Source organism: Bacillus cereus group sp. BfR-BA-01310, assembly GCF_022664325.1.
In the GTDB taxonomy this organism is placed as follows: Bacteria; Bacillota; Bacilli; order Bacillales; family Bacillaceae_G; genus Bacillus_A; species Bacillus_A paramycoides.
The window spans coordinates 633,231-690,901 of record NZ_JAKUHD010000001.1 but is presented as its reverse complement, the minus strand read 5'-3'; the positions used below and the strand labels follow the sequence as shown (position 1 = coordinate 690,901).

The following is a 57,671-nucleotide window of genomic DNA, read 5'->3' as shown; positions in this document are numbered from 1 at the left end:
ACAAGGTGATGTACCTTTAGAAGAAGCAATTTCTTATTTTAAAGAAGGCATGGAGTTATCTAAGCTTTGTGATGAGAAATTGAAAGATGTACAAGAACAAATGGCAGTTATCCTTGGGGAAGATGGAGAGCTTGAACCGTTTACTGCTTTAGGAGATGAAGCATAGTGACACATATAGCTTTTGATGCTTTTTTGAAAGAGAGTAAAACTTTCGTAGAAGAAAAGCTTGTAAGCTATGCAAATGAATTACAATGTCCAAATGTGCTTCGTGAAGCGATGGCATATTCTTTGGAAGCGGGTGGAAAACGTCTCCGCCCGTTACTTTTATTTGCAACGTTACAAGCGTTTGGGAAAGAAAGAAATCTTGGCGTGGGTGCAGCTTGTGCCCTTGAAATGATTCATACATATTCGTTAATTCATGATGATTTACCTTGTATGGATGATGATGATCTAAGACGAGGGAAGCCCACAAATCATAAAGTATTTGGTGAAGCAATGGCGGTTTTAGCAGGAGATGGTTTGTTGACATATGCTTTTCAAGTTATTATGGCATATGAGCCAAAAGAAATCTCTGCTGAAAAAAAAGTAAGACTTGTACTTGAGCTTGCGAAAGCAGCAGGACCTGAAGGAATGGTTGCTGGACAAGTGGCAGATATGGAAGCCGAAGGAAAACGACTTACAATTAATGAATTAGAGTACATCCATAAGCATAAGACAGGAAAACTGCTTGAATTTGCTGTACTTGCAGGAGCGATACTTTCTGATGCTACAGAAGAGCAGGAAGAGAAGTTACTTACATTTGCGAAATATATCGGTCTAGCTTTCCAAATTAGAGATGATATTTTAGATGTAGAAGGTACAGAAGAAGAGATTGGCAAACCGATTGGTAGTGATGCTTCCAATGAAAAGAGCACATATACGACGTTATTTACTGTAGATAGAGCAAAATCTATTTTAGAGGAAACAATTGCAAAAGCAAAAGATGCTATTAACTCTTTACAATTACAAGATGAATATTTACTATCTATTTGTGATTTGATCGCAAAACGTAATAACTAAGATAACAGCGTTTTCATTTGTTGAGTCATTCATCATTTTATGATATAAATGTAGGAAAAGGTTTTTCTTTTCTTGTTATTGGCAAAAATATATGTAGATTACATTGCCGTTATCACTTCGTGTTAGCGGCTATTTTTTCATCGCGTAAAGAAATATGATGTATAATAGGGTAAGTGAAAAAATGGAAGTATTTTCTGAAACAGGACAAGATAAAAAGAATAGAAAAGAGAATTTCTTGTGTTGCGTAAATGTTTCTTATACTATTTGACATGTTGACAGATTATGAAATGAAAGTGAGTGATCCATGTGGATCTAACGCAAATTCAAAACCCTAGTTTTTTGAAAGATATGTCTATCAGTGAACTAGAGGGATTGAGTGAGGATATTCGTAAGTTTTTAATTGAAGAGCTTTCTCAAACAGGTGGACATATTGCACCTAATTTAGGTGTAGTAGAACTCACAATTGCTCTGCATAAATTATTTGATAGTCCGAAAGATAAATTTTTATGGGACGTAGGACATCAATCCTATGTACATAAAATTTTAACCGGGCGTGCGAAAGAATTTGGCACATTGAGACAATACCAAGGTTTATGTGGTTTCCCAAAACGCTGTGAGAGTGAGCATGATGTATGGGAAACTGGTCATAGCTCGACGTCACTATCTGCTGCGATGGGTATGGCTCTTGCGCGTGATATAAAGAAAACGAAAGAATATGTTATACCAATCATTGGAGATGGTGCTTTAACGGGCGGAATGGCTTTAGAAGCATTGAACCATATTGGGCATGAAAAAACAGACATGATTGTTATTTTGAATGACAATGAAATGTCAATCGCACCGAACGTCGGTGCACTTCATAATGTACTTGGTCGTTTACGTACTGCAGGGAAATACCATTGGGTGAAAGATGAGCTGGAGTATATATTAAAGAAAATCCCAGCAGTCGGTGGGAAAGTGGCTGCGACAGCAGAAAAAATAAAGGATAGTCTAAAATATTTACTAGTATCAGGTGTCTTTTTTGAAGAATTAGGCTTTACATATTTAGGTCCGGTCGATGGGCATGATTATGAAAAGTTATTCGAAACGTTGCAATATGCAAAGAAAACAAAAGGCCCAGTACTTGTTCATGTTATTACGAAAAAAGGAAAAGGTTATAAACCAGCTGAGAGTGACGTTATTGGAACTTGGCATGGAACAGGACCTTATAAAATTGAATCAGGTGACTTTGTTAAGCCGAAGGAAGTTGCACCGGCATGGAGTGCTGTTGTTAGTGAAACAGTGCTTAAGCTAGCGAGAACGGATGAACGTATCGTTGCAATTACGCCTGCGATGCCTGTTGGATCGAAACTTGAGAAATTCCAAAAAGAATTTCCAGATCGCATGATTGATGTAGGTATTGCAGAACAGCATGCTACAACAATGGCAGCAGGTATGGCAACGCAAGGGATGAAGCCGTTTTTAGCAATTTATTCAACATTTTTACAAAGAGCATATGACCAAGTTGTTCATGATATATGCCGTCAAAATTTAAATGTTTTCATTGGAATAGATCGCTCTGGATTAGTAGGAGCAGATGGTGAAACACATCAAGGTGTATTTGACATCTCATTTTTACGTCACTTACCGAATATCGTGTTGATGATGCCAAAAGATGAAAATGAAGGGCAACATTTAGTATATACGGCAATGCAATACGAAGACGGACCAATCGCTTTACGTTATGCACGTGGTAATGGACTTGGCGTTCATATGGATGAAGAATTAAAGGCGATTCCAATTGGTACGTGGGAAACGTTAAAAGAAGGTACACAAGCAGCAATTTTAACATTTGGTACGACGATTCCAATGGCAATGGAAGCAGCTGAGCGTCTTGAAAAGGCTGGAGTTGCAGTGAAAGTAGTGAACGCTCGCTTTATTAAACCAATGGATGAAGCGTATTTACATGATCTCTTAGGAAAGAATATACCGATTTTAACGATTGAAGAAGCTTGTTTAATCGGTGGTTTTGGAACGGGAGTAGCTGAATTTGCGTCTGAGAATGGATACCATAGTGCATTAATTGAACGAATGGGTATTCCAGACCGTTTCATAGAGCACGGAAGTGTAACAAAATTATTAGAAGAAATTGGTTTAACGACAGATGCTGTTGTAGACCGTATTCATACAATGATTCCATCAAAACAAAAAAGGGCGTAACAAATGAGCGTAAAAAAAGAAAGAGTAGATGTACTATTAGTAGATCGAGGACTTATAGAAACGCGTGAGAAGGCTAAACGTGCTGTTATGGCAGGTCTTGTATATGCGAATGAAATGAGACTCGATAAGCCAGGGGAAAAAATTCCGCAAGATACGGAGATTACGGTGAAAGGGCAAGTTATGCCGTATGTAAGCCGTGGTGGTTATAAGCTTGAAAAGGCGTTAGAAACATTTCAACTTGATTTACAAGATAAAGTTATGATAGATATCGGTTCATCAACTGGTGGTTTTACAGATTGTGCGCTTCAAAATGGAGCGAAGTTATCCTATGCATTAGATGTAGGATATAATCAACTTGCGTGGAAATTGCGTCAAGATGAGCGTGTTGTTGTGATGGAACGAACGAACTTCCGTTACGTGACACCGGCAGATTTAGAGCGTGGTTTACCTCAGTTTGCAAGTATCGATGTTTCATTTATATCATTAAAGCTTATATTGCCGGTTTTAAAAACAATGCTTATGCAAAATGGTGATGTAGCGGCATTAATTAAACCGCAGTTTGAAGCTGGGCGAGAGCAAGTCGGGAAAAAAGGTATTGTTCGTGATAGAAAAGTACACGAGGCTGTCGTGGAAATGATTGTCGATTTTGCTCTGAAAGAAGGCTATGATATAGAAGGTTTAACATTCTCACCTATTACAGGTGGAGATGGTAATATTGAATTTTTAATTCATCTAAAGTGGCACGGTGAACGTGAGAATGGCGAAAATCATTCTCCAGTTTCTATTGAGCAAGTTGTTACAGAAGCACATGAGGTTTTAAAACAAAAAGGGAAAGGGGAATAACATATGTTGTTCCTCTTTTTGTTGTAATTGTATAATGATTGTAAAAACAATTGTGTACAAGTAACGGATTATACGTTAACATAAATAAGTGAAGTATACCAATGTTTAAACTATGGTAAGAGATAGTGTGAGGTGCAAATGTATGAATAAAGGTCAGCGCCATATTAAAATCAGGGAAATTATTGCGAACAAAGAAATTGAAACACAAGATGAACTAGTTGATATTTTACGTAATGAGGGATTTAATGTAACGCAAGCAACAGTATCACGCGATATTAAAGAACTGCATTTAGTGAAGGTGCCATTACATGATGGTCGCTATAAATATAGCTTGCCAGCAGATCAACGATTTAACCCGTTGCAAAAATTAAAACGAAATCTAGTGGATTCATTTGTAAAATTAGACACGGCAGGACATATGCTTGTGCTAAAAACATTGCCTGGTAACGCTCATTCACTTGGGGCACTTATTGATCATTTAGAGTGGGATGAGATCATCGGAACCATTTGTGGTGATGATACTTGCTTAATTATTTGCCGTACACCTGAAGATACAGGTGTTGTCTCTGATCGTTTCTTAAATATGCTGTAACAGAAAAATCTTGTTTGCTTTCCTCTGTAAAGTGGAAAGCAAACAAGATATTTTTATTGGCTAAAAATATGGATTTTTAAATACAATACATTATTTTTTTCGAATAAAGTTAGAAAATAGGTGGATTGACCCGTAAAACAAATGTTTGGTACAATGGAGCGGGTTAGAAGAGTAATTTATACATATAAACATATAGTATAACTATTTGAATGAAGAATACTGAGAAAAGCCCTTAATAGGGGATTAGTTAATAACGAGGTGAATGGGGCATTGTTATCGGAATTATCGATTAGAAACTTTGCTATTATTGAGGCATTAAATATTTCTTTCCAAAAAGGTTTAACTGTTTTAAGTGGTGAAACAGGAGCTGGAAAATCCATTATTATTGATGCAATTAGTTTGCTTGTTGGTGGCCGTGGTTCAGCGGAATTTGTTCGATACGGAACAGAAAAGGCTGAGATAGAGGGATTATTCTATGTAGAAGATGATAAGCATCCATGTATCGCAAAGGCAGAAGAGTTAGATATAGAAATAGAAGATGGTATGATCATTTTGAAGCGTGATATTGCTGCGAACGGAAAAAGTGTATGTCGTGTAAATGGGAAACTTGTTACACTCAGCATATTAAAAGAGATTGGGAAAACGCTTGTTGATATTCATGGACAGCATGAAACGCAAGATTTAATGAATGAAGAACGTCATATGTTTATGCTCGATCATTTTGATGGAGATCGTATTGTTAAACAATTGGACGTATATCAAAATGTATACGCAGACTATGAGAAATTAAAAAAACAGTTGAAATCTTTAAGTGAAAATGAACAACAAATGGCCCATCGTCTAGATTTAATTCAATTCCAACATGAAGAAATTCGTAAAGCGGATTTAAAAATGGATGAAGAATATGAATTGACTGAGGAACGATTAAAAATCTCCAATTTTGAAAAGATTTATAAAGCGTTAGGAGATGCGTATCGTTCGTTAAGTTCGGACGGACAGGGGTTAGATCATGTAAGGAATGCAATGGCACAAATGGAGAGTATTACGCACTTAGATGAAGCGTATCAAGAAAATCATGATTCAATTGCAAATAGCTATTACTTATTAGAAGAAGTTGCATATCAGCTTAGAGAAAAGTTAGATATGATGGAATATGATCCGAAACGTTTAGATGAAATTGAAACGCGTTTGAATGAAATCCGTATGTTAAAGAGAAAGTATGGAAATACTGTAGAAGAGATTTTAGTGTATGCAGATAAAATTGAACAAGAAATTTTTACGATTGAAAATAAAGACGTACATATTGAAACGACGAGAAAGCAGTTAAAGGAATTAGAAGTTGTTATTCTAAAAGAGGCAACGTTGTTAAGTGATATGCGTCATGAACTTGCAGATCATCTTACAAGCGCAATTCATCAAGAGTTAAAAGAACTATATATGGAAAAAACGAAATTTGAAGTGAGAATCATGAAGAGGGAAGGAAACGCAGAAGAACCTCTTGTAGAAGGAACACCGGTGAAACTTACGACGGATGGCTACGATCATGTGGAGTTTTATATTTCAACGAACCCAGGTGAACCGTTAAAGCCACTTTCAAAGGTCGCTTCTGGCGGAGAGTTATCTCGTATTATTTTAGCTTTAAAAAGCATTTTTTCTAAGCATCAAGGTGTTGCATCTGTTATTTTTGATGAAGTGGATACGGGTGTGAGTGGTCGGGTTGCACAGGCTATTGCGGAAAAAATTTATCGTGTATCAGTAAACTCGCAAGTACTTTGTATTACGCACTTACCTCAAGTAGCTTCAATGGCGGACTCGCATTTATTTATTAGAAAGCAAGTGGCGAATGATCGGACGATTACATCCGTTACTGTGTTAAGTACGGATGAAAAAGTAACAGAAATTGCTCGAATGATTTCTGGTGTGGAAATTACAGATTTAACGACAGAACATGCGAAAGAGTTACTTACGCAAGCACATCATTTCAAGCAGACAGCAGAGGCTATCCAGTAATGGATAGCTTTTTTTCTCAAATGACGATTTCTTAATTCTTCCGGTTATAAATAAAGCACTGCAAGGAGAGATTAAAAAGTGAAGCCAAGAGGCTGAATGTGGGGTAGGAGCGAGGAGAGTGAACAAATTGAAATTAGAAAGATTTCGAAAAATAATAGGTCTTTGTCTCCTTGTTTCTCTAGTTCTTATTGGATGTTTTAAACCGCTTCGAACGTTTATTTCATCCCCGAAGCAACTTGTTGTTTTTGAAGGACAACAATCAGAAATAGCATCATTACCAGTTTTTAAGGCCTCATCTACAAATCGTAATGTATTTACAGTAAGTTCAAATGAACAAGAACTTATGGTAAATTCTCACCAAAATGGTGAAGCTGATATGGTGTTTCAACTCGCTGGTTTTCCAGTGAAAAAAGTAAATGTGAAAGTATTAAAAGATTTTAAAGTTATCCCAGGTGGACAATCGATTGGTGTGAAATTGAACACAAAAGGTGTACTTGTTGTAGGCCATCATTTAATTCAAACTGAAAAGGGTAAAGTATCTCCTGGTGAAACAGCTGGTGTACAGATTGGGGATATGATTACTGAAATTAATGGTAAAACAATTGAAAGAATGAGCGATGTAGCACCATTTATTCATAATAGCGGAGAAACAGGTGAACCGCTTAATCTTGTTTTATTAAGAGATGGAAAATACATTCGCACTAAGCTAACACCACAAAAAGACACTGGCGAATCCTCTTACCGAATTGGACTATATATTCGTGATTCAGCAGCTGGTATCGGAACGATGACATTTGTACATCCAGATTCCATGAAATATGGGGCGCTTGGTCATGTGATTTCCGATAATGATACAAAAAAGCCGATTCAAGTAGAAGATGGACAAATTATGCGTTCGACAGTAACGTCTATTGAAAGAGGGAGTCACGGGAACCCAGGGGAAAAATTAGCAAGATTTTCACCAGACCGTGAAGTAATTGGTAATATTACAGTAAATAGTCCGTTTGGTATTTTTGGGAAATTGAACACAAATATGACAAACGGTATAATGGATAAAGCAATGCCTATCGCATTATCCCATCAAGTAAAAGAAGGGCCAGCGAAAATATTAACAGTTATTGATCAAGATAAAGTAGAAGCATTTGATATTGAAGTTGTTAGCACAGTACCGCAAAAGTTCCCAGCTACAAAAGGTATGGTAATAAAAGTGACAGATAAACGCTTGTTAGCGAAAACAGGTGGCATTGTACAAGGGATGAGTGGAAGTCCAATTGTACAAAATGGAAAAGTAATTGGTGCTGTTACACATGTATTTGTAAATGATCCAACGTCAGGATACGGTGTTCATATTGAATGGATGTTACATGAAGCTGGAATTAATATTTATGATCAAGAAAGAAAAGCGAGCTAATACATATTAGCTCGCTTTTCTATTGAAAAATTCGTTGAAATTTTGTAAAAGCTCCGCAAGAGCTGTTTTTTGTTGTAAAATATAAGCAAAGGGTTGAACGTTTCGCTGGAATTCTATGATGGAATGTGTTGCGAAAGAAAAAAAATGAACGATAAACATATTTTTTTGTGATTTTATCGGAAAGTAAGAAACTTTAAAAGGGAATTTTCACACAATTGTCGAACAATTCATGTAGCCTAGAAGCTTACACATGTCGGAAGAATCGATTCGGTAAGGGAGGAAAAGCTGTGGAAAAAATTAAAGTATGTCTTGTGGATGATAATAAGGAATTGGTATCAATGCTAGAGAGCTATGTTGCTGCTCAAGATGATATGGAAGTTATCGGAACTGCTTACAATGGCCAAGAGTGTTTAAATTTATTAAAAGACAAGCAGCCTGATGTTCTTGTTTTAGACATTATTATGCCACATTTAGATGGTCTAGCTGTGCTAGAGAAAATGCGACATATTGAAAGGCTAAGACAGCCTAGCGTAATTATGTTGACAGCATTCGGGCAAGAAGATGTGACGAAAAAAGCAGTTGACTTAGGTGCTTCATATTTCATATTAAAACCATTTGATATGGAGAATTTAACAGGTCATATTCGTCAAGTGAGTGGTAAGGCAAATGCTACCATTAAACGTCCATTGCCATCTTTCCGATCAGCAACAACAATAGATGGAAAACCGAAAAACTTAGATGCGAGTATTACAAGTATCATTCATGAAATTGGTGTACCTGCTCATATTAAAGGATATATGTATTTAAGAGAAGCAATCTCTATGGTGTATAATGATATCGAATTGTTAGGATCTATTACGAAAGTGTTGTATCCAGATATCGCAAAGAAATACAATACAACAGCAAGCCGCGTCGAGCGTGCAATCCGTCATGCGATTGAAGTAGCTTGGAGCCGTGGGAATATTGATTCTATTTCGTCCTTATTTGGTTATACAGTATCAATGTCCAAAGCAAAGCCTACGAATTCCGAGTTCATCGCAATGGTTGCGGATAAGCTAAGACTTGAACATAAGGCTAGCTGAGAGTAGAAGTAATAAAGGGTTAACTCTTTAGCAAAGCCGACGAATTCTTGAAACCTATACTTAATATCAATTTTAAAATCAATAAACCTTTCACTCAAAGACCAATGAATTGTATGATTCGTTGGTCTTTTTATTTTGTCGAAAAGTAAGTTCAATTTCATCCAAATTTTTTTGGGGAGATAAATTAAAAGGACTCATTCAACTTTATGGAAAACAAAACCTATATTTAGAAATATTATCTATAAAGGGAAGGTTTTTGATATAATGTTTTGCGAGAGGTTTTAATAAGTACAGATGGGGAGACGAAGAATGGAAAATAAAATATTAACTTGGCTAGGAATAGTAGTGGTTATGGGAGCCCTTGCTGTGGCGGTTACTTTTGGAATGTTAGAACTTGCAGATAATCCAGTAGATAAACAAGCAAGTGCTGAAATAGAGAAAAAAGAAAAATCACTGGTAGTAGGTAGAGAGGTAGATGGAGTCTTTGTCAATCTGTATGTTACTGAAAATTCTACTGAAAGTGAAGTAATTACAGCGATGCACCACATGACTCATCAAAAAGTAGTGGCAGAACAAAAGTGGGGATCCATCCCGATGACTCAAAAGAATGCTGAAACATTGAAAGCAATCATAAAGAAGAGTAACTTTGAGAAGAAAAATGAGCTATTAGCAATTGCTAATAGATGGGCAAAAAAAGACTTTAGTAAAATAGTAGAAGACCATAACTATTTCTGGGATGCTCAGGAAGGGAATATTGGTAAAGCTACTAGAGCGATGGATGCAGTAGAAGAGCAACATTATATTTTAACTACATTCGGAGAGGAAAAAACGAAAGAACTTTACAATTCGGGGGATGCACCACAAGTGTAATAAAGTGAAACTTTAATTAGCGAAGGTGTCCATTCCTTGCTGATAATGGCGATTTTGAGCGGATTATGGTTCAACTTGGATTAGCTTATCCAGATCCAAATAAAGCGAGGGTAGATAGATGTTTTTCATTTATCCATCATTTATATGCTTATGTAAACCCAGCTTCAGGGGATTTCGCTAAACATTTATTTTTATTTACAGTCTGCTTAGATGTAATGTTAGTAAGTTGGATTTGGTGGTTAGCAAAAGGTAGATTAACAATGAAAAAATAGAATATTAAGAGGCTCTTCTTTACAGAAAAATAGATTACAATAAAAGCTATAATTAATAGTGGATAATAGTCAGTGGGAGATAGATAAAAAAACGCTGACTAAAATTCCACTTTATTTTATAATTGTTCAGAATATTAACTTTTATCGATATTTAAGAAAATTCGAAATAAACTAGAATATTCTTATTTAAGAGTCTATAATGTTGTATATTGAAAGGATTTTAGGAGGATGGATATGGAGTTTTTGACTGGAAAAGTAGTTACCGTATTATTAGCATTGTTTTTCATCATTACAGTATATGTTAATATTAATACGGTATACTATGTAATTATCTCCTTTTTGGGGTTTGGTAAAGCAAAACGTGATTATGAAATAATTGAAGATAAGACAAGGTTTTTGATATTAGTTGCAGCACATAATGAAGAGAAAGTAATTGGTTCAACTATTGATAATTTGAGAAAAATTCAATACCGAGATGATCTATATGATATCTATGTTGTAAATGATAATAGTACTGATAGAACAGGTGCTATTTGTGAAGAAAAGGGAATGAAATATGTTAATACAAGTGAACAGCTATTTCCTCGTGAGGGAGTAGGGAAACCAGCAGGTTTGCAATATGCGTTACGTTATTTAGGATTCGATAAATTGACTGAAAAATACGATTGTTTAATGATTTTAGATGCTGATAATCATGTCGATTCGAATGTTTTACAAGAGTTAAATTCACAATACATTGCTAAAGATAAGCCAGAAGCGATTCAAATTTATTTAGATTCAAAAAACTCAGCGACTAATTTATCGCTTGGTTATGCTATGAGCTATTACTTAACAAATCGTTTCTTCCAGCTGGCAAAATATCGTCTTGGATTACCGAATGCTATTGGTGGAACTGGGTTCATTGTTAAAATGGAGTACTTAATGAAACATGGTGGTTTCCGTTTCGACTCGTTAACAGAGGATTTAGAATTAGAGATGGAAATTGTTAAAGATAATGGAAGAGTATTATGGAATCACTTTGTTCGAGTATACGATGAAAAGCCAGATAACTTTAAAATTAGTATTAAACAACGTACGCGTTGGTCACAAGGGCATTGGTATGTTGCGTTTACAAATTTTAAACCTATGGTAAAAAAACTGTTTACTGAAAAAGGGAAAATAAGAATTATTGACCAGTTGTTTTATCTATTTGGTATGACACGTGCAGTTCAAATGACAATAACCTTGATAGGTATTTTAATTGCTTTAGGATATGTTGTTGCGACGCAATCATATCAAGATATCCCTGATATAGGGAAACGCTTAGTTGCGATGATTTTAGGCGCGAGTATTCTTTCTTTAATATTATTTGTGTATCAATTTGTTGTTTGTATGTATTATGCAGTTAAGGTAGATACAAATAGAAAGTATAAACTTTTCCAAATGAGTTTTTCTATCTTTTATTACGCATATACGTTTATTTATGCTCAAATTGTTGGTCTAATTAAATGGAAGCAACAACATACATGGGTGAAAACAGAACATAATAAGACAACGATAAATCATAAAGCGGATAAATGATAAAGGTTTAATATATTTTCAATAGAGAAATGAAAACGAAAGAGCGATGTCATAAGGCAACGCTCTTTCGTTTTTTGTTCAAGAAATGCCGGTAAGAGAGCGATTTGTTGGGGGGATTTATCAATAGGAGATCAAGACAAGATAACCTATCTGATGGAAGTTTCACTGTATAGAAGATGTACTTGTGATAATATATGTAGTAAGGATAAATTAAAAAGCCCTGCAAAACAGGACTATATTATTCTTCGTCTTTATTTTGTTTTTCTAATTCAACTAACTTTTGAATTAAAATGTGTTGTGGCATATGCATAAGCTGTTCGAGCGGGACACCTAACGCTTTTGATAGGCGGACTGCAGTGTCTGGAGAAATTTGTAATGGTCTCATAGAAGTACCTCCTTTTTCGTATAGTATAGCATAAGATTGGGGGAGTGAGGATGACTCTTATATTTGCGCATCGTGGTGCGGCGGGAACATACCCGGAAAATACAATGATTTCATTTGAAGCAGCGGAGGCTTTCGGGGCAGATGGAATTGAACTTGATGTTCAATTAACGAAAGATGGAAAAGTTGTCGTCATCCATGATGAAACTGTGAATCGAACGACGAATGGAAAAGGTGCTGTTCGGAATTATTTATACGAAGATTTATGTAAGTTAGATGCAAGTTATAAATTCAGCGGAAAAGTAGGCTTTTGTAAAATCCCTCTATTAGAAGAGGTGCTTGAATGGCTTACAAAAACGCAATTGCTACTCAATATTGAACTGAAAAATAATACAATTCCATATAGAGGCTTAGAGGAAGAAGTAATAACACTTGTACGTAAGTTTAGTTTAGAGGATCGGACTATTTTTTCTTCTTTTAATCACTACAGTATGAAGCGGTGTCATATGATGGCTCCGGATATTCAAACAGCTATTTTATATCGCGAAGGTCTGCATAGCCCGTGGGCATATGCGAAAAAAATGGGTGCTAAAGCAGTGCATCCAAATTATCGTTATCTTCAAGATGCCATTGCTGAATTAACGATGGAAAGTGGTGTAGAGGTTCGTCCTTACACGATAAATGAAGAAACGCTTATGCGTAAATATTTTGATATGAACATATCGGCGATTATTACTGATTATCCTGAAACAGCAAGAACTTTATTATCGATAAAAAAATGAGACCTATTATAACGGTCTCATTTTTTGTTTATGGATATGTGAAAAATTTGTTCTATCTTCTAAAGCGGGCTTGTACTTTATTTCTCTTACGGTCTCTATGTAGAACGAAGCCGCCAAAGATATAAAACCCAAGTGCGAAGCAAAGAGCACCGATTAAAAATTGTAACCATAATATAGGGATTGGAGAGAATAAAATCCCGAATACAGTGTCTCTCATTAACTTAATGCCAAGCACAGCTAATGAAATAGGGATGAGTGCTAATAATAGAGCAAGGTAACGCTGCATACATAACGCTCCTTTTCAGATTATTTCGTATATATTAAATGATGTTATATGAAAAGGGGGTTTGTCAAGAGGTTGCTGAACGAGTAAGATAAGGGTGTGAAAAATTTTGCAGAGATACTTCGAGAGGAAGTGTAATGTATGAAACAAAAGGTGTTAATTGTTGGAGCAGGTGAAGGTGGAAGTACACTGCTTAGTCTGTTACAAAATTCAAATATATTTCAAATTATAGGGGTTATTGATATTAATCCGATAGCGAAAGGATTAGAAATTGCTAAGGAATATGGAATTCCGATTGGTGATAGTGTAAGCCCATTTCTTTCTATGCATATTGATGTAATGTTCGATATGACAGGTGACTATGATTTACATAAAGTTTTATGGGAGGCTAAGCATAAAGATACCCTTCTTATACCAGGGGATATTGCAAAAATTGTTACGAGATTAGCGCATGAGAAGGAAGAATTAATTGAGAAGCTGGAAGAACAGACGCAACAAGGGGATTTGATTTTAAATTCTACACATGACGGTATGATCGTTATAGATCGAGAGGGACAAGTTCGTCTGTTTAATAAAAGTGCAGAGCGTATTATCGGATATAAAAAAGAAGAAGCGGTAGGAAAATATATTTTAGAAGTCATTCCAACGAGTAAGTTACTGCGCATTATACGTACGAAACAAATAGAAGTGAATTATGAACTGACGCTAGAGAATGAAAAGAAAATTATTACAACGCGTATACCAATATTAAAAGAAGGCGGAGAGATTCAAGGGGCGTTTGCAATTTTTAAAGACATTACAGAAGTTGTAGATTTAGCGGAAGAAGTTACAGACTTAAAAGAAATTCAAACGCTACTTGAGGCGATTATCAACTCATCTGAGGAAGCGATTTCGGTTGTCGATGAGAAAGGAAGAGGGCTAGTTATAAACCCTGCTTATACGAAGTTAACGGGTTTGACAGAAGAGGATATTATAGGGAAGCCGGCTACAACTGATATTGTAGAAGGTGAAAGTATGCATATGAAAGTACTTCGGACACGCCGAGCCGTACGAGGAATACATATGAAGATTGGGCAAAAAAAGCGGGATGTAATTGTAAACGTAGCACCGGTTATTGTTGATGGAATATTGAAAGGAAGCGTCGGTGTAATTCGCGATGTATCAGAAATTCAAAAGTTAACAAATGAATTGAATAGGGCAAGACAAATTATTCGAACATTAGAAGCGAAATATTCATTTGATGATATTGTTGGCGATTCAGATGAAACGACGGCAGCTATTGAACAAGCAAAGCTTGGAGCGAATACACCAGCAACAGTATTGCTACGCGGAGAATCTGGGACAGGTAAAGAATTATTTGCGCATGCGATCCATAATGGAAGTAATCGAAAATATAATAAGTTCGTCCGTGTAAACTGTGCGGCTATTTCGGAAACGTTGTTAGAAAGTGAATTATTCGGTTATGAGGAAGGTGCGTTCTCTGGAGCGAAAAGAGGCGGTAAACGAGGTTTCTTTGAAGAAGCGAACAATGGAAGTATATTTTTAGATGAAATTGGAGAGTTATCTGCGAATACGCAAGCGAAGCTCCTTCGTGTACTGCAGGAAAAAGAGATTGTGAAAGTAGGAGGAACGAAAGCGATTCCTATTAATGTTCGAGTGATTGCGGCGACGCATGTGAATTTAGAAAAAGCGATTTTAGAAGGGAAGTTCAGAGAGGACTTATATTATCGTTTAAATAAAATCCCAATTCAAATTCCTTCCCTTCGTCAGCGCAAAGGAGACATACCAGCGATTGCAGAAAGGTTAATTCAAAAAATTAACCAAGATTATGGCCGGAATGTAGAAGGGCTCACCGATGCAGCCGTTTCGTATTTACAATCATATGAATGGCCAGGAAATGTTAGGGAACTTGAAAATATTTTAGGACGAGCTATTATCTTTATGAATTATAACGAGATATATATCGATGTACATCATTTACCGCCTTTACATAAAGAAGAACCAGTAGAGACGAAACAAAATAATTTATTACCTGAATTAGAAGAGAAGGCCCTTGAACACTTAGTGACAGAATTTGAGGGGAATATTATCCATGAATATTTGGAGAAATTTGATGGGAACAAAACGAAGACTGCAAAAGCGTTAGGGATTTCGGTTCGAAACGTATATTACAAGTTAGAAAAGTACAACCATGCAAAAAATAGCATGCAATAAATTGCGCACCATGCAATTTATTGCATGGTATACAAGAAGCGACAAAATGAGACGCAATATTCCGTTTTTTTAAAAGTATTGATTTTACTGCATTTTGAATGCGTTTTCATTATTGGTAAGACCACTTTTGAAAGTTGGCACGGTATTTGCTTAATAAATAGACGAGGGACGACGGAAAGGGTTGATTACAAAATATGAAGTTAGAACACTTAATTGATCAAGCAGCAGGACAGCCTAAAAAAACTGTAGCTGTAGCAGTAGCTGAAGATCATGAAGTAATTGAAGCTGTAGCGAAAGCAATTAAATTACAGCTAGCTCAATTTCGTCTATATGGAAATCAAGAGAAAATAATGGGGATGCTACAAGAACATGGTTTGCAAACTTCAGAACATATTGAAGTGATTGCAGCAGAGTCAAGTGCTGAGGCTGCAGAACTTTCTGTTAAAGCTGTGAGAAACGGTGAAGCAGATGTACTTATGAAGGGTAACATCCCAACAGCGAATATTTTGAAGGCTGTGTTAAATAAAGAGTGGGGGCTACGTAAAGGTAGCGTACTTTCACATGTAGCAGCATTTGAAGTTCCAAACTATAATCGTCTTATTTTCGTTACGGATGCAGCGATGAACATCGCACCTGACGTAACACAAAAAGCTGCTATTACACAAAATACTGTAGAAGTTGCCCGGGCAATAGGAATTGAGTTGCCAAAAGTGGCACCAATCGCAGCAGTAGAGGTTGTGAATCCAGCGATGCAGGCGACAATTGATGCAGCGATGTTAACACAAATGAATCGCCGCGGACAAATCAAAAATTGTATCGTTGATGGACCACTTGCTTTAGATAATGCAGTATCACAAATTGCAGCAGAACATAAAGGCATAGTAAGTGATGTAGCAGGTAAGGCAGACATTTTACTCGTCCCAACGATTGAAGCTGGAAATGTGCTATATAAATCACTCGTTTACTTTGCAGATGCAAAAGTAGGAGCAATGATTGCTGGCGCAAAAGCACCGATTGTTTTAACATCTCGTGCTGATTCAGCAGAAACAAAAGTATATTCATTAGCATTGGCAGTTGCGACTGCTTCAAAATAAACCAAAAAGGGTAAAACATTAGGGGGAAACGACAATGACATTAGAAATCTTCGAATACTTAGAAAAATATGATTATGAGCAAGTAGTATTTTGTCAAGATAAAGAATCTGGTTTAAAAGCAATCATTGCAATTCATGATACAACACTTGGACCAGCTCTTGGTGGAACAAGAATGTGGACATATGATTCTGAAGAAGCGGCGATTGAAGATGCATTGCGTCTTGCAAAAGGGATGACATACAAAAATGCAGCAGCTGGTTTAAACTTAGGTGGTGCAAAAACAGTAATTATCGGTGATCCACGTAAAGATAAAAGCGAAGCAATGTTCCGTGCATTAGGACGCTACATTCAAGGACTAAACGGACGTTACATTACAGCTGAAGATGTTGGTACAACAGTAGATGATATGGATATTATCCATGAAGAAACTGACTTTGTAACAGGTATTTCACCATCATTCGGTTCTTCTGGTAATCCATCTCCAGTAACTGCATACGGCGTTTACCGTGGTATGAAGGCAGCTGCAAAAGAAGCGTTCGGTACAGATAACCTAGAAGGAAAAGTAATTGCTGTTCAAGGCGTTGGTAACGTAGCATATCACTTATGCAAACATTTACACGCTGAAGGAGCAAAATTAATCGTAACAGATATTAATAAAGAAGCTGTACAACGTGCAGTAGAAGAATTCGGTGCATCAGCAGTTGAGCCAAATGAAATTTACGGTGTTGAATGTGATATTTATGCACCATGTGCATTAGGCGCAACGGTTAATGATGAAACTATTCCACAACTTAAAGCAAAAGTAATCGCAGGTTCTGCAAATAACCAATTAAAAGAAGATCGTCACGGTGACATCATTCATGAAATGGGTATTGTATACGCACCAGACTATGTTATTAATGCAGGTGGCGTAATTAACGTAGCAGACGAATTATATGGATACAATAGAGAACGTGCACTAAAACGTGTTGAGTCTATTTATGACACAATTGCAAAAGTAATCGAAATTTCAAAACGCGATGGCGTAGCAACTTATGTAGCAGCAGATCGTCTAGCTGAAGAGCGCATTGCAAGTTTGAAAAACACTCGTAGCACATACTTACGCAACGGTCACGACATTATTAGCCGTCGCTAATTATTCATATAAAACTTTTACAAAAGGTGTGGTTACCTCTCATGAGGTTTCCACTTCCTTTTGAATTTATTAGTGGAGGTAGCAACATTGTCCTTAAATCGAATTCTTGTTATTAATCCGGGTAGTACATCCACAAAAATTGGTGTTTTTGATAATGAAAGACCCGTTTTAGAAGAAACAATTCGTCATGACGAAGAACAGATTGGAAAATATAAGCGAATCATTGATCAATATGAGTTTCGAAAAGAAACGATTTTAGAAGTTCTACATTCTCACGGTATTAACATTTCAAAATTGAACGCTGTTTGTGGGCGTGGTGGATTACTTCGTCCAATCGAAGGCGGAACGTATACAGTAAACGATGCGATGTTAGAAGATTTAAAAAATGGGTTTAGTGGTCATCATGCTTCAAACCTTGGAGGCATTTTAGCATATGAAATTGCTTCTGGATTAAATATTCCGGCATTCATTGTAGATCCTGTTGTTGTAGATGAAATGGAGCCGATTGCTCGCATAAGCGGTATTGCTGGTATGGAACGTAAAAGTATTTTCCATGCATTAAATCAAAAAGCGGTTGCTCGTAAAGTGGCTGAACAATTAAACCACAAATACGAGGATTTAAATTTATTAGTTACACATATGGGTGGCGGCATTACAGTTGGTGCTCATAAAAAAGGAAAAGTTATTGATGTTAATAATGGCTTAAACGGAGAAGGACCATTTAGTCCAGAGCGTGCTGGTACAGTACCAGTAGGACAACTAGTTGAAATGTGTTTCTCTGGCGAGTATTATCGTGACGAAATGGTTAAAAAGCTTGTCGGACAAGGTGGACTTGTAAGTCTAATCGGCACAAATGATGCGATTAAAGTAGAACAAATGGTTGAAAAAGGCGATCCTGAAGCAACTCTTATTTATAAAGCAATGGCATATCAAGTTGCAAAAGAGATTGGCGGAGCTAGCGCTGTACTTCACGGGAAAATCGATGCAATCGTATTAACTGGTGGACTTGCATACAGTAAAATTCTTGTCGATGAAATAAAAGAACGAGTAGATTGGATTGCAGATGTTATCGTACATCCAGGAGAAGATGAATTACAAGCATTAGCAGAAGGAGCACTTCGTGTATTACGTGAAGAAGAAGCTCCAAAAGAATATGTTGTACGTGAAAAAGAAACGGTAGCTAGGGGTTGAGATAATGGCAAAAGAATATGATTTAGTCATCGTTGGCGGCGGTACTGGTGGATATGTTGCTGCTATTCGTGCATCACAACTAGGTTTAAAAACTGCACTTGTTGAAAAAGAAAATCTTGGTGGTACTTGTTTACACAAAGGATGTATTCCTAGTAAAGCTCTTTTACGTAGTGCGGAAGTATACGCAACTGCTAAAAAAAGCGAAGAGTTCGGAGTTATTGCAAGTAATGTAGAACTAAACTTTGCGAAAGTACAAGAGCGTAAAGAGAAGATTGTAACGCAGCTTCATAAAGGCGTTCAACATTTAATGAAACAAGGTAAAATTGATGTGTTTGAAGGTATTGGCCGTATTCTTGGCCCATCTATTTTCTCTCCGATGCCAGGGACAATTTCAGTTGAACTTGCAAGTGGAGAAGAAAATGAAATGTTAATTCCAAAAAATGTACTTGTTGCAACAGGTTCTCGTCCAAATTCATTACCAGGATTAGAGTTAGACGGAGAGTATGTAATGTCTTCAGATCATGCCCTAAAAATGGAAACGCTTCCTAGTTCAATCATTATCGTGGGTGGCGGTGTAATCGGTATTGAGTGGGCATCTATGCTTGCTGACTTCGGTGTAGAAGTTACAGTATTAGAGTATGCGAAAACTATATTACCACTAGAAGACAATGACGTTTCAAAAGAAATGCAACGTCTATTCAAGAAAAAAGGTATTAAAGTGGTAACTGGTGCAAAAGTATTACCGGAAACATTGGTAAAAGATAATGGAGTAACAATTCAAGCTGAACATAACGGTGAGAATAAAGAATTTAAAGCAGAAAAAATGCTTGTATCTGTAGGAAGACAAGCGAATACGCAAAACATTGGTTTAGAGAATACTGATATCGTTGTGGAAAAAGGATACATTCAAACAAATGAGTTTTATCAAACGAAAGAATCTCATATTTACGCAATTGGAGATGTAATCGGTGGCTTGCAACTTGCTCACGTTGCTTCTCATGAAGGAATTGTTGCAGTAGAACATATTGCAGGTAAAGAAGTTACATCAATTGATTATTCGATGGTATCAAAATGTGTATATAGCAGTCCAGAAGTTGCTTCTGTCGGCTTAACAGAACAAGAAGCGAAAGAAAAAGGCTATAAGTTAAAAGTAGGTAAGTTCTCATTCCGTGCAATCGGAAAGGCACTTGTATACGGAGAATCAGATGGTTTTGTAAAACTTGTAGTTGATGAAGAAACAAATGATATTCTTGGTGTTCATATGATCGGGCCACATGTAACAGATATGATTTCTGAAGCTGGTCTTGCAAGAGTACTTGATGCAACACCTTGGGAAGTAGCACATACAATTCATCCGCATCCATCATTATCTGAAGCGATTGGTGAAGCAGCACTAGCTGTAGATGGAAAAGCGTTACACGCATAAAAATGTGGATTTAGGAGGTTATGAAAAATGGCAGAAGTAAAAGAAAAGCGCCATGAAGAGCTTGGCTTAAATGATGAGCAAGTATTAGAAATGTACCGTACGATGTTACTTGCACGTAAAATCGACGAACGTATGTGGTTATTAAACCGTGCAGGTAAAATTCCATTCGTAATTTCTTGTCAAGGACAAGAGGCTGCACAAGTTGGAGCAGCGTTCGCTCTTGATAGAGAGAAAGATTATGCATTACCATACTACCGTGATATGGGTGTTGTACTAGCATTTGGTATGACAGCTAAAGAGCTTATGTTATCTGGTTTCGCGAAAGCTGGAGATCCAAACTCTGGTGGTCGTCAAATGCCTGGTCACTTCGGTCAAAAGAAAAATCGTATTGTTACAGGTTCATCTCCAGTAACAACACAAGTACCGCATGCAGTTGGTATTGCGTTAGCTGGAAAAATGGAGAAGAAAGATTTAGTAACGTTCGTTACATTCGGAGAAGGCTCTTCAAACCAAGGTGATTTCCATGAAGGTGCGAACTTTGCTGGCGTACACAAACTACCTGTTATTTTCATGTGTGAAAATAATAAATACGCAATCTCTATTCCAGTTGAAAAACAATTAGCATGTAAAAATGTATCAGACCGTGCAATTGGATATGGTATGCCTGGATACACAGTAGACGGAAACGATCCACTTGCAGTATATAAAGCAGTAAAAGAGGCAGCAGACCGCGGTCGCCGTGGTGAAGGCCCAACTCTAATCGAAACAGTATCATATCGTTTAACAGCACATTCTAGTGACGATGATGATCGTGTTTATCGTGATAAAGAAGAAGTAGAAGAAGCGAAGAAAAATGATTCAATTATAACATTTGCTGCTTATTTAAAAGAAGTTGGCGTGTTAACTGAGGAATCTGAGAAACAAATGTTAGATGAAATTATGCATATCGTAAACGAAGCAACAGAAAATGCAGAAAATGCTCCGTATGCAGCACCTGAAGATGCATTGAAGCACGTATACGCAGAATAGGGGGGAACGTTTCATGGCTGTAATGTCTTATATTGATGCTATTACATTAGCAATGCGCGAGGAAATGGAACGCGATGAGAAAGTATTCGTTTTAGGTGAAGATGTTGGTAAAAAAGGTGGCGTATTTAAAGCGACACACGGATTATATGATCAATTTGGTGAAGATCGTGCGTTAGATACACCACTTGCAGAATCAGCAATCGCTGGAGTAGCAATTGGTGCAGCGATGTATGGTATGCGTCCAATCGCTGAAATGCAGTTTGCTGATTTCATCATGCCAGCAGTAAACCAAATTGTTTCTGAGGCAGCAAAAATTCGTTATCGTTCTAACAATGATTGGACTTGTCCAATTACAGTTCGTGCGCCATTTGGTGGCGGTGTTCACGGTGCATTGTATCATTCACAATCTGTAGAAGCGATGTTTGCAAACCAACCAGGTTTAAAAATTGTTATCCCTTCTACACCATATGATGCAAAAGGTTTATTAAAAGCAGCAATTCGTGATGAAGATCCAGTATTATTCTTTGAGCATAAACGTGCATATCGCTTAATTAAAGGTGAAGTGCCAGAAGATGATTACGTATTACCAATCGGAAAAGCAGATGTAAAACGTGAAGGTGATGACATTACTGTTATCACATACGGATTATGTGTCCACTTTGCTCTTCAAGCAGCTGAGAAATTAGCGCAAGATGGCATCTCTGCACACATTCTTGATTTACGTACTGTATATCCATTAGATAAAGAAGCAATTATCGAAGCTGCTTCAAAAACTGGTAAAGTTCTTCTTGTAACAGAAGACAATAAAGAAGGAAGCATTATGAGTGAAGTGGCAGCAATTATCGCTGAAAACTGTCTGTTTGATTTAGATGCACCAATTGCACGTCTTGCAGGCCCAGACGTTCCAGCAATGCCATATGCACCAACAATGGAAAAATTCTTTATGGTAAATCCAGATAAAGTTGAAAAAGCAATGCGTGAACTTGCGGAATTTTAATCGGGGGGACTATACATGGCTGTAGAAAATATTACAATGCCTCAGCTCGGGGAGAGCGTTACAGAGGGTACAATTAGTAAATGGCTCGTTAATGTTGGCGATCATGTGAACAAATATGATCCACTTGCAGAGGTAATGACAGATAAAGTAAATGCAGAAGTACCATCTTCTTTCACTGGTATTGTGAAGGAGTTAATAGCTGGTGAAGGTGATACGTTAGCTGTAGGTGAAGTTGTTTGTGTCATTCAAGTAGAAGGCGCAGATGAAGTAGCGGCAACAGCTGTAGAGGAAAAAACGAAAGAAGAACCAAAAGCAGAAGTAACTACATCTGAAAAAGCACCGAAAGTAAAACAACCAACTGATGGAAAACCACGTTTTTCACCAGCGGTTTTAAAACTTGCGGGTGAGCATAATGTTGATTTAGATTTAGTAGAAGGTACGGGAGCAAATGGCCGTATTACTCGTAAAGATATTTTAATGCTAGTGGAATCTGGAAACATTCCGCAAGCAGGCGCGAAAAAAGAAGAAGCTGTAGCAGCAGTAGTAGAAGCACGTCCAGAAGCACCAAAAGCAGCGCCGGTAGCGCAAAAAGTAGAAGCTGCGAAACCAGTTTCTGTGCCGACAATGCCTGGCGATATCGAAATTCCAGTAACAGGTGTGCGTAAAGCGATTGCAGCGAACATGTTACGTAGTAAACACGAAGCACCTCATGCTTGGATGATGATTGAAGTAGATGTGACAAACCTTGTGTCATACCGTAATTCAATTAAAGGTGATTTTAAAAAGCGTGAAGGCTTTAACTTAACGTTCTTTGCTTTCTTCGTAAAAGCAGTAGCACAAGCGTTAAAAGAGTATCCTCAAATCAATTCTATGTGGGCTGGCGATAAAATCGTTCAGAAGAAAGATATTAACCTTTCTATCGCTGTTGCAACAGAAGAAGAGTTATTTGTACCAGTAATTAAGCAAGCGGACGAGAAAACAATTAAAGGTATCGCTCGTGAAATTACAGAACTTGCAGGAAAAGTACGCACGAAATCGTTAAAAGCGGACGAAATGCAAGGCGGAACATTTACAATTAATAACACAGGATCATTCGGTTCTGTTCAATCTATGGGTATTATTAATTACCCACAAGCGGCTATTTTACAAGTAGAATCAATTGTAAAACGCCCAGTAATTATGGATAATGGTATGTTCGGTGCTCGTGACATGGTTAACTTATGTTTATCACTTGATCACCGCGTACTTGATGGTTTAATTTGTGGTAAGTTCTTAGGACGTGTTAAAGAAATTTTAGAAAACATGTCAGAAAACAATACATCTGTATATTAATAAAAAGCTCGCTTATGCGAGCTTTTTATCATCTTATTTCTTCATTTGTATCCTACAATATGTACAAACCTTTTCCCATTAATCTTACAATGAATGATCATGTATAAGGAATTTGCGAAAATACATTGCTGATATATGGTATATAGATATAAAATAAGAAAAGAATAATTTTTTTGGCAAATCTTACTGATGAAACTGTAGTATAATATATTGTATTGTATGAAAAAGAGAGTTATTCTATATAAGTGTTTTATAGATAATGTGTAATCAGTCGTCAAAACATGAAGAATGTTGACTCCTGGTTTTTTATTTTGCTGTAACAATGTTTCAGGAGGATGTCATGAAAAGAAGTACCGAGTTTCTAAAAAGTTTAGATGTAAAATTAATTTTAATTTTGTGTGCATTATGTGTTACGAGTATAGCCGCTATATATAGCAGTCAGCAAACCGGACAGTATGGAGATGCAAACTTTGCTGCGAAACAGGGTTTGAACTACATAATTGGGGCTGTATTGTTATTGCTTGTTGCAAGCATCGACTTAGATCAATTGCAAAAATTGTCTTGGCCGCTTTATATAGTTGGGTTTGGTTCACTTATTCTTTTGAAAATACTACCGGTTTCCACTTTCACACCTGAAAAATTAGGTGCAAAAAGATGGTTCGTTTTTCCATTGGTTGGACAAATCCAGCCATCTGAGTTTTTCAAAATTTCATTGCTTCTACTAGTTGCAAGTTTAGCGGTGAAACATAATGCTCAGTATATGGCCCGGACATTCCAGACTGATTTAAAATTGGTTGGGAAGATTATGTTAGTATCTCTTCCACCTATGGCCGTTGTATATAGCCAACCAGACACAGGAATGGTGTTCTTATATGCAGCAGCTATCGCATGTATTTTATTCATGTCAGGAATTCAAAAGAAATTAATTGCGATATGTACAGTAATTCCAGTGACAATATTGTCTGCATTAATATTTATATTTGTAAGATACCCAGACTTCTTCTTTAATAAACTGGTTACTTTACTAAAACCTCACCAACAATCACGTATTATAGGTTGGTTAAATCCATTTGAAAATGCAAATGAAGGCTATCAAACGCAGCAATCGATTTTAGCTGTAGGTAGTGGAGGTATGGAAGGTAAAGGGTACGGTGAAGGGAGCGTCTATATTCCAGAGAAACACACTGACTTTATATTCGCTACAATTGCTGAAGAAGGTGGATTTATAGTAGCAGCACTAGTTGTGTTCTTGTTCCTGTTACTACTTTATCGAACAATTATTATTGGTTATTCTGCTGATAATTTATTTGGTACACTATTATGTGCGGGATCAATAGGAATACTAACGGTTCAAATATTTCAAAATATTGGTATGATCGTTGGATTAATGCCTGTAAAAGGTATCGCATTACCTTTCTTATCATATGGGGGAAGTTCCTTATTCTCAAATATGATTATGATGGGGCTCATATTATCGGTACGGAAAACGTATAAAAAATATATGTTTTCAGTTAAGTAACAAAAAGCTGATTCGTTTAAAAACGAATCAGCTTTTTTACATATATGCTCTTAAACGTTGCAAACTAAAACAAAATTGTAGTTTGCAACGTTTAAGGGGTGCAAAGTTATGTATATACATATTTTTGAAGGAGCACGGCATATTTCTAATGGGGAATGGATTATTCGGGCAGTTATAGCTTATATATTTTTAATTTTAGTTGCGAAATTGATGGGACAAAGGTCCATTGCACAACTTCGCTTTTTAGATGTTGTATTAGTGTTATTGCTTGGTGGGAATATTTCTAATGCACTATCCGATGAAAAGGTCGGATTGCTTGGTTCAATGATTACAACTTTTATACTAGTTGTATTACATATTGTAAGCTCTGTTTTAATGTTGAAATGGGATAGGTGGAGACGTTTTTTAGAGCCTGCGCCAGTTATTCTTATACACAATGGTTCCATTGATTTTAGCAATTTGAAAAAAGCGAGAATTACGGCAGAATATTTATTTTCGGAACTTCGCATGCGAAATGTGAGCGATATTCAAACGATTAAATTAGCATTATGGGAAGCAAGTGGTGTTGTTTCTATATTTCAGTATCCAGAATATGAAGCAGTTTCTCGGCTTGATCTTAAAGTGGCGGGGAAAAAATCTCCAGTTGCTTTTATTTTAGTGAAGGATGGTAGAATTCAACAGGATGTACTCGCTTTATTAGGAAAAACAGAAGAGTGGGCGAAAGAGTTTTTAGAGAAGAGTGCGGAAATCGAATCCATTATGTTAGCTACAGTAGATGAAGCACATAAAATAAATATTTTGTTAAAAAAATGAAAAATATACGCATTTTGTCGTTTCATACATATGATACAATAGTGTGGACAACGAAAAAGGAGGCGATACGATGGGATATGTAGAAGAATTACGAAAAATAGTTGGTCATCGCCCTTTAATTTTAGTTGGAGCTGTTGTACTCGTTATAAATGAAAGTGGATATGTATTATTACAGCAACGAACAGAGCCGTACGGAAAATGGGGGCTGCCTGGCGGGTTAATGGAGCTTGGTGAATCACCAGAAGAAACAGCTTACCGCGAAGTATATGAAGAGACAGGAATAGAAGTTAAGAATTTACGATTAATCAATGTATTTTCTGGAGCGAATTATTTTACCAAATTAGCAAACGGTGATGAATTTCAATCCGTAACAACCGCCTATTATACCGATGAATACGAAGGGAATTTTGTTATGAATAAAGAAGAAGCTGTTCAGCTTAAGTTCTTTCCAGTAACAGAGCTACCTGAATATATTGTAGGGTCACATAAAAAAATGATTGCTGATTATATGAAAATTATGGAAAAAAAGATATAATAGTAGTGGAAGAAATACAAAAACACAGCTCTGGTTGGTAGTCCAGACGCATGATTTCATGTCAGTAACCTTCCCCTCCGGGATGTCCGGTATTTCTAATTTTGCTAAGGAGGGGCTGTCAATGGAATTGACAGTATATCACGATGGTCAATTTTTTGTAGGAATTATTATGCGCCAAGAAAAAGGAAAATTGTATGGAGCCAGGTATATTTTTGGGACGGAACCATCAGATGAAGAAGTACTTATATTTGTAAATGGTCCAATGTTAGCGTATTTCCAGCGCTTTGCAAGATTTGGTGTGGAGATTAAAGAAAAACAGCGTCCGAAAAGTATTAAGCGTATCATAAGGCAAGCTGCTAAAGAATTAAATGTAAAACGTTATACAAAGGCGCAAGAGGCAATTAGTTTATCGTATGAACTGCATAAACAAGAAAAGAAAGTGCAATCTAAAGAGAAGCGAGAAGCAGAAAAGCAGCGGAAACGTTTAATTAAAGTACAAAAGGCAAAGCAAAAACATCGAGGTCATTAAGAAAAGGTGTTAGAGCAAGAGCTCTAACACCTTTTATATGCTTAAATACAAGTAAACTTACTTGTATTTTCTAAACATTAACTGGTAAGATACAAATAGGTAGAATTAGAGGAGGGAACACATTGATTAACTTTAACTTTTTTATGAACGATGTTGTCCGTCAAGCGCGTGAAGAGATTGTCTCTGCGGGATATACGGAATTGACGACACCAGAAGCAGTTGAAGAAGCATTTAAAAGAAATGGTACAACACTTGTAATGGTAAACTCTGTATGTGGTTGTGCAGGCGGTATTGCTCGCCCTGCTGCTGCACATTCCGTACATTATGATAAACGTCCTAACCACCTTGTAACGGTATTTGCGGGTCAAGATAAAGAAGCTACAGCAAGAGCTCGTGAATATTTTGAGGGATATCCACCTTCATCTCCATCATTTGCTTTATTGAAAGATGGAAAAATTGTAACGATGGTAGAACGTCATGAAATTGAAGGTCATGAACCAATGCAAGTAATTGCAAAACTACAATCTTACTTCGAAGATAATTGCGAAGAACTATAAGGAAGAGAAAAAGCGGTACGTCCACGATTAAGTGGATGTACCGCTTTTTTATTTAGTTTTTATATTGATCGAACATGCATAAGAATGTTATTTTATGCATGTTTTTATGCGTTATGAATGACGATAATAATGTTTTTGTGTTTATTTTTATTTTAAATATTGCATAAAAATAAAAGTGCTGATACAATACTAACAACGAATAAATATTCTATTAAACTTTTAAATATACATTATTAGGGGGAAGAAGGATGAAGAAGTTATTATCAATATCATTTGCACTTATTTTAATTGTAAGTATGTTTAGTGCCTGTAGTAAAGGGGATTCGAAGGCAACTAACGCAGGTAACACGAATAAGAAAGTACTCGTTATGGGGACTTCAGCAGACTATAAACCATATGAATACGTGGAAGCATCAAAAAGTGATGAAATTATCGGCTTTGATGTTGATATTGCAAAATATATCGGAAAAGAACTTGGATATGAAGTGAAAGTGAAAGATATGGATTTTGGTGGTTTATTAGCATCTCTTAACTCAGGAAAAGTTGATTTTGTTATGGCGGGTATGACGCCAACTGCAGAGCGTAAAAATAATGCTGATTTCACAGACATTTATTTTGTTGCTAAAAACATGATCGTGTCAAAAAAAGATTCCAATATTAAATCGTTAGAAGATTTAAAAGGGAAAAAAGTAGGGGTACAAACAGGGTCAATTCAAGAAGAAAAGGCAAAAGAATTTCAAAAACAAGTCGATTTCAAAGCCGAGGGACGTGACCGTATACCGGAAATCGTACAAGAAATTAAAGCTGGCCGTTTTGACGCAGCCATTTTAGAAGATACAGTAGCTAAAAATTATTTAGAAAATATGAAAGAATTACAAGGAATTGAAATTCAAGAAGCACCAGAAGAAGTAGGTGCAGCAATTGCCCTTCCGAAAAATAGTGATAAAACAGCAGAATTTAATAAAGTAATTAAGAAAATGCAAGAGAATGGAGAAATGGATAAATTAGTGAAGAAATGGTTTGGCAGCGCGAAATAAGCTGCCTTTCACTTTTCTGTGAGGGGAATGAAAAGGATGAATCTAGATTTTTCGGCGATTACGCCTTCTATACCATATATATTAAAAGGCTTAGAAGTTACATTAAAAATTGTGGCTGTATCAGCTTTAGCAGGATTTATTTTAGGAACGTTATTAGCGCTTTGTAAAATTGCTAGAATACGAGTATTAAATATTGTAGCAGATATTTATACATCAATATTTCGTGGCACACCGCTTGTATTGCAATTAATGATTATTTATTTCGGTGTCCCGCAAATGATTGGTTATGATATACCTGCCTTTTTAGCAGCTGTGCTTGCATTTAGTTTAAATTCAGGGGCATACATGTCAGAAGTAATTCGTGCCGGAATTCAAGCGGTCGATAAGGGACAAACTGAAGCGGCGATGGCTTTAGGTATTCCTTACGGTAAAATGATGAGAAATATCATTTTACCTCAAGCATTAAAAAATATATTACCAGCACTTGTAAATGAATTTGCGACTCTTACGAAAGAATCGGCTGTAGTAACTGTAATTGGAGCAACAGATTTAATGCGCCGAGCTTACATTGTAGGCGGTGAAACATTTAAGTATTTAGAGCCATTACTGTTTGTTGGACTTGTTTATTATATGTTAGTGATTATTCTTACATTAGTTGGAAAGGCAATTGAAGGGAGAATGAAGAAAAGTGATTAAAATTGACAACCTTCATAAATCATTTGGAAAAAATGAAGTATTAAAAGGGATTACGACAACGATTGAAAAAGGAGAAGTTGTTGCAATTATCGGACCGTCAGGATCTGGCAAGTCAACATTTTTACGTTGCATGAATGTATTAGAAGCACCAACAGATGGTCATATTTGGATTGGAACGGAAGAAGTAACGAATCCGAAAACAAATATTATGCACGTTCGTGAAAATGTCGGAATGGTATTTCAACATTTTCATTTATTCCCTCATATGACTGTATTAGAGAATATTACGTATGCTCCTATTAATGTAAAAGGTATAGCGAAGCAAGAGGCTGAAAAGAAAGCTGAGAAGCTTCTAGAAAAAGTAGGGTTATTAGATAAAAAAGCTGCGTATCCGAATCGTCTTTCAGGGGGACAAAAGCAACGTGTAGCAATTGCAAGAGCACTGGCGATGGAACCGGAAGTTATGCTATTTGATGAACCGACATCAGCGCTAGATCCAGAAATGGTGAAAGAAGTGCTAGAAGTTATGAAATCATTAGTTACGACAGGAATGACGATGGCGATTGTTACGCATGAAATGGGATTTGCAAAAGAAGTAGCAGACCGCGTTCTCTTTTTAGATGGTGGAAAACTTGTAGAAGATAGCAATCCGGAAGAGTTTTTTACGGCACCAAAAAGTGACCGTGCAAAAGAATTTTTGCAAAAGATATTGTAATATGTAAAGGTTACGTGAATAATAAGTAGAAAAAGGATGACATCGCGTCATCCTTTTTTTATACTATCTTTAAATACGTTTATACATATAGGAGTAATGATATGTTTAAAATTGGATATAGAACAGTGAAAACAGCGCTTGGAACAGGTGCGGCAGTTTTTATTGCTCAGCTATTAGGGTTAGAATTTTATAGTTCAGCTGGTATTTTAGTCATTTTATGCGTACAAAACACGAAACGTAAATCAGTTCAAGTATCGTTGCACCGTTTTTTAGCTTGCGTATTATCGATGGTATTCGCGTTTTGCATTTTTGAAACGGTTGGCTATACACCACTTGCGATTAGCTTATTACTGCTTACCTTTATTCCGACTGCAGTTATGTGCAAAATTCAAGAAGGTATTGTCACGAGTTCAGTTATTGTTATGCATCTGTACTCATTAAAGCAAATTACATGGTCTATAGTTGGTAATGAAATTGCTATATTAACGATTGGAATTAGTGTCGCTTTATTAGTAAACATGTACATGCCAAGCAGTGAGAATAAACTGAAAGAGTATCAAGAGAAAATAGAAGAGCATTTCAAAACAATTTTGTTTGAAATGGTTGTTTATTTAAGAAATCGCGATAGTAATTGGAGTGGAGCAGAATTAATTGAAACAGAGATGATGTTGAAAGAAGCGAAAGATTTATCATTTAAAAAGCTTGAGAATGAGTTTATGCGTGAAGATGACTATTATTACCGTTATTTTGATATGCGCATGCAGCAATTTGAAATTTTAGAGCGGATGATGCCATTAGCTGCGTCACTATCGTGGACGTATGAACAAGCTGATATGATTGCAGACGTAATCGAAAATATAGGGAATTCCATTCGTCCTGAAAGTACAGGGGTCATTTCGTTAAGACAACTTCAAGAAATGCGAGAAGTGTTTAGAGAAATGCCACTACCAGTCACGCGAGAAGAATTTGAAATACGTGCGAAACTCGTTCAACTTGTTTATGAGATGGAGCAGTATCTACTCATTAAAAGTCGTTTTAAGGGAAAGGATAATATAAAAGAACTTATATAGAAGGCAGGAATTATTTATGCCGTATCTTCTCTCTTTATTATTATGTCTTTCTTTATCACCGATTTGGCCTCTTGGTGATAATCCTCGTGCTGGGGATCCTTTTATAATTGTAAATAAGGCGACGAATAAACTAGCTTACATTGACGATGGGAAGATCCAAAAGGTTTTTCCAGTAGCGACGGGGAAAACAAATGAATTAACACCAGAAGGAACTTTTGATATTGTATTGAAAGCGAAGGATCCGTATTATATTGCGAAGGATATTCCTGGGGGGGCTCCGGAAAATCCACTTGGATCGAGGTGGATGGGATTTAACGCAAAAGGAACTGACGGAAGTAAATATGGGATACATGGGACAAATCAGCCTAGTTCAATTGGAAAGTATATTTCACAAGGATGTATAAGAATGAAGAAACAAGATGTGGAATATTTGTTTGATCGTATTCCAATTGGAACGAAAGTATGGATTGTGAAATCGAAGAAATCATTTCAGCAATTGGCGAAGGAAAAAGGAGCCATTGCATTCAGAGAAGTCAACGAGAAGTTGGCTTTTTCTTTTATCCCGCTATTTGCGAGCAGTAAGATCCCCACCTCAAAACTTGGCTAAAGCAAAGAAGTTAGGTGGGAGTAGGGCTGCCCGTAAAAGCCCGATTGGTGTGGGCTAATAATCAGTGTGTTATGAACAAAACCCCAACTGATTAAAGTTTCACTTTATTAAGTTGTCTTGACATGTGTACATAACCATGCGTTAATGAGAATATATAAAGATAACTAAGTAAAGGGGTTGCTCATATGTATTTGAATCCAAAAATTTCTTATATGCAGTTTTGTGTTGGTTTTCTATTCGTCATTACATTCATATTAGCAACTTTTAATATATGCTCTTACGTAGTATCAATTGTATTGATGGCATTACTTAATTTTACTTTCGTCATTGGGGCATTTCAGCAAAAACAGTACACGAGTTTTGTAATAGCACTTGTAATGGCCTTTTCCTTTAGCATTGTAGCGATTGTACTATATATAAAATAAGAGTTTTCATACAAACAAGACTATCTCGATTTCGAGATGGTCTATTTTGTATAAATAGAAAGTAAAAAAAAGGACGAGTGAATCGTCCTTTTTACCAAAACATACTTGCGCCAGTAAGTAATGTTGTTACAAGCATAGAAATTAACATTATATAAACCATAATTTTTTGAGCTTTTTTATGCATCGTTAAGCCTCCTTGCAAATCAGTACAATTTTATTGTAACGAGAAATGAAATTGTGGACAAGGGGAGAGAAAGGACAAATTTCGGGAAGGGGTTGCAAAATATAACAGGAAATTTGGGTATGCGTGGAGAATATATTAAAAGATAGATTGTGAGTTTTTGTTATGCAAGCTGAAGAATGGAGATACGATGATGAAAATATACGAAACAGATCGCTTACATTTAAGGGAAATTGATGAGTCGTATGCAGAAAAAGTTCTTCAATATTACGACAGAAATCGTGAGTTTTTAAAGGCGTGGGAAGAATATAGACCAGATGATTTTTTTACGTTAGACTATCAAAAGAAAAGGTTACAAAAGGATAGAAGAGAGTTCGCGGAAGGTAAAATCATTCGATTATGGATTTTTAAAAAGGGCGATGATACGAAAGTTATTGGGTGTATTTCATTTAATCTAATTGTTCGTGGAATTTATCAATCTTGTGTACTTGGTTATAAATTAGATAAGGAAGAACTGAATAAAGGTTATACAACAGAAGCGCTTAGAAAAGCAATTCAAGTTACCTTTGAAGAATTTCATTTACACCGTATAGAAGCACCGATTATGCCACGAAACTTAGCATCTATACAGGTAGTGACAAAGATAGGGTTTCAATATGAAGGCGTATCTCGCAAAATGTTGATGGTAAATGGAGTTTGGGAAGATCATATGCGTTGGGTGCTATTAAACGAGTAATAGAAAGCAGATGGGTATCTAGATGTGTGAACCATCTGTTTTTTGTCTTGTATTTCGAAACTTTTGCGAAATTCTGTTATAATTAATATTGTTACATACATAATGGTAGTGCAGGAGGCGCAGTCTTATGATTAATCAAGAACGTTTAGTAAATGAATTTATGGAGTTAGTACAGGTAGATTCTGAAACGAAATTTGAAGCAGAAATTTGCAAAGTGTTAACAAAGAAATTTACTTCTTTAGGTGTAGAAGTATTTGAAGATGATACAATGGGTGTGACTGGTCACGGTGCAGGTAACTTAATTTGTACTTTACCAGCAACAAAAGATGGTGTTGATACAATTTATTTCACTTCTCATATGGATACAGTAGTTCCTGGTAATGGAATTAAGCCTTCTATTAAAGATGGATATATCGTATCAGATGGTACTACAATTTTAGGAGCGGATGATAAAGCTGGATTAGCATCTATGTTTGAAGCAATTCGTGTTTTAAAAGAGAAAAACATCCCTCACGGTAAAATTGAATTTATTATTACAGTTGGAGAAGAATCTGGTCTTGTTGGTGCAAAAGCATTAGACCGAGAGCGCATTACAGCAAAATATGGTTATGCATTAGATAGCGATGGAAAAGTTGGGGAAATCGTAGTTGCAGCACCAACACAAGCGAAAGTGAATGCTATCATTCGTGGGAAAACAGCTCACGCTGGCGTAGCCCCAGAAAAAGGTGTATCTGCAATTACTATCGCAGCGAAAGCGATTGCAAAGATGCCACTTGGCCGTATCGATTCTGAAACAACTGCAAATATTGGACGTTTTGAAGGTGGTACACAAACAAATATCGTTTGCGATCATGTTCAAATCTTTGCAGAAGCTCGTTCTTTAATAAATGAGAAAATGGAAGCACAAGTTGCAAAAATGAAAGAAGCATTTGAAACAACTGCAAAAGAAATGGGCGGTCAAGCAGATGTTGAAGTAAAGGTTATGTATCCAGGATTTAAATTCGCTGATGGCGATCACGTTGTAGAAGTAGCGAAACGTGCAGCTGAAAACATCGGTCGTACACCTTCTCTTCACCAAAGTGGTGGAGGAAGTGATGCGAACGTAATCGCCGGACATGGTATCCCAACAGTTAACTTGGCAGTTGGTTATGAAGAAATTCATACAACAAATGAAAAAATTCCTGTTGAAGAATTAGCGAAAACAGCAGAATTAGTTGTAGCTATTATTGAAGAAGTAGCGAAGTAATAAAGTAAAAAAGATGTGTGAACCAACTATGGTTTACACGTCTTTTTTTATTTTGATTCAAGTGCTTTTACAAGGCGGATAAGCCAGTATAAGAAGAGCCATGGCAATATATAAGTTGTTACAAAGCGTATGAAATGAGAGAAGATTCCTAAAACATGAATGTTGATGTTAAAAAGGGGAAGTAACAAATATTTAATTGCAAGGATTATAATAATGATAATAAATACATTATTGAGTTTATTGTGTTGTTTCATAACAATCCACTTCCTTTACAATAAAATCCATTTTTTTCATAAAGTATAGCAAAAATAAAGATGAAAAAGAATGAGTAATTATTATATTGTACATGAATTTGGTATAATGAAGGAACGAATGTTCTTGGAGGAGGGTGGTAGTATGCGAGAAATGTATCCGAAAAATGGTCGTGTTATTTTACATGTAGATATGAATTGTTTTTTCGCATCTGTTGAAATTGCCCATGATCCAACATTAAAGGGAAAGCCATTAGCGATTGCCGGGAATGAAAAAGAGAGAAAAGGGATTATCATAACATGTAGTTACGAAGCGAGAGAGTATGGAATACGTACGACGATGCCCCTTTGGGAAGCAAAGCGATTATGTCCGCAACTAGTTGTAAGGCGTCCTAACTTTACATTATATCGCGAAGCCTCATTTCAAATGTTTCAAATCCTTTCCCGTTTTACAGAAAAGATACAACCAGTTTCTATAGATGAAGGGTATTTAGATATTACAGATTGCTATGTGCTAGGTTCGCCGCTTGAAATAGCAAAGATGATTCAACAAGCGTTATTAACAGAGTTACAGCTTCCGTGTAGCATTGGTATTGCTCCAAATCTTTTCTTAGCAAAGACTGCTTCTGATATGAAAAAGCCACTTGGTATTACAGTGCTTAGAAAACGTGATATCCCAGAAGTCATTTGGCCACGACCAGTTGAAGCGATGCATGGAATTGGAGAGAAAACAGCTGAAAAACTAAAAGATATTCATATAAATACAATTGGACAGTTAGCAAAAGGAGACGAGCATATCATTCGCGCTAAAATTGGAAAGCACGGTGTTGATTTACAAAAGCGTGCAAAAGGTATGGATGATAGGGATGTTGATCCGAATCAAATGGGACAACATAAAAGTGTTGGAAATTCGATGACTTTCTCAAAGGATATGGATGAAGAGAAAGAATTGCTTGATATGTTAGGGAGACTGTCGGGCTCAGTGAGTAATAGACTACAAAAGCGAACTCTTGTCAGCTATAATATCCAAATTATGATTAAATACCATGATAGGCGGACGGTAACACGAAGCAAACAATTGAAAAATGCAATTTGGGAAGAACGTGATATATTTCAAGCTGCATCACGTTTGTTGAAACAACATTGGGATGGTGATTCCATTCGTTTATTAGGTGTTACAGCTACTGAATTGGAGTGGAAGACAGATTCGGTCAAACAGTTAGATTTGTTTTCATTCGAAGAAGATGCGAAAGAAGAGCCGCTACTTGCTATTATTGATCAGATTAATGATAAGTATGGAACACCTCTTTTGCAGCGAGGTAGTCAATTATTGCGTAAGCAAGAGAAGTCGTTTCAGCAAAAACTAGAAAATAAATTTATGTAGAAGGTGCTATGAATATAAAACCTTCTTTTTTAGATGGAAAAGAGAATCCGGCCATGAGAAGAAGCGGTCAGAACCTTTTTCAGCCCCATGCCAAGTTAAAACAAAAAGATCGAACGAGTATGGATTACTTTAAGTTATTCCAAGCAGTTGCTAATAACTTGAAAATAAAAAATGGGTGTATGTAGAAGGTGTCATGAATATAAAACCTTCTTTTATATTCATGACACCTTTATGATTTAACTTGCTTCTAAATCTAGTGAAGTTTTCCAGCCAGCGGCAGTAACACCAGATTCTAAAAGCATTCTACTTACTATTTTTTCGATTAAGACAGCTGCATTTGTATTGCAATGTAATGTAGCTTGTATAGATACCTTTTTGTTAGAATCAACGTCTTCACTGTACAATTCTTTTAAACCGATACCTTCTGAACTTACCATGTGCATGAGAAGAAAACGAATATGTGCTTCATTTTCTTCTGAACAAGTAAGAGAAAGTAAGTAGTTTGTTTGCTCAGGTAAATCTTCTTTTGATTTATTATTCATAAATAGAGCGATTGGGCGTAGTAGTATATTTGCTAGTAAGACGCCGGCTGCACCTAGCATAGCTGCAACGAGGAAGCCAGCGCCTGTAAGAGTACCTACAGCAGCTGCACACCATAAAGTTGCCGCTGTATTTAACCCTCTAATACTAAAACCGTCACGAATAATAACACCGCCTCCTAAAAAGCCAATACCACTCACAACTTGAGCAGCGATACGTGATGGGCTAGCTTCATGATCAAGCATGACGGATAATAAAACAAATATACAGGCACCAAGTGATACGAGAGCGTTTGTTCGTAGCCCAGCCATTCGATGTCTCCATTGTCTTTCCATTCCGATGCAAGCTCCTACAATAATTGCTATAAATAATCTTAATACGATGTCATACCATACCATCATGGTCACCTCCATACATTTAAGTACATGGTATATTTTTTAAGAATGAGTGAGAAATACCCACTCATTCTTATTTTTACAACCAGCTATGAAACTTTTTAATATAAAGTTTTTTCAGGAATTGTGTTAAGAAAGCATAACCTAATAATATTCCTATTAACCATGGGAAGTAGCTTAGTGGTAATGCTTGTAAACCAACTGCTGCACCAAGTGGTGAGAACGGAATGTAGATACCAATTGCCATAATACAAGCAGTTAATAAGAGAACTGGTATTGATGCAGTACTTTGAATGAATGGAATCTTCTGTGTTCTGATCATGTGAACAATTAATGTTTGCGTTAGTAACCCAACGACAAACCAACCAGATTGGAATAGCGATTGTTCTCCAGGTGTATTTGCACCGAATACATTCCACATGACAACGTATGTGATAATATCGAATATAGAGCTAATTGGGCCGATACAAATAATGAAATTACGTAAGTTTGCAGTATCCCATTTTCTTGGTTTTTCTAAAAATTCTTTATCCATCTTATCCCATGGAATAGAAAGTTGAGAAAAATCGTAAAGTAGGTTTTGAATTAATAGATGAATTGCAAGCATCGGTAAAAATGGAATGAAAGCACTCGCCACTAATACACTAAATACATTTCCAAAATTAGAGCTAGCTGTCATTTTTATATATTTTAAAATATTGCCGAACGTAGTGCGACCTTCTAAAATGCCTGCTTCTAATATAGTTAAACTTTTTTCAAGTAGGATAATATCGGAAGATTCTTTTGCAATATCAGTAGCAGTATCAACAGATATCCCAACGTCAGCATCACGTAGTGCAACGGCATCGTTAATACCATCCCCCATATAACCTACAGTGTGACCATTCCCTTGTAATACGCGAATGATGCGAGATTTTTGCATTGGATTTAGTTTTGCGAACACTGTTGTTTCTTCTGCTAGTTTTGCTAATACTTTATCTGGTAAAGAATCAATTTCGTAACCGAGGACAGGCTCCCCTATATTTAATCCAACTTCCTTGCAAACTTTTTTTGTAACAATTTCGTTATCGCCAGTTAAGATTTTCACTTGTACGCCGTGTTTATGCAATGCTTGAATTGCAGAAGCAGCAGATGGTTTTGGTGGATCTAAAAAGCCGATATATCCAGTAAGAATCATAGCGGATTCATCTTGTACCGCATAAGCTTTATAATCAGGTTTGTTATCTTTCTTGTATGCTACAGCGATGACACGCATTCCTTCACTATTTAAAGTTTCGCTAAGGTGTTTTACATTTTCTCTCACTTCTTCAGTAAGAGGGACAATTTGCCCATCCACTTCAGTGTAGTTGCAAATTGATAAGATTTCTTCTACGGCACCTTTACAGACCATTGTATGTTCACCTGAAATCTCTTTCACGATGACAGACATACGACGGCGAGCAAAATCAAATGGAATTTCATCTAGTTTTTGAAAAGCTGATGGATCAAATTTATGGTTTTCCTCTGTATGTTCAATGACAGCTTTATCTATTAAATTTTTCAATCCAGTTTGATAGAAGCTATTTAAATATGCAAATTGTAAGACGCGATTACATTCATTTCCATTAGGATCTAAATGACGAACAAGGACAACTTTATCTTCTGTTAAAGTTCCAGTTTTATCTGTACAAAGGATGTTCATAGCACCTAAGTTTTGAATAGAGTTTAGCTGTTTTACAATTACTTTTTGCTTAGACATGTTAACGGCACCTTTAGCTAAATTAGCAGTTACAATCATTGGTAACATTTCAGGTGTAAGACCAACTGCAACGGCAATAGCAAAGAAGAAAGCTTCTTGCCAATCTCCTTTTGTGAATCCATTAATGAGGAGGACAATAGGTGTCATAATAAGCATGAATGTGATTAAGAGCCAACTTACTTTGTTTACGCCTTTATCAAAGCTTGTTTCTGCACGTTTTCCGATAACCTTTTTTGCCAAAGAGCCGAAATACGTATCCGTACTTGTTGAAACGACAACAGCTTTTGCGCTACCGCTAACAATATTTGTACCCATGAAGCAAAGGTTTTCCATATCGAGTGGATTGTAATTTTTTTTCATGTTTTTCGGTAATATATGTTTATTTTCCGTATGGTAGCAGTTTTCATATTTTTCTACCGGAAGTGCCTCGCCTGTTAAGGAAGACTGATTTACAAATAAATCTTTAGCCGATAAGATACGCACATCAGCTGGAACGATATCACCAGCTGAAAGTGAAATGATATCACCAGGTACAAGTTCTTCAATTGGGATTTCCGTTGTATGGTTACGATTTAAATTCATTACGTTTTTTGTTTCGTGTATAAATCCATTTATTCTAGAGACGCTTGCAGTTGTTCGAACCATAGCTTTTAACTTATCTGCAGCTTTTTGAGAACGAAATTCTTGAAAAAAACGAATCGTTGCACTTAGTAGTACCATCACAGATACGACAATTGTTCCTTGTATGTCATCTGTGAAAAAAGAGAGTACTCCAAGAGCTAACAAAACAAAAATAAATGGGTTTTTAAATGCCAGCAGAAATTGAATATACCATGGCAATGTTTTATTATGAGCAATTTCGTTCGGACCATATAAAGAAAGTCTACGAGACGCTTCTTGTTTAGAGAGTCCATCTTGTGTTGTGTCTAGAAGTTTTAACGCAGAGTTTACATCTTGCGTTGCAACTTCCACTAATAATTCGTTATTTGTTTTCATGCTATCTTGATCGTAAGCATGCTTCGTTTCTTGTCTTTGTAAATTTAACATTGGTAGTTCCTCCTTTTCATGAAGGAGGAAACAATCTGTTACTCGACTATATTAAACAGGGAGGAACAGCTTCTTTCCTACCTACATGATGAAATATTAACGTAAAACATATGGGTATCTGGGCCGAATCATCACTTGCCACTGTTCCTCACCTCCGTACAATTAGTAGTTTCTAAATATGCTATGTTTGTTTCATAGTAAGGTGCATAAAGATATAAAAAAGGCCTTTACTCAAAACGAGTAAAGGCCTGAATTCGCAGTTAAAAAGAGTCAACAACAAAGACTGTTATTAAACATAGATAAAAACAGTTTTTGTGTATGACAAAACATACGCACCTCTCCCTCGTTGAGTTTTAGCACTGTATAGCATAGGTACTGAAACCAGCTACGTTAAGAAAGGCCTTCATTCCGACCTTTCCTGTTGACCCATTGGCGTCTCTCGACATTTTTGGGCAGCAGCGTTTCTCTATACAGGAGCCTCACCTAACAGAGACCATATTCAATTACAAGTTGAATATTAGCACTGTAAATTTGTAGTGTCAATATCTTTTTTGTCTCTTTTTTTTTGAAAAATTAAATAGATTCATGATGGCTATATAGTAGGAAATAAGAGGTGTTTTTTTGGAAATAAGGTGGGGAATAAATACTTTAATGGATATAAATAAAAAGCACTGATTACAGTGCTTTTTATTATAGATTATGAGATTGTAGGATTTTCAAAAATAACAATTTCTGAGCTGTTTGTTGTTGCAATGCGTTGTGCGTAATATGTTAAAGCTGAAGAAATATATGTTGGTAACGTCTCATTTGTATGTGATGTTGTATATTCATGAATTAATTCTTTTAAAGTCGTCCATTCTAGTTGTGCTGGGTGATCAGAAACGAAAGAACTTACCCAGCGATCAAATGAAGATGAAAAATCAGTTTGTAAACGAAATACTTCTTTCATAATAAAATGCTCCCTTTATATGTGATATAGTTATATTACTACAAAACACGAACGATTGTTAAGTTTTTTGTTTTTAACGTTCGTGTTATATAGTTGTCTAGATGATTGGTTATGTAAATTCAATTTGCCATTTGAAATAACATTCCGTAAGATGAAGAGTAGATTATATAAAGAGCTGGAGGAAAGAAAGTGGAATTTGTATTTTTAGGAACTGGTGCAGGTGTTCCTTCAAAAGGAAGGAACGTTTCAGCAATCGCCTTACAATTGTTAGAAGAACGAGGGCAAACGTGGCTATTTGACTGTGGTGAAGCGACTCAGCATCAAATTTTACATACATCTGTGCGCCCACGACGCATTGAAAAAATTTTTATTACGCATTTACATGGAGATCATATTTTTGGCTTGCCGGGTTTATTAGGGAGTCGTTCTTTCCAAGGAGGAACAACGCCGTTAACGGTGTATGGACCGAAAGGAATTAAACAATTTATTGAAGTAGCGTTATCGGTAAGTACGACACATGTAAAATATCCACTTGAAATCGTTGAGATTACAGAAGAAGGCATTGTGTTTGACGATAATGAATTCTATGTAGAAACAAAAAGGTTATCACATGGAATTGAATGTTTCGGATATCGTATTGTAGAAAAAGATATTCAGGGAGCTCTTTTAGTGGATAAGCTGCTGGAAATTGGCGTGAAACCTGGTCCGATTTTTAAACGCTTAAAAGATGGTGAAGTAGTTGAATTAGAGAACGGTACTGTACTAAGTGGAAAAGATTTTATCGGTTCACCTCAAAAAGGGAGAGTTATTACAATTTTAGGCGATACACGATATTGCGAAGCGAGTAAAGAGCTTGCGCAAGATGCTGATGTACTTGTTCATGAAGCAACTTTTGCAGCAGAAGATGAGCAACAGGCGCATGATTATTTCCATTCCACAACAAAGCAAGCTGCGAGTATCGCACTTAAGGCAAATGTGAAGCGATTAATATTGACTCATATTAGTTCGCGTTATCAAGGAGATACATATAAGGAATTATTGAAAGAGGCACGGGAGTTATTTTCTAATACAGAAATAGCGATGGATTTAAAATCATTCCCAGTAGAGAAGTAATATTTTCGTAAAAAAATGGTAACGTACGTTTGCCATTTTTTTTATTTATGATAATTTTTTTTTACTCAAACTGTTATCATTTCATGTTTATATGGAATAATACAGAGTTTTGTAATGGTTTGAATATATAGGATGAAAATACATAATACCGATTATTTAGACAAACTGTTATATAAGCACGCTTATATACAACTAATACAAACAAGGGAAATGGATTTTTGTTCAGAAATTTTAAAATTCAATAAAAGTAAGCGTTTTATAAAAAACAAGCTATAATGAGGGCACATTATAATTTATCGTAAGTTACAGCGTGCGTTTTAGCCATTTTTCGTAACAAACGAAATTGACTAAAAAGGGAGAGGGCATCATAGAGATTATTAAGGGAACGGTATTACTATTATTTGTACTAAGTCTTTTTTCACTCTTTAGTTTTAAAGCGCCAAATGGTATGAAAGCAATGGAGCTTTAGCAAATGCGGCCGTTGCAAGTTTCTTAGTTGAAGCTTTTCAATTATACGTTGGTGGAGATTTGATTGGTATACCATTCCTAAAAGAGGTTGGACAATCAGCAGGTAGTCTGGGCGGAGTAGCTGGTGCAACTTTAGTTGCATTAGCAATGGGTGTATCACCTGTTTATGCTATGCTTGTAGGGGCTTCTGTGTTAAAATTTGGTTTGCTACCAGGCTTTATTGCTGGTTATCTCATATCATTTTTAATAGTAGAAAATAATCTTTTCATAGAGTTTTAGGGGGAGTTATGATGAAGTATCGCTCAGTGTTTGATATTATTGGTCCGGTTATGATTGGTCCATCAAGTTCACATACAGCAGGCGCTGCAAGAATGGGGCAAGTTGCTCGTCAGCTGTTTCGTCATGAGCCAGAGAGAGTTAGCATTTCATTATATGGTTCATTTGCAAAAACATACCGTGGTCACGGTACGGATGTAGCGTTAATCGGTGGAATACTAGGATTTGAAACAGATGATTTACGTATTCCAAGTGCGTTAGACATTGCAAAAGAACGCGGAATTGAAGTGGAATTCATTGAAGAAGATGCAAATGCTCCACATCCTAATACAGCGAAAATTCGTCTGTATAAAGGAGAAGAGGAAATCGAAGTTGTTGCTTGCTCAATCGGTGGCGGTAAAATCGAAGTTGTAGAATTAAACGGATTCGATCTTCAATTATCAGGAACGAGTCCAGCGCTGCTTATTGTAAATAACGATCGCTTTGGTGCTATTGCAGCTGTAGCTTCAATCCTTGCAAAACATGAGATTAACATTAGTACAATGAGTGTTTCTCGTAAAGAAAAAGGAAGAAGAGCGCTTATGGTCATTGAAACAGATGAATTATTAGCAGACGAAGTGATTGAAGAAATAAATGGGCAACAAAATATTTGTCAAGTAACTATTATGGATTAATTGCAGGGGGGACACATCATGTTTCGGAACGCAGCGGAACTAGTGGCGCAAGCTAAAGAACAAAATGTAAAAATCGCAGAAATTATGATTCAGTGTGAAATGGAAACAAGAAGTATATCACGTGAAGAAGTAATTGCCGGAATGGAAAAGAACTTAGTCGTGATGGAACAAGCAGTAGAACGCGGTATTCGTGGTGTAAAATCACCGACTGGTTTAACTGGCGGGGATGCTGTGAAAGTTCAAGCGTATATGCAGAGTGGAAAAGGCTTATCCGGGGATACAATTTTGGACGCAGTGAGTAAAGCTGTTGCGACAAATGAAGTAAATGCGGCGATGGGAATCATTTGTGCAACACCAACAGCAGGATCAGCTGGAACAGTGCCAGGCGTACTGTTTGCACTTAAAGAAAAATTACAGCCTACACGTGAAGAAATGATTGAATTTTTATTTACAGCAGGAGCTTTCGGTATGGTTGTTGCGAATAATGCTTGTATTTCTGGTGCGGCAGGAGGTTGCCAAGCTGAAGTAGGTTCAGCGAGTGGAATGGCAGCCGCAGCCGCAGTTGAGATGGCTGGTGGAACACCAGATCAAGCAGCTACAGCGATGGCGATTTCTTTAAAGAACATGCTTGGTTTAGTATGTGATCCTGTTGCAGGGCTTGTAGAAGTACCTTGTGTAAAACGGAATGCAGCAGGTGCTTCAAATGCCATGATTTCAGCTGATTTATCATTAGCTGGTGTAACTAGCACAATTCCATGTGACGAAGTAATTGAGGCGATGTTTAGAATCGGACAAACGATGCCAGTAGCACTTCGTGAAACAGCTGAAGGTGGACTTGCAGCAACACCGACAGGTCGTCGTCTGCAAGAAGAGATCTTTGGGAAGAGTAATAATTAAGAATAATTATGAGAAAACGGAGCTCAAATAAAGTTGAGCTCCGTTTTCTATTTTTCGTTTGTGATTTGTTCTAATGTTTTTCCGAGATCATGTGATCGTTTCGTCGCTTGTGTAATACATGAGACTAGTGCTTGTTGAAAATTATGCTCCCGTAATACTTCTATTCCTGCTTCGGTAGTTCCGCCAGGAGAAGTAATTTCTTTTCGCAAAATAGAAGGGTGTTTTTCACTTGCTTTTAGCATTTCAGCAGCACCAATCATCGTTTGAAGAATAAGTGATTTTGCAACATCTTCTTTCAGACCAATTTTTTTTGCAGCTTCTTCCATTGCTTCCACTACGTAATAAATATAAGCTGGTCCGCTTCCGGATAATGCAGTGACAGCATGCATATCTTCTTCCTCTACAACAGAGACGAGGCCAATCGTCTCAAATAAAGCTGTTGCAGTGCGAATATGTTCTTCCGTTGCATGTTCTGAAGGTGAGATGGCGGTAGCAGATTTTAAAATAGCCGCAGATGTATTTGGCATTGCACGAATAATCGGAATGTCTTTTTGAAGTAGGTTTCTAATTGAATGGGTAGAAACACCTGCCAATAACGAGATAATAAGCAGGTTGTTATTTATATGTTCTTTAAGAGGGATAATCGCTTCTGCGACATCTTTTGGCTTCATAGCTAGAAAAAGAATATTTGCATCAGTAAGTAATTCTTTTTTGTTATGTGTACCTTTAGTCCCGTATTTTTTATGTAACTCCTGTAATCGTGTCTCGTTAGAACGATTACTTACAGTAATATGTTCCCCTTTGACAACATTTGCGTCTAATAAACCACCAATAATTGCTTCGGCAATAGAGCCTGCACCGAGAAAGGAAATATTTTGAATAGACATGATGTTCCTCCTTTAAATTTGGTTAGAAATGCTTATAAATGTACATACATTCGGTTTTTTATGGGAAACACCTCTTTTTATCTGAAAATAATGACAAATTTGTGGAGAAGTTGTAAACTGAAGAGGTATTCATTTTTGAACCGGAAAGAAACAGGGGGGGCTAAGCATGACGGCGATTCATCGAATGGAGATTCCTGTTCCATTTGCAGTTGAGACAGTGAATGTGTTTTTAGTTGAGGGAGAAACATTAACGTTAATTGATACAGGGACAAATACAGAAGAGGCAAAGAAGGCACTAGAAAGTCATTTAGATGTATTAGGATATAAGATAGAAGATATTGAAACGGTAGTGATTACGCATCACCATGCGGATCATTGTGGACTTTTAAATACATTTTCTGAAAAAGTAAATATTATCGGACATCCTTGGAATGAACCATGGATTACGCAGAATGCCGAGTTTTTAAAGCGGTATCATGAATTTTTTAAAGAGACAGCACTACAGTTCGGAGTTCCAGCAGCATTTTTGAATGATGAGGCACTATTGACGACGAAGACACTTAAATATTCTTGTAATAGATCGTTAACACACACTGTGAGAGAGGGAGATCGTATAGATTCGTTACCTGGATTTACAGTGATTGAAACGCCAGGTCATGCTTCTACTCATATTTCATTATATAGAGAATCTGATGGAATATTAATTGGTGGGGATGCGCTCATTAGTCATATTTCTTCTAATCCAATATTAGAACCACCATATGAAGGGCAAACAGAAAGAGCACGTCCATTATTGCAGTACAATCAAACGTTAAAACGTTTAAGTGAGATGAATATTTCACGTATTTTATCAGGACATGGGGAAGATGTTTTGAATGTGAAACAACTTATTGAAACGAGGTTACAAAAGCAAGAAACACGAGCGTTTAAAGTGCTTGAGTTATTAAAAGAAAAGCCAATGACAGCATTTGAAGTATGTGTAAAATTATTTCCGGTATTATATAAAGAACAATTGCCACTTACTATCTCAGAAACTGTTGGACAATTAGACTTTTTAGCATATAATCAACAAGTGATGATTGATGAATCTTCGCAACAATTGATTTATTATGCAAAGTAGGTGACAGCAATGACGGGACGTTTACAAGAAAAAGTAATCGTCATTACAGGTGCTTCTAGTGGAATTGGAGAGCAAGTCGCAATGCAGGTTGCGGAGCAAGGAGCGACTCCAGTATTAATGGCTCGAACAGAAGAGAAACTACAAGCATTAGCAGAAAAAATTAAAGCAACTTATAATACGCCTTGCTATTACTATGTATTAGATGTAAGTGAAGAAACGAAAGTACAATCAGTTTTTTCAAAGGTATTACAAGAAGTAGGACGTATTGATATATTGGTAAACAATGCGGGATTTGGTATTTTTAAAACATTTGAAGATGCGTCAATGGATGAAGTAAAGGATATGTTTCAAGTAAATGTATTTGGATTAGTAGCTTGTACGAAAGCAGTATTACCTTATATGGTAACAAGGAACGAAGGACAAATTATTAATATTGCTTCATTGGCTGGAAAAATTGCAACTCCGAAGTCGAGTGCTTATGCAGCAACAAAACACGCTGTATTAGGATTTACGAATAGTTTACGTATGGAGTTATCTAACACAAATGTGTATGTAACAGCAATTAACCCGGGACCGATAGATACGAACTTTTTTGAAATAGCCGATCAATCAGGTACATATGTGAAAAATATGGGACGTTACATGTTAAAACCAACATATGTAGCAGAACAAATCGTAAAGGCGATGCAAACGAAAAAACGTGAAGTAAACTTGCCGAAGTGGATGGGAATTGGGCCGAAGCTCTATGCATTATTCCCGGGGGTATTTGAACGTGTTGCAGGTAAATCATTAAGTAAAAAATAGGAGATTTCCATATGGAAATCTCCTATTTTTTTATTTTCCGGTCACATAATCGTAAACGATATCTTCAACCGCCTCGTACACATCAATTTCAGTATTTGAATGAATTATCGTTTGAATATGTTTAATTAACATTTCCTGATCCTCTTTTGAAACAGGATTACATTGATATTGCCGAAAACTTTTTGTAATCATTTTCTCAATTAATTTTTCATTCATGTTTTTCCCCGCCCATATGTATACATGTATTGTTTTATTGTACTTGAAGTGAAATGAAAATACTACCATACATAATTTTTGTATAAAAATTCATCTGCGTATATTATTTTTCTAGTAAAATTAAGTTTTTAAAGTTTTTAAAATTAATAAATATTTAATTGACTCTATAAATATACAATATTATAATCATACTTAATTTAAAGAATCGATTTAAGGAGGAGCATATGAAAGTCGCAATTATTGGAGCAACTGGATATGGAGGTATTGAATTAATTAGGTTATTAGAGCAACACCCCTACTTCTCAATAGCATCTCTCCACTCCTTTTCGCAAGTTGGTGAATGTATAGCGAATGCATATCCGCATTTGCGGAGTGTTCTCGTTCATAAGTTGCAAGAAATTGATGTGGATGAAATAAGGAAGGTAGCGGAGATTGTATTTTTAGCAACGCCCGCGGGAGTATCTGTGGAGCTCACACCAAAATTATTAGAAGTAGGTTTGAAAGTAATTGATTTATCGGGTGACTTTCGTATGGTAGATCCTTCGCTATATGAAATGTGGTATAAGCGGCCAGCTGCAAAGGGAGAGATTCTCAGAAAAGCAGTGTATGGATTAAGCGAATGGAAAAAGTCTGAAGTTCAAAGTGCGGATTTAATTGCAAATCCGGGATGTTTTGCAACAGCGACATTGCTAGCGGTAGCGCCGTTAATGCAAAACGGGATAGTTGAAGAAGATTCAATTATTATAGATGCAAAGTCAGGAGTATCAGGAGCGGGAAAAACACCAACAACAATGACTCACTTTCCAGAACTATACGATAATTTTCACATTTATAAAGTAAATAAGCATCAGCATGTTCCTGAGATTGAGCAAATGCTTATAGAATGGAATGATGAAGCGAAGCCAATTACATTTAGTACACATTTAATACCGATATCACGAGGGATTATGGTTACACTCTATGCAAAAGTAAAACAAAAAATCAAAATGCAACAACTTCAAAAGTTGTATGAAGAAACGTATCACAACTCAGCTTTCGTTCGAATTCGTTCTCAAGGAAAATTCCCAAGCCCGAAAGAAGTAAGAGGCTCAAATTATTGTGATATTGGGTTAGCCTACGATGAAAGAACAGAAAGAATTACAGTAGTTTCTGTTATAGATAATATGATGAAAGGTGCAGCGGGGCAAGCGATTCAAAATGCAAATATATTAGCGGGATTGGAAGAGGCAACGGGTTTACAGCATATTCCGCTTTATCCATAAGGGGGAAATTATGATTAAAGAATCGTCCATTAATAAATTAGAAAATGGTTCAATTGTCACTCCGAAAGGCTTTTCGGCAATTGGTACTGCAAATGGTTTGAAAAAGGAGAAAAAGGATATAGGTGCAATCATTTGTGAAGTGCCAGCATCGTGTGCCGCTGTTTATACAACAAATCAAATGCAAGCAGCGCCGTTGCAAGTAACGAAAGATAGTATAGCGGCGGAAGGGAAATTACAAGTAATCGTCGTTAATAGTGGAAATGCAAATGCTTGTACGGGAATGAAAGGATTGCAAGATGCTTACGAGATGCGAACATTAGGAGCTGAACACTTTGGAGTAAAAACGAATTACGTCGCGGTCGCTTCAACAGGTGTAATTGGAGTACCTTTACCGATGGATATAATTCGAGAGGGAATTGAATCACTTGTACCAACAAAGGAAGTAAGTGAAGCTCATTCTTTTTGTGAAGCGATTTTAACGACGGATCTTATGACGAAAGAATCTTGCTATGAGATGATAATTGACGGAAAAGAAGTAACAATTGCTGGGGTCGCAAAAGGTTCTGGGATGGTTCATCCCAATATGGCAACGATGCTTAGTTTTATTACAACAGACGCCAATATAGAGAATGACGTATTACAAACAGCACTATCACAAATTACGAATCATACATTTAATCAAATTACGGTGGACGGAGATACTTCTACGAATGATATGGTCATCGTTATGGCAAGTGGATTATCAGAAACGAAGCCAATAAGTATGGAACATAAAGAGTGGGAAACTTTCGTAGTTGCTTTACAAAAGGTATGTGAAGATTTAGCAAAAAAAATTGCGCAAGATGGTGAAGGGGCTACGAAGTTAATAGAAGTAAATGTGCTAGGGGCTCGAACAAACGAAGAAGCAAAGAAAATCGCAAAGCAAATTGTCGGTTCGAGTCTTGTGAAAACAGCAATATACGGTGAAGACCCAAATTGGGGGCGAATAATTAGTAGTATTGGCCAAAGTGAAGTAGCTATTAATCCAAATACAATTGATATCACCCTTCAATCTATCAATGTGTTAAAAAATAGTGAACCTCAAATGTTTTCTGCAGAGGGAATGAAAAAAAAATTACAAGAACATGAAATTATTATTGATGTGTATTTACATTTAGGAGAAGAAACTGGATCTGCTTGGGGCTGCGACTTAAGTTATGAATATGTGAAAATAAACGCTTGTTATCGTACATAAGGAGAGAGAAGATGAGTGATTATATTGTAGTTAAATGCGGCGGGAGCATGTTGAATCGATTAAATAGTGCGTTTTTTGAGTGCATAAAGAAATTGCAAAAGAATTATAAGATAGTTATTGTCCATGGCGGTGGCCCAGAAATTGATGCTAAGTTAGAAGACTATAATATCAAGGTAGAAAAGAAAGATGGGTTACGAGTAACACCAAAAGAAGTTATGGATGTTGTTCAAATGGTGCTATGCGGAAGTACGAATAAAAAGTTTGTAATGAATTTACAAAAGCATAATTTACTTGCAGTTGGGCTTTCAGGGTGTGACGGTAAGTTACTTCAAGTTCAGCCTGCCAGCGAAGGGATAGGATATGTGGGAGAAGTAAGTTATGTAGAAACAGCCTTATTAAAAGGATTAATAAATATGAATTATATTCCTGTTATTGCTCCAATCGGGATAAATGATAATGAGATTTATAACATAAATGCTGATACCGCTGCAGCTGGGATTGCGGTCGCATTATCCGCAAAAGAACTCATTTTTATTACGGATGTAGATGGAATATTACATGAAGGAAAATTGGTAAAGAAAACGGACGAATCTGAAATTGTTACTTTTATAGAAAAAGGAGTTATTACAGGCGGGATGATTCCGAAAGTACAGGCGGCACTGACATCTTTAAAAATGGGAGTGCAAAAGGTAAGTATTGTGAACGGTACAAAAGATTTTACTGAAGTTACAGGAGAGTGTATCGGAACGACGGTAACGAAAGGAGTGAGTATCGTATGACAAGTCATCTTTTTCAAACGTATGGGAGAAGAAATATTGAGTTTGTAAAGGGAAATGGAACGAAAGTTATTGATAAAAATGGTAACCAGTATTTAGATTTTACGTCGGGAATTGGCGTATGTAATTTAGGACATTGTCACCCTACTGTTATGAAAGCTGTACAAGAGCAACTTGATGATATATGGCATATATCTAACCTGTTTACAAACAGCTTACAAGAAGAAGTCGCGTCATTATTAACAGAAAATATAGCATTAGATTATGTGTTTTTCTGTAATAGCGGAGCAGAGGCGAATGAAGCTGCTTTGAAGTTAGCCCGTAAGCATACTGGAAAATCTCTCGTCGTAACATGTGAGCAATCTTTTCACGGTAGAACATTCGGAACGATGAGTGCGACGGGGCAAAATAAAGTGAAAGAAGGATTTGGTCCACTACTTCCGTCTTTTTTACATACCCCTTTTAACGATATTAAGGCGTTAGAGGAAGTAATGAGTGAAGAAGTTGCGGCGGTAATGGTAGAAGTTGTTCAAGGAGAGGGAGGAGTAATACCTGCTGATCTATCTTTTTTGAAAGCGATTGAAACATTATGTAATAAGTTCGGTTCATTATTTATTATAGACGAAGTACAAACAGGGATCGGAAGAACAGGAACACTATTTGCTTACGAACAAATGGGAATAGATCCTGATATCGTTACTACTGCTAAGGCTCTTGGAAATGGCATTCCCGTTGGAGCGATGATTGGCCGGAAAGAACTTGGAACGTCGTTTACTGCAGGATCACACGGTTCAACGTTTGGTGGGAATTATATTGCAATGGCTGCAGCGAAAGAAGTATTGCAAGTAAGTAAGAAACCATCGTTTTTAAAAGAAGTAAAGGAAAAGGGCGAGTACGTATTAGAGAAGTTGCGAGAGGAATTACGACATGTCGAATGTATTCAAAATATACGTGGTAAGGGGCTTATGATTGGGATTGAGTGTAAGCATGAAGTTGCAAGTTTTATAGAACAACTAGAAGAAGAAGGACTTCTCGTATTACAAGCAGGGCCTAATGTTATAAGACTATTACCGCCATTTATTGTAACGAATGAAGAGCTAGAACAAGCGGTATATATGATAAAAAAGATAGTTTGTACAAAAAATGCATCAATCATATAAGGGGGAAATTTCATGTCAACTGTACAAGTACCAAAATTAAATACGAAAGATCTTTTAACACTAGAGGAATTAACGCAAGAAGAAATCATTTCTTTAATTGAATTTGCTATATATTTAAAAAAGAATAAGCAGGAGCCTTTATTACAAGGAAAAATATTAGGTCTCATTTTTGATAAACATTCAACTCGTACTCGCGTTTCTTTTGAAGCAGGGATGGTACAGCTTGGAGGACATGGAATGTTTTTAAGTGGAAAAGAGATGCAAATTGGCAGAGGAGAAACGGTGTCAGATACTGCGAAAGTACTATCTCATTATATTGATGGAATTATGATACGTACATTCTCGCATGCAGATGTAGAAGAGCTTGCGAAAGAGTCCAGTATTCCAGTTATTAACGGTTTAACGGATGATCATCATCCTTGCCAAGCATTGGCAGATTTAATGACGATATATGAAGAAGTTCATGCGTTTAAAGGTATTAAATTAGCTTATGTAGGTGATGGAAATAATGTATGTCATTCGCTATTGTTAGCGAGTGCAAAAGTCGGAATGAATATGACTGTTGCAACTCCCGTAGGGTATGAACCGAATGAGGAAATTGTAAAAAAAGCGTTAGCGATTGCAGCTGAAACAGGGTCTGAAATTGAAATTTTGCATAATCCTGAATTAGCGGTAAGCGGAGCGGATTTTATTTATACTGACGTTTGGATGAGTATGGGGCAAGAAGGAGAAGAAGAGAAATATACTTTATTTCAACCTTACCAAATCAATAAAGAACTTGTTATGCATGCGAAGGAAACATATCGTTTCTTACACTGTTTACCTGCCCATCGTGAAGAAGAAGTAACAGGAGAGATAATAGATGGGCCACAGTCTGTTGTCTTTGAGCAAGCTGGTAATCGATTGCATGCGCAAAAAGCGTTATTAGTGAGTTTATTTCAAAATACTGGAAAACCTTCCTGAAAAGGAAGGTTTTTTTATATTGAAATGTCGGATGTATATTTGGTTAATTATCTCTATATCATTTATAATAAAAAGAGAAAATTAATTTTGTTTTTCATATTATGTAGGGACATACTAGATAGAAAAAATATAGTTAAAGAGATGATAATTGTGAAAACAACTAAGAAGACATATTCGTTTTTTCAACGGATGTGGAGAATATTAAAGTTTCAATATTATAAGTTACTGCGATCGCCAGAAGGAGCAAAGAAAGTGTCGTTAGGCTTTGCTATTGGATTTGGTTTAGAAATGTTAGTAATTTATACGGCATCGCTCGTATATTTAATATTTTATCCAATTGTCAGGTTGGCAAAGGGATCTTTTCCAGCCGCAGTCATTGGCAATATTATTGGGAAAATATCGTTTCTCCCAGTATTTTTATTTCCATTTGCTTACGCGTTAGGGAAAACGATTTATCCATTTCATGTAAAGAAAATACATCATGAACCATTTACGATATCAGATTTGTTTTCGAGCCATATTTTCACAATGTTAAAGAGCTTGTTACAGAGTGAAGTGTATGTATTGATTGGTATGACGATAATAGGAGTTGTGTTTGGGGTAATTTCATATTTCGTTGTGCATTATTTATATGAAAAGAATCGTAAGTTACGTTTGAAGAAAAGAAAGAAACGAGTGAGAGAACCACTTGTACAAATATAAAGAATGTCACATTCATTTTCTCCGTTGAATATGTTTAAGAAAAAGGGGGAGAGAATGAATGTATTATTATTACGTACCTCAAGTATACTCGTATCCAACATATTATCCGGTACATGATATGCGAAGACAATTTGGAGTGTATCAACAACCGCAGCAATTACAACAACCTCAACAACAGAATACGCAAGAGCGAAAGCCATATTTAATGACATGGCCGTATTCAAATGTTTATTATGGTAATTATTACGAATCATAAAGCTGCTTCTATTTAGAAGCAGCTTTATACGTTTGTTTTCAAAATTAAATTTTGAATGGTTTGAAGAGAATAAATGAGCTTTTCGCGCTCTTCCTCAGATAATGTTTGGAAATTTTCTTTTAGTTTGTCTAAAATGAATTGCTGATACTGACCTACTAGCAATTTCCCTTCAGCTGTTAGGGAAATTAAAATGACCCGTCGATCTTTTTCGCTATAATGACGCTCTATTAGTTCTTCTTGAATGAGTTTGTTTAATAGAGGGGTCATGTTAGGCCGTGATATCGCTAGCCGCTTGCCAATTTCTGAAACTGCTAATGTACCATTTTCATGCAAAAGCAGTAACACCTGTGTATGTGATGGCGGCATATGTCTTTGAGAAGAAAATTCTCCAGGAAGCATAAATTTGCGATAAAAAAGAGGCACTAGCGAAAGCAGATGATCAACGATACGTTCCCACTCGCGTGATTCCATGTAAAGGCCCCCTTCCACTATCATTGTAACAAAAAAGACAAGGTATAAAAATAGAATTGTTTCATGGTCGCCTTAATATTTGTAGGATAACACTTGCTTTGTAAATGTATTGGCAATAATCGCATAGCCGTTATCATTTGGGTGTACTTGGTCAAATAGTAAATCTTTTTTATCATTCGATATTAATTTTCGAATTGGTAAAACGATAGATGGTTGATTCGCTTTTGAAATAGCATAAACAGAATCATTCCAACCATCTAAAAACATATCTGCATAACTGGCAATGGAGTCATCGAGTTGTAAAGGGTTATAGAGTTCAGAGAGAATGAGTAAAGCATTCGGATTTTGATCTCGAACTGTCTTTACAATGTTTTTTACATCCGTTTCGAAACGAGCTTTTTCTTTATTTAGCATTTTAATACCATCTATAACACCTACATCACGATTTAAGCGAAATAAATTATTTCCTCCAATATTAATAGTAATGATATTCGCTTCCCTAATTTTTTGTTGAACTTCTTCGGACTGAACTTTTTTAGCGAGACGATCCGTAGTAAGGCCATTTACACCAAGATTTTCTACTGTAATTGGTTTATGAATTTGTTCTTCCAGTTGTCTGGAAGCTAATTCGGCAAATCCCCCCTGTGTAGACCCGTATCCTTTGGCGAGTGAATCACCTAATACGAGGTGATAAAAGGAGTCGTTCGTTTGTTTATCAATCCAACTTGGAGCAGATGGTTTTTCTGTTTTTTCTTTAATTTCTTTTTGTTTTGTCTCATCGTTCTTTTCAAAATTAGAATAAGAAATGATTAGAAGGAGGAGACAAACAATTGTTAAGATGACTTTTCTCATAAATTCATCCTCCTTGTAATTGGTAATTGTATCATATTCAGCAGTATAAGCAATGTAAGGGCATATTATATATTTATGAAAACTTCACAATAACTTTACAGAAAATTTGTAGAAGTGTGTCAAAAAATATTGACGATATGAAAGAAGTTTAGATATGATAATGTCAGATAAGGTGAAAATCGTCGCTCTAATAGAAGAAAAAAGTATGTGGTTAGGGACTGATGGAGATTCATTTCATTATTTTGGGGTAATTGTATAAGGGGGATTTTTTGTGAGAAAGTCAAAAAAAATGCTAGCTGGAGCAACTCTTGCTATTGGTGTTATAGCGCCGCAAGTATTGCCAACAACAGCTCATGCAGAGGAAAAAACTGGGGAGAGTACAGTTAACTTACGAATTTTAGAAACATCAGATATTCACGTTAACTTAATGAATTATGATTATTATCAAACGAAAACAGATAATAAAGTAGGTCTCGTGCAAACTGCAACGCTTGTTAATAAAGCACGTGAAGAAGCGAAGAACTCTGTCCTATTTGATGATGGGGATGCATTACAAGGGACGCCGCTTGGGGATTATGTGGCGAATAAAATAAATGATCCGAAGAATCCTGTTGATCCAAGTTATGTACATCCATTATATCGTTTAATGAATTTAATGAAGTATGACGTCATCTCTCTTGGGAATCATGAATTCAACTACGGTTTAGATTATTTAAACAAAGTGATTAGTAAAACGAAGTTCCCAGTTATTAACTCGAATGTTTATAAAGATGATCATGATAATAATGAAGCGAACGATGAAAATTATTTTAAACCATATCATATTTTTGAGAAAGAAGTAGTGGATGAATCAGGTGAAAAACAAAAAGTGAAAATTGGTGTAATGGGATTTGTTCCACCTCAAGTTATGAACTGGGATAAAGCAAATTTAGAAGGAAAAGTAAAAGCGAAAGATATTGTTCAAACAGCGAAGAAAATGGTACCGAAAATGAAAGCAGAAGGTGCAGACGTTATCGTTGCATTAGCTCATTCAGGTGTTGATAAGAGTGGGTACAATGTTGGGATGGAAAATGCATCGTTTTATTTAACAGAAGTGCCTGATGTTGATGCAGTATTAATGGGACATTCACATACTGAAGTGAAGGATGTATTTAATGGGGTTCCAGTTGTAATGCCTGGCGTTTTTGGCAGTAACTTAGGTATTATCGATATGCAATTGAAAAAGGTAAACGGAAAATGGGAAGTACAAAAAGAGCAATCTAAGCCACAACTTCGTCCGATTGCTGATGGTAAAGGAACCGCATTAGTAGAATCAGATCAAAAATTAGTTAATGAAATTAAAGATGATCATGAAGCAACAATTAATTATGTTAATACACCTGTAGGTAAAACGACAGCGCCAATTAATAGCTATTTTTCACTAGTACAAGATGATCCTTCTGTACAACTTGTGACGAATGCCCAAAAATGGTATGTAGAAAAGTTATTTGCTGAAAATGAACAATATAGTAAATATAAGGGTATTCCAGTTTTATCTGCAGGAGCGCCATTTAAAGCAGGTGGCCGAAACGGCGCTACATACTATACTGACATTCCGGCTGGAACGTTAGCGATTAAAAACGTTGCAGATTTATATGTATATCCAAATACACTATATGCTGTGAAAGTAAATGGAGCACAAGTGAAAGAATGGCTTGAAATGTCTGCTGGTCAGTTTAATCAAATTGATCCAAAGAAAACAGAAGAACAGCCATTAGTAAATACAGGATATCCTACATATAATTTTGATATTTTAGACGGTTTAAAATACGAAATTGATGTGACGCAACCAGCGAAATACGACAAAGATGGAAAAGTTGTAAATGCAAATACGAATCGTATTGTAAATATGACGTATGAAGGTAAGCCTGTAGCTGACGATCAAGCATTCATCGTTGCTACAAATAACTATCGTGGAAGTAGCCAAACGTTCCCTGGTGTAAGTAAAGGGGAGGTTGTATACCAATCGCAAGATGAAACACGTCAAATCATTGTGAAGTATATGCAAGAAACACCCGTTATTGATCCAGCAGCCGATCAAAATTGGACATTTAAACCGATTGTTGCAGATAAATTAAATACAACATTTGACTCTTCACCAAATGCACAAAAGCATATAAAGAAAGATGGAAAAATATCATATGTTGGACCATCTGAAAATGAATTTGCTAAATATGCAATTGATATAACGAAGAAGAATGATGATAAAGAAACTGGTGGAGGAAATCAAACGACGCCACCGAAAGGTGATGGAGAAAATCCGAAGACACCGTCAACAGATAATGGAGAAAACACAACACCACAAACAACAGAAGAAGGCAATAATGGTAATGAGCCAAAACAAGAAGAAAACAACACTGGATCTGGACAAACTACAACAGATGATCAAAATACAAAAGAAACAACAACAACTGTAAGTGAAAATAAAGAAGCTGAAAAAGATGAACATGATTTACCGAAAACAGGTGCAAGTGTTGCTTCTACAATTGGAGCTGGTCTGGCGTTTGTTGGAGCAGGATTACTTATGTTATTTAGAAGAAAGAAAGCAAGTAAATAGTAAAGTATTGTATGAGAAAAGGATTACCGATTACGGTAATCCTTTTTTATGTGTATATTATGAAACTGGTACTGCTTTTTCTTTTTTCCATGAAAGACCGAATCCAGTAAAGCCAACGATAATAGTTACGACTGGACAAGCTAAGCAGAAGATTGCGTATGGAGCGTAATCAAATGTTGGAACGTTAAGGACGTTTGTTAAGAATACGCCA

Annotated in this window: 59 protein-coding genes, 1 pseudogene and 1 riboswitch (2 of these 61 cut by a window edge); of the genes and pseudogenes, 48 read left to right on the top strand and 12 right to left on the bottom strand. The window is 36.4% G+C overall.

What is annotated here, in order from left to right:
- From xseB to MR109_RS03500, 11 genes are all read left to right on the top strand, one after another.
- Positions 1–166, top strand: partial view of an exodeoxyribonuclease VII small subunit gene (gene xseB, locus MR109_RS03550; RefSeq protein WP_002173406.1) — the 3' portion only. The gene continues 65 nt to the left of window position 1, outside the view; only the last 166 of its 231 coding nucleotides appear in the window; the start codon falls outside the window, past its left edge; its stop codon occupies positions 164–166.
- The gene (gene ispA / locus MR109_RS03545; RefSeq protein WP_025150071.1) at positions 166–1,059 is read left to right on the top strand and encodes a (2E,6E)-farnesyl diphosphate synthase; all 894 of its coding nucleotides are present in this window, start codon (positions 166–168) and stop codon (positions 1,057–1,059) included. The genes xseB and ispA overlap by 1 nt, the downstream gene beginning before the upstream one ends.
- A 306-nt stretch (positions 1,060–1,365) precedes the next feature.
- Entirely contained in the window at positions 1,366–3,258 is a 1,893-nt protein-coding gene (gene dxs, locus MR109_RS03540; protein ID WP_242271080.1) for a 1-deoxy-D-xylulose-5-phosphate synthase, read from the top strand.
- A gap of 3 nt (positions 3,259–3,261) precedes the next feature.
- A complete protein-coding gene (locus tag MR109_RS03535; protein WP_242271079.1) occupies positions 3,262–4,101 on the top strand; it encodes a TlyA family RNA methyltransferase in 840 nt (279 codons plus the stop codon).
- 142 nt (positions 4,102–4,243) lie between these two features.
- A complete protein-coding gene (argR, locus tag MR109_RS03530) occupies positions 4,244–4,693 on the top strand; it encodes an arginine repressor ArgR (protein ID WP_001032581.1) in 450 nt (149 codons plus the stop codon).
- A gap of 270 nt (positions 4,694–4,963) precedes the next feature.
- Entirely contained in the window at positions 4,964–6,703 is a 1,740-nt protein-coding gene (recN, locus tag MR109_RS03525; RefSeq protein ID WP_242271078.1) for a DNA repair protein RecN, read from the top strand.
- 118 nt (positions 6,704–6,821) lie between these two features.
- Positions 6,822–8,114, top strand: a complete 1,293-nt coding sequence (spoIVB, locus tag MR109_RS03520) for a SpoIVB peptidase (protein WP_002173401.1) — start codon at positions 6,822–6,824, stop codon at positions 8,112–8,114.
- 287 nt (positions 8,115–8,401) lie between these two features.
- A complete protein-coding gene (gene spo0A / locus MR109_RS03515) occupies positions 8,402–9,196 on the top strand; it encodes a sporulation transcription factor Spo0A (protein ID WP_002173400.1) in 795 nt (264 codons plus the stop codon).
- Between the two features lie 309 nt (positions 9,197–9,505).
- A complete protein-coding gene (locus MR109_RS03510) occupies positions 9,506–10,066 on the top strand; it encodes a PRK06770 family protein (protein WP_242271076.1) in 561 nt (186 codons plus the stop codon).
- 65 nt (positions 10,067–10,131) lie between these two features.
- Positions 10,132–10,338: a hypothetical protein gene (locus MR109_RS03505; protein WP_242271075.1), complete on the top strand. Its 207-nt coding sequence runs from the start codon at positions 10,132–10,134 to the stop codon at positions 10,336–10,338.
- 234 nt (positions 10,339–10,572) lie between these two features.
- A complete protein-coding gene (locus MR109_RS03500; RefSeq protein WP_242271067.1) occupies positions 10,573–11,898 on the top strand; it encodes a glycosyltransferase family 2 protein in 1,326 nt (441 codons plus the stop codon).
- Between the two features lie 238 nt (positions 11,899–12,136).
- Here MR109_RS03500 and MR109_RS03495 read toward each other — a convergent pair whose 3' ends face one another.
- Positions 12,137–12,283 (bottom strand): YycC family protein, encoded by a 147-nt coding sequence (locus tag MR109_RS03495; RefSeq protein ID WP_001247671.1) that lies wholly within the window; start codon positions 12,281–12,283, stop codon positions 12,137–12,139.
- 50 nt (positions 12,284–12,333) lie between these two features.
- Between MR109_RS03495 and MR109_RS03490 the strand changes: the two genes are divergently transcribed.
- A complete protein-coding gene (locus MR109_RS03490) occupies positions 12,334–13,062 on the top strand; it encodes a glycerophosphodiester phosphodiesterase (protein ID WP_002173398.1) in 729 nt (242 codons plus the stop codon).
- A gap of 52 nt (positions 13,063–13,114) precedes the next feature.
- Here MR109_RS03490 and MR109_RS03485 read toward each other — a convergent pair whose 3' ends face one another.
- Positions 13,115–13,348, bottom strand: coding sequence for a DUF2627 domain-containing protein (locus MR109_RS03485; RefSeq protein WP_001190193.1), 234 nt, complete (start codon positions 13,346–13,348; stop codon positions 13,115–13,117).
- 138 nt (positions 13,349–13,486) lie between these two features.
- Between MR109_RS03485 and MR109_RS03480 the strand changes: the two genes are divergently transcribed.
- The 19 genes from MR109_RS03480 to MR109_RS03390 all read left to right on the top strand — a co-directional run bounded on the left by MR109_RS03480 (position 13,487) and on the right by MR109_RS03390 (position 32,266).
- A complete protein-coding gene (locus MR109_RS03480; RefSeq protein ID WP_242271065.1) occupies positions 13,487–15,559 on the top strand; it encodes a sigma 54-interacting transcriptional regulator in 2,073 nt (690 codons plus the stop codon).
- A gap of 194 nt (positions 15,560–15,753) precedes the next feature.
- A complete protein-coding gene (gene yqiS / locus MR109_RS03475) occupies positions 15,754–16,653 on the top strand; it encodes a phosphate butyryltransferase (RefSeq protein WP_098303857.1) in 900 nt (299 codons plus the stop codon).
- Positions 16,654–16,687: 34 nt separating this feature from the next.
- Positions 16,688–17,788 (top strand): leucine dehydrogenase, encoded by a 1,101-nt coding sequence (locus MR109_RS03470; RefSeq protein ID WP_002173394.1) that lies wholly within the window; start codon positions 16,688–16,690, stop codon positions 17,786–17,788.
- 87 nt (positions 17,789–17,875) lie between these two features.
- Positions 17,876–18,979 (top strand): butyrate kinase, encoded by a 1,104-nt coding sequence (buk, locus tag MR109_RS03465; RefSeq protein WP_002173393.1) that lies wholly within the window; start codon positions 17,876–17,878, stop codon positions 18,977–18,979.
- 4 nt (positions 18,980–18,983) lie between these two features.
- Positions 18,984–20,405, top strand: a complete 1,422-nt coding sequence (gene lpdA, locus MR109_RS03460; RefSeq protein ID WP_242271050.1) for a dihydrolipoyl dehydrogenase — start codon at positions 18,984–18,986, stop codon at positions 20,403–20,405.
- Positions 20,406–20,432: 27 nt separating this feature from the next.
- Positions 20,433–21,434 (top strand): 3-methyl-2-oxobutanoate dehydrogenase subunit alpha, encoded by a 1,002-nt coding sequence (gene bfmBAA / locus MR109_RS03455; protein WP_242271037.1) that lies wholly within the window; start codon positions 20,433–20,435, stop codon positions 21,432–21,434.
- Positions 21,435–21,447: 13 nt separating this feature from the next.
- A complete protein-coding gene (gene bfmBAB / locus MR109_RS03450) occupies positions 21,448–22,431 on the top strand; it encodes a 3-methyl-2-oxobutanoate dehydrogenase subunit beta (RefSeq protein WP_000290076.1) in 984 nt (327 codons plus the stop codon).
- A 15-nt stretch (positions 22,432–22,446) separates the two neighbouring features.
- Positions 22,447–23,763: a dihydrolipoamide acetyltransferase family protein gene (locus MR109_RS03445; RefSeq protein WP_242271036.1), complete on the top strand. Its 1,317-nt coding sequence runs from the start codon at positions 22,447–22,449 to the stop codon at positions 23,761–23,763.
- 340 nt (positions 23,764–24,103) lie between these two features.
- The gene (locus tag MR109_RS03440; protein ID WP_048374144.1) at positions 24,104–25,282 is read left to right on the top strand and encodes an FtsW/RodA/SpoVE family cell cycle protein; all 1,179 of its coding nucleotides are present in this window, start codon (positions 24,104–24,106) and stop codon (positions 25,280–25,282) included.
- 108 nt (positions 25,283–25,390) lie between these two features.
- Positions 25,391–26,095, top strand: coding sequence for a DUF421 domain-containing protein (locus tag MR109_RS03435; protein ID WP_048374143.1), 705 nt, complete (start codon positions 25,391–25,393; stop codon positions 26,093–26,095).
- A 70-nt stretch (positions 26,096–26,165) separates the two neighbouring features.
- Positions 26,166–26,630: an NUDIX hydrolase gene (locus tag MR109_RS03430; protein ID WP_242271028.1), complete on the top strand. Its 465-nt coding sequence runs from the start codon at positions 26,166–26,168 to the stop codon at positions 26,628–26,630.
- 121 nt (positions 26,631–26,751) lie between these two features.
- Complete coding sequence (locus tag MR109_RS03425; protein ID WP_242271026.1) at positions 26,752–27,159, top strand: YjdF family protein; 408 nt, start codon at positions 26,752–26,754, stop codon at positions 27,157–27,159.
- A gap of 143 nt (positions 27,160–27,302) precedes the next feature.
- Positions 27,303–27,716, top strand: coding sequence for a BrxA/BrxB family bacilliredoxin (locus tag MR109_RS03420; protein ID WP_002015097.1), 414 nt, complete (start codon positions 27,303–27,305; stop codon positions 27,714–27,716).
- A 248-nt stretch (positions 27,717–27,964) separates the two neighbouring features.
- On the top strand, positions 27,965–28,753 hold the full coding sequence (locus tag MR109_RS03415) for a transporter substrate-binding domain-containing protein (RefSeq protein WP_025150087.1): 789 nt from the start codon (positions 27,965–27,967) through the stop codon (positions 28,751–28,753).
- A 36-nt stretch (positions 28,754–28,789) separates the two neighbouring features.
- Complete coding sequence (locus tag MR109_RS03410) at positions 28,790–29,449, top strand: amino acid ABC transporter permease (RefSeq protein ID WP_002173384.1); 660 nt, start codon at positions 28,790–28,792, stop codon at positions 29,447–29,449.
- Positions 29,442–30,164 (top strand): amino acid ABC transporter ATP-binding protein, encoded by a 723-nt coding sequence (locus MR109_RS03405; protein WP_098303861.1) that lies wholly within the window; start codon positions 29,442–29,444, stop codon positions 30,162–30,164. The genes MR109_RS03410 and MR109_RS03405 overlap by 8 nt, the downstream gene beginning before the upstream one ends.
- 101 nt (positions 30,165–30,265) lie before the next feature.
- Positions 30,266–31,234 (top strand): aromatic acid exporter family protein, encoded by a 969-nt coding sequence (locus tag MR109_RS03400; RefSeq protein WP_242271024.1) that lies wholly within the window; start codon positions 30,266–30,268, stop codon positions 31,232–31,234.
- A gap of 16 nt (positions 31,235–31,250) precedes the next feature.
- Positions 31,251–31,841 carry a L,D-transpeptidase gene (locus tag MR109_RS03395; RefSeq protein ID WP_242271022.1) on the top strand — a complete coding sequence of 197 codons (591 nt, stop codon included), beginning with the start codon at positions 31,251–31,253 and terminating at the stop codon, positions 31,839–31,841.
- A 185-nt stretch (positions 31,842–32,026) separates the two neighbouring features.
- On the top strand, positions 32,027–32,266 hold the full coding sequence (locus tag MR109_RS03390; protein WP_002173380.1) for a DUF3894 domain-containing protein: 240 nt from the start codon (positions 32,027–32,029) through the stop codon (positions 32,264–32,266).
- A gap of 91 nt (positions 32,267–32,357) precedes the next feature.
- On the opposite strand, the gene prli42 is transcribed toward MR109_RS03390, so the two are convergent.
- Positions 32,358–32,450, bottom strand: coding sequence for a stressosome-associated protein Prli42 (gene prli42 / locus MR109_RS03385; RefSeq protein ID WP_000549036.1), 93 nt, complete (start codon positions 32,448–32,450; stop codon positions 32,358–32,360).
- Positions 32,451–32,637: 187 nt separating this feature from the next.
- On the opposite strand from prli42, the gene MR109_RS03380 reads away from it, so the two are divergent.
- The gene (locus tag MR109_RS03380) at positions 32,638–33,183 is read left to right on the top strand and encodes a GNAT family N-acetyltransferase (RefSeq protein ID WP_025150091.1); all 546 of its coding nucleotides are present in this window, start codon (positions 32,638–32,640) and stop codon (positions 33,181–33,183) included.
- 127 nt (positions 33,184–33,310) lie between these two features.
- Positions 33,311–34,429, top strand: a complete 1,119-nt coding sequence (locus tag MR109_RS03375) for a tripeptidase T (RefSeq protein WP_048374138.1) — start codon at positions 33,311–33,313, stop codon at positions 34,427–34,429.
- 47 nt (positions 34,430–34,476) lie between these two features.
- On the opposite strand, the gene MR109_RS03370 is transcribed toward MR109_RS03375, so the two are convergent.
- The gene (locus MR109_RS03370) at positions 34,477–34,683 is read right to left on the bottom strand and encodes a hypothetical protein (RefSeq protein ID WP_242271020.1); all 207 of its coding nucleotides are present in this window, start codon (positions 34,681–34,683) and stop codon (positions 34,477–34,479) included.
- Between the two features lie 142 nt (positions 34,684–34,825).
- On the opposite strand from MR109_RS03370, the gene MR109_RS03365 reads away from it, so the two are divergent.
- A complete protein-coding gene (locus MR109_RS03365; RefSeq protein ID WP_242271017.1) occupies positions 34,826–36,064 on the top strand; it encodes a DNA polymerase IV in 1,239 nt (412 codons plus the stop codon).
- A gap of 236 nt (positions 36,065–36,300) precedes the next feature.
- Here the strand turns inward: MR109_RS03365 and MR109_RS03360 are convergent, their stop codons facing one another.
- From MR109_RS03360 to MR109_RS03350, 3 genes are all read right to left on the bottom strand, one after another.
- Positions 36,301–37,002, bottom strand: a complete 702-nt coding sequence (locus tag MR109_RS03360) for an MgtC/SapB family protein (RefSeq protein WP_178939088.1) — start codon at positions 37,000–37,002, stop codon at positions 36,301–36,303.
- 76 nt (positions 37,003–37,078) lie between these two features.
- Positions 37,079–39,784 (bottom strand): magnesium-translocating P-type ATPase, encoded by a 2,706-nt coding sequence (gene mgtA, locus MR109_RS03355; RefSeq protein ID WP_002173375.1) that lies wholly within the window; start codon positions 39,782–39,784, stop codon positions 37,079–37,081.
- A gap of 330 nt (positions 39,785–40,114) precedes the next feature.
- Positions 40,115–40,282: riboswitch (M-box (ykoK) riboswitch) on the bottom strand.
- A 199-nt stretch (positions 40,283–40,481) separates the two neighbouring features.
- On the bottom strand, positions 40,482–40,733 hold the full coding sequence (locus MR109_RS03350; protein ID WP_002173374.1) for a DUF3932 family protein: 252 nt from the start codon (positions 40,731–40,733) through the stop codon (positions 40,482–40,484).
- 189 nt (positions 40,734–40,922) lie between these two features.
- Between MR109_RS03350 and rnz the strand changes: the two genes are divergently transcribed.
- The 4 genes and pseudogenes from rnz (at position 40,923) to sdaAA (ending at position 44,161) form a co-directional block, all read left to right on the top strand.
- On the top strand, positions 40,923–41,846 hold the full coding sequence (gene rnz / locus MR109_RS03345; protein ID WP_242271015.1) for a ribonuclease Z: 924 nt from the start codon (positions 40,923–40,925) through the stop codon (positions 41,844–41,846).
- Between the two features lie 367 nt (positions 41,847–42,213).
- A pseudogene (locus tag MR109_RS03340) lies at positions 42,214–42,563 on the top strand (PTS sugar transporter subunit IIC); the annotation flags it as partial.
- A gap of 41 nt (positions 42,564–42,604) precedes the next feature.
- Entirely contained in the window at positions 42,605–43,264 is a 660-nt protein-coding gene (gene sdaAB / locus MR109_RS03335) for an L-serine ammonia-lyase, iron-sulfur-dependent subunit beta (protein ID WP_002173372.1), read from the top strand.
- Between the two features lie 18 nt (positions 43,265–43,282).
- Positions 43,283–44,161: an L-serine ammonia-lyase, iron-sulfur-dependent, subunit alpha gene (gene sdaAA, locus MR109_RS03330; protein WP_025150097.1), complete on the top strand. Its 879-nt coding sequence runs from the start codon at positions 43,283–43,285 to the stop codon at positions 44,159–44,161.
- 47 nt (positions 44,162–44,208) lie between these two features.
- Here sdaAA and proI read toward each other — a convergent pair whose 3' ends face one another.
- Positions 44,209–45,048, bottom strand: coding sequence for a pyrroline-5-carboxylate reductase ProI (gene proI, locus MR109_RS03325; protein ID WP_048374134.1), 840 nt, complete (start codon positions 45,046–45,048; stop codon positions 44,209–44,211).
- A gap of 166 nt (positions 45,049–45,214) precedes the next feature.
- Between proI and MR109_RS03320 the strand changes: the two genes are divergently transcribed.
- Both MR109_RS03320 and MR109_RS03315 read left to right on the top strand, forming a co-directional pair.
- Positions 45,215–46,168, top strand: a complete 954-nt coding sequence (locus MR109_RS03320; RefSeq protein ID WP_002173369.1) for an MBL fold metallo-hydrolase — start codon at positions 45,215–45,217, stop codon at positions 46,166–46,168.
- Positions 46,169–46,177: 9 nt separating this feature from the next.
- Positions 46,178–46,972 (top strand): SDR family oxidoreductase, encoded by a 795-nt coding sequence (locus tag MR109_RS03315; RefSeq protein ID WP_048374133.1) that lies wholly within the window; start codon positions 46,178–46,180, stop codon positions 46,970–46,972.
- A gap of 30 nt (positions 46,973–47,002) precedes the next feature.
- Here MR109_RS03315 and MR109_RS03310 read toward each other — a convergent pair whose 3' ends face one another.
- The gene (locus MR109_RS03310; RefSeq protein WP_002145860.1) at positions 47,003–47,188 is read right to left on the bottom strand and encodes a YqzH family protein; all 186 of its coding nucleotides are present in this window, start codon (positions 47,186–47,188) and stop codon (positions 47,003–47,005) included.
- Between the two features lie 224 nt (positions 47,189–47,412).
- On the opposite strand from MR109_RS03310, the gene argC reads away from it, so the two are divergent.
- The 7 genes from argC (at position 47,413) to MR109_RS03275 (ending at position 53,541) form a co-directional block, all read left to right on the top strand.
- Positions 47,413–48,450, top strand: a complete 1,038-nt coding sequence (gene argC / locus MR109_RS03305) for an N-acetyl-gamma-glutamyl-phosphate reductase (protein WP_098473313.1) — start codon at positions 47,413–47,415, stop codon at positions 48,448–48,450.
- 10 nt (positions 48,451–48,460) lie between these two features.
- Complete coding sequence (argJ, locus tag MR109_RS03300) at positions 48,461–49,684, top strand: bifunctional glutamate N-acetyltransferase/amino-acid acetyltransferase ArgJ (RefSeq protein ID WP_242271006.1); 1,224 nt, start codon at positions 48,461–48,463, stop codon at positions 49,682–49,684.
- An 11-nt stretch (positions 49,685–49,695) separates the two neighbouring features.
- On the top strand, positions 49,696–50,463 hold the full coding sequence (gene argB, locus MR109_RS03295) for an acetylglutamate kinase (RefSeq protein WP_242271002.1): 768 nt from the start codon (positions 49,696–49,698) through the stop codon (positions 50,461–50,463).
- The gene (locus MR109_RS03290; RefSeq protein ID WP_242271000.1) at positions 50,460–51,620 is read left to right on the top strand and encodes an acetylornithine transaminase; all 1,161 of its coding nucleotides are present in this window, start codon (positions 50,460–50,462) and stop codon (positions 51,618–51,620) included. Before argB ends, MR109_RS03290 begins: the two co-directional genes overlap by 4 nt.
- Positions 51,621–51,632: 12 nt before the next feature.
- Positions 51,633–52,583 (top strand): ornithine carbamoyltransferase, encoded by a 951-nt coding sequence (gene argF, locus MR109_RS03285; protein WP_242270998.1) that lies wholly within the window; start codon positions 51,633–51,635, stop codon positions 52,581–52,583.
- A gap of 150 nt (positions 52,584–52,733) precedes the next feature.
- The gene (locus tag MR109_RS03280; RefSeq protein WP_025150106.1) at positions 52,734–53,285 is read left to right on the top strand and encodes a DUF2062 domain-containing protein; all 552 of its coding nucleotides are present in this window, start codon (positions 52,734–52,736) and stop codon (positions 53,283–53,285) included.
- 58 nt (positions 53,286–53,343) lie between these two features.
- Entirely contained in the window at positions 53,344–53,541 is a 198-nt protein-coding gene (locus MR109_RS03275) for a hypothetical protein (protein WP_048374127.1), read from the top strand.
- 24 nt (positions 53,542–53,565) lie between these two features.
- On the opposite strand, the gene MR109_RS03270 is transcribed toward MR109_RS03275, so the two are convergent.
- Both MR109_RS03270 and MR109_RS03265 read right to left on the bottom strand, forming a co-directional pair.
- Positions 53,566–54,012 (bottom strand): MarR family winged helix-turn-helix transcriptional regulator, encoded by a 447-nt coding sequence (locus MR109_RS03270; protein ID WP_002173352.1) that lies wholly within the window; start codon positions 54,010–54,012, stop codon positions 53,566–53,568.
- Positions 54,013–54,084: 72 nt separating this feature from the next.
- Positions 54,085–54,864, bottom strand: coding sequence for a GDSL-type esterase/lipase family protein (locus MR109_RS03265; protein ID WP_002173351.1), 780 nt, complete (start codon positions 54,862–54,864; stop codon positions 54,085–54,087).
- Between the two features lie 271 nt (positions 54,865–55,135).
- Here MR109_RS03265 and cpdB point away from each other — a divergent pair, with 271 nt between their 5' ends.
- Positions 55,136–57,460, top strand: coding sequence for a bifunctional 2',3'-cyclic-nucleotide 2'-phosphodiesterase/3'-nucleotidase (cpdB, locus tag MR109_RS03260; RefSeq protein WP_242270987.1), 2,325 nt, complete (start codon positions 55,136–55,138; stop codon positions 57,458–57,460).
- Positions 57,461–57,517: 57 nt separating this feature from the next.
- Here the strand turns inward: cpdB and nhaC are convergent, their stop codons facing one another.
- On the bottom strand, positions 57,518–57,671 hold the final stretch of the coding sequence (gene nhaC, locus MR109_RS03255) for a Na+/H+ antiporter NhaC (RefSeq protein ID WP_242270984.1). 1,220 nt of this gene lie beyond the right edge of the window; the window shows 154 of its 1,374 coding nt (coding positions 1,221–1,374); its start codon lies beyond the right edge, outside the window; the stop codon is at positions 57,518–57,520.

Bases quoted from the DNA above. Each gene is read 5' to 3' on its own strand.
- MR109_RS03535 (WP_242271079.1), top strand. From the start codon at position 3,262: ATGAGCGTAAAAAAAGAAAGAGTAGATGTACTATTAGTAGATCGAGGA.
- argR (WP_001032581.1), top strand. From the start codon at position 4,244: ATGAATAAAGGTCAGCGCCATATTAAAATCAGGGAAATTATTGCGAAC.
- MR109_RS03510 (WP_242271076.1), top strand. From the start codon at position 9,506: ATGGAAAATAAAATATTAACTTGGCTAGGAATAGTAGTGGTTATGGGA.
- MR109_RS03505 (WP_242271075.1), top strand. From the start codon at position 10,132: ATGGTTCAACTTGGATTAGCTTATCCAGATCCAAATAAAGCGAGGGTA.
- MR109_RS03500 (WP_242271067.1), top strand. From the start codon at position 10,573: ATGGAGTTTTTGACTGGAAAAGTAGTTACCGTATTATTAGCATTGTTT.
- MR109_RS03495 (WP_001247671.1), bottom strand. From the start codon at position 12,283: ATGAGACCATTACAAATTTCTCCAGACACTGCAGTCCGCCTATCAAAA.
- MR109_RS03490 (WP_002173398.1), top strand. From the start codon at position 12,334: ATGACTCTTATATTTGCGCATCGTGGTGCGGCGGGAACATACCCGGAA.
- MR109_RS03485 (WP_001190193.1), bottom strand. From the start codon at position 13,348: ATGCAGCGTTACCTTGCTCTATTATTAGCACTCATCCCTATTTCATTA.
- MR109_RS03480 (WP_242271065.1), top strand. From the start codon at position 13,487: ATGAAACAAAAGGTGTTAATTGTTGGAGCAGGTGAAGGTGGAAGTACA.
- yqiS (WP_098303857.1), top strand. From the start codon at position 15,754: ATGAAGTTAGAACACTTAATTGATCAAGCAGCAGGACAGCCTAAAAAA.
- MR109_RS03470 (WP_002173394.1), top strand. From the start codon at position 16,688: ATGACATTAGAAATCTTCGAATACTTAGAAAAATATGATTATGAGCAA.
- lpdA (WP_242271050.1), top strand. From the start codon at position 18,984: ATGGCAAAAGAATATGATTTAGTCATCGTTGGCGGCGGTACTGGTGGA.
- bfmBAA (WP_242271037.1), top strand. From the start codon at position 20,433: ATGGCAGAAGTAAAAGAAAAGCGCCATGAAGAGCTTGGCTTAAATGAT.
- bfmBAB (WP_000290076.1), top strand. From the start codon at position 21,448: ATGGCTGTAATGTCTTATATTGATGCTATTACATTAGCAATGCGCGAG.
- MR109_RS03445 (WP_242271036.1), top strand. From the start codon at position 22,447: ATGGCTGTAGAAAATATTACAATGCCTCAGCTCGGGGAGAGCGTTACA.
- MR109_RS03440 (WP_048374144.1), top strand. From the start codon at position 24,104: ATGAAAAGAAGTACCGAGTTTCTAAAAAGTTTAGATGTAAAATTAATT.
- MR109_RS03435 (WP_048374143.1), top strand. From the start codon at position 25,391: ATGTATATACATATTTTTGAAGGAGCACGGCATATTTCTAATGGGGAA.
- MR109_RS03430 (WP_242271028.1), top strand. From the start codon at position 26,166: ATGGGATATGTAGAAGAATTACGAAAAATAGTTGGTCATCGCCCTTTA.
- MR109_RS03425 (WP_242271026.1), top strand. From the start codon at position 26,752: ATGGAATTGACAGTATATCACGATGGTCAATTTTTTGTAGGAATTATT.
- MR109_RS03420 (WP_002015097.1), top strand. From the start codon at position 27,303: ATGAACGATGTTGTCCGTCAAGCGCGTGAAGAGATTGTCTCTGCGGGA.
- MR109_RS03415 (WP_025150087.1), top strand. From the start codon at position 27,965: ATGAAGAAGTTATTATCAATATCATTTGCACTTATTTTAATTGTAAGT.
- MR109_RS03410 (WP_002173384.1), top strand. From the start codon at position 28,790: ATGAATCTAGATTTTTCGGCGATTACGCCTTCTATACCATATATATTA.
- MR109_RS03400 (WP_242271024.1), top strand. From the start codon at position 30,266: ATGTTTAAAATTGGATATAGAACAGTGAAAACAGCGCTTGGAACAGGT.
- MR109_RS03395 (WP_242271022.1), top strand. From the start codon at position 31,251: ATGCCGTATCTTCTCTCTTTATTATTATGTCTTTCTTTATCACCGATT.
- MR109_RS03390 (WP_002173380.1), top strand. From the start codon at position 32,027: ATGTATTTGAATCCAAAAATTTCTTATATGCAGTTTTGTGTTGGTTTT.
- prli42 (WP_000549036.1), bottom strand. From the start codon at position 32,450: ATGCATAAAAAAGCTCAAAAAATTATGGTTTATATAATGTTAATTTCT.
- MR109_RS03380 (WP_025150091.1), top strand. From the start codon at position 32,638: ATGATGAAAATATACGAAACAGATCGCTTACATTTAAGGGAAATTGAT.
- MR109_RS03375 (WP_048374138.1), top strand. From the start codon at position 33,311: ATGATTAATCAAGAACGTTTAGTAAATGAATTTATGGAGTTAGTACAG.
- MR109_RS03370 (WP_242271020.1), bottom strand. From the start codon at position 34,683: ATGAAACAACACAATAAACTCAATAATGTATTTATTATCATTATTATA.
- MR109_RS03365 (WP_242271017.1), top strand. From the start codon at position 34,826: ATGCGAGAAATGTATCCGAAAAATGGTCGTGTTATTTTACATGTAGAT.
- MR109_RS03360 (WP_178939088.1), bottom strand. From the start codon at position 37,002: ATGGTATGGTATGACATCGTATTAAGATTATTTATAGCAATTATTGTA.
- mgtA (WP_002173375.1), bottom strand. From the start codon at position 39,784: ATGTTAAATTTACAAAGACAAGAAACGAAGCATGCTTACGATCAAGAT.
- MR109_RS03350 (WP_002173374.1), bottom strand. From the start codon at position 40,733: ATGAAAGAAGTATTTCGTTTACAAACTGATTTTTCATCTTCATTTGAT.
- sdaAB (WP_002173372.1), top strand. From the start codon at position 42,605: ATGAAGTATCGCTCAGTGTTTGATATTATTGGTCCGGTTATGATTGGT.
- sdaAA (WP_025150097.1), top strand. From the start codon at position 43,283: ATGTTTCGGAACGCAGCGGAACTAGTGGCGCAAGCTAAAGAACAAAAT.
- proI (WP_048374134.1), bottom strand. From the start codon at position 45,048: ATGTCTATTCAAAATATTTCCTTTCTCGGTGCAGGCTCTATTGCCGAA.
- MR109_RS03320 (WP_002173369.1), top strand. From the start codon at position 45,215: ATGACGGCGATTCATCGAATGGAGATTCCTGTTCCATTTGCAGTTGAG.
- MR109_RS03315 (WP_048374133.1), top strand. From the start codon at position 46,178: ATGACGGGACGTTTACAAGAAAAAGTAATCGTCATTACAGGTGCTTCT.
- MR109_RS03310 (WP_002145860.1), bottom strand. From the start codon at position 47,188: ATGAATGAAAAATTAATTGAGAAAATGATTACAAAAAGTTTTCGGCAA.
- argC (WP_098473313.1), top strand. From the start codon at position 47,413: ATGAAAGTCGCAATTATTGGAGCAACTGGATATGGAGGTATTGAATTA.
- argJ (WP_242271006.1), top strand. From the start codon at position 48,461: ATGATTAAAGAATCGTCCATTAATAAATTAGAAAATGGTTCAATTGTC.
- argB (WP_242271002.1), top strand. From the start codon at position 49,696: ATGAGTGATTATATTGTAGTTAAATGCGGCGGGAGCATGTTGAATCGA.
- MR109_RS03290 (WP_242271000.1), top strand. From the start codon at position 50,460: ATGACAAGTCATCTTTTTCAAACGTATGGGAGAAGAAATATTGAGTTT.
- argF (WP_242270998.1), top strand. From the start codon at position 51,633: ATGTCAACTGTACAAGTACCAAAATTAAATACGAAAGATCTTTTAACA.
- MR109_RS03275 (WP_048374127.1), top strand. From the start codon at position 53,344: ATGTATTATTATTACGTACCTCAAGTATACTCGTATCCAACATATTAT.
- MR109_RS03270 (WP_002173352.1), bottom strand. From the start codon at position 54,012: ATGGAATCACGCGAGTGGGAACGTATCGTTGATCATCTGCTTTCGCTA.
- MR109_RS03265 (WP_002173351.1), bottom strand. From the start codon at position 54,864: ATGAGAAAAGTCATCTTAACAATTGTTTGTCTCCTCCTTCTAATCATT.